The 57671-nt window shown below is 35.0% G+C and carries 50 protein-coding genes (1 of these 50 running past the window's edge); 14 read left to right on the forward strand and 36 right to left on the reverse strand.

Annotated elements, in window-relative coordinates; translation table 11 throughout:
- Window positions 1–493 precede the first annotated feature (493 nt).
- Together ACRD62_RS16260 and ACRD62_RS16265 are read right to left on the reverse strand one after the other, a co-directional pair.
- Complete coding sequence (locus ACRD62_RS16260; protein WP_430821173.1) at window positions 494–2881, reverse strand: GumC family protein; 2388 nt, start codon at window positions 2879–2881, stop codon at window positions 494–496.
- Between the two features lie 9 nt (window positions 2882–2890).
- Window positions 2891–3697, reverse strand: a complete 807-nt coding sequence (locus ACRD62_RS16265; RefSeq protein WP_430821174.1) for a polysaccharide biosynthesis/export family protein — start codon at window positions 3695–3697, stop codon at window positions 2891–2893.
- 168 nt (window positions 3698–3865) lie between these two features.
- Between ACRD62_RS16265 and ACRD62_RS16270 the strand changes: the two genes are divergently transcribed.
- The 7 genes from ACRD62_RS16270 to ACRD62_RS16300 all read left to right on the forward strand — a co-directional run bounded on the left by ACRD62_RS16270 (window position 3866) and on the right by ACRD62_RS16300 (window position 11392).
- Window positions 3866–4078, forward strand: a complete 213-nt coding sequence (locus ACRD62_RS16270; protein WP_430821175.1) for a hypothetical protein — start codon at window positions 3866–3868, stop codon at window positions 4076–4078.
- A 358-nt stretch (window positions 4079–4436) separates the two neighbouring features.
- The gene (locus ACRD62_RS16275; protein ID WP_430821176.1) at window positions 4437–5561 is read left to right on the forward strand and encodes a glycosyltransferase family 4 protein; all 1125 of its coding nucleotides are present in this window, start codon (window positions 4437–4439) and stop codon (window positions 5559–5561) included.
- Window positions 5562–5656: 95 nt separating this feature from the next.
- Entirely contained in the window at window positions 5657–6772 is a 1116-nt protein-coding gene (locus tag ACRD62_RS16280) for a nucleotidyltransferase family protein (RefSeq protein ID WP_430821177.1), read from the forward strand.
- 144 nt (window positions 6773–6916) lie between these two features.
- Window positions 6917–8149 carry a glycosyltransferase family 4 protein gene (locus tag ACRD62_RS16285; RefSeq protein ID WP_430821178.1) on the forward strand — a complete coding sequence of 411 codons (1233 nt, stop codon included), beginning with the start codon at window positions 6917–6919 and terminating at the stop codon, window positions 8147–8149.
- 14 nt (window positions 8150–8163) lie between these two features.
- Window positions 8164–8961: a transposase gene (locus tag ACRD62_RS16290; protein WP_430821179.1), complete on the forward strand. Its 798-nt coding sequence runs from the start codon at window positions 8164–8166 to the stop codon at window positions 8959–8961.
- A 76-nt stretch (window positions 8962–9037) separates the two neighbouring features.
- A complete protein-coding gene (locus ACRD62_RS16295) occupies window positions 9038–10135 on the forward strand; it encodes a glycosyltransferase family 4 protein (protein WP_430821180.1) in 1098 nt (365 codons plus the stop codon).
- 462 nt (window positions 10136–10597) lie between these two features.
- Window positions 10598–11392, forward strand: a complete 795-nt coding sequence (locus ACRD62_RS16300) for a hypothetical protein (protein WP_430821181.1) — start codon at window positions 10598–10600, stop codon at window positions 11390–11392.
- 731 nt (window positions 11393–12123) lie between these two features.
- On the opposite strand, the gene ACRD62_RS16305 is transcribed toward ACRD62_RS16300, so the two are convergent.
- The 31 genes from ACRD62_RS16305 to ACRD62_RS16455 all read right to left on the reverse strand — a co-directional run bounded on the left by ACRD62_RS16305 (window position 12124) and on the right by ACRD62_RS16455 (window position 43410).
- Window positions 12124–13383 (reverse strand): glycosyltransferase family 4 protein, encoded by a 1260-nt coding sequence (locus ACRD62_RS16305; RefSeq protein WP_430821182.1) that lies wholly within the window; start codon window positions 13381–13383, stop codon window positions 12124–12126.
- Window positions 13384–13427: 44 nt separating this feature from the next.
- Window positions 13428–13679, reverse strand: coding sequence for a four helix bundle protein (locus tag ACRD62_RS16310; protein WP_430821183.1), 252 nt, complete (start codon window positions 13677–13679; stop codon window positions 13428–13430).
- 148 nt (window positions 13680–13827) lie between these two features.
- Window positions 13828–15162 (reverse strand): glycosyltransferase family protein, encoded by a 1335-nt coding sequence (locus ACRD62_RS16315; protein ID WP_430821184.1) that lies wholly within the window; start codon window positions 15160–15162, stop codon window positions 13828–13830.
- 92 nt (window positions 15163–15254) lie between these two features.
- Entirely contained in the window at window positions 15255–15620 is a 366-nt protein-coding gene (locus ACRD62_RS16320) for a four helix bundle protein (RefSeq protein WP_430821185.1), read from the reverse strand.
- Between the two features lie 180 nt (window positions 15621–15800).
- Window positions 15801–17135: a hypothetical protein gene (locus ACRD62_RS16325; RefSeq protein WP_430821186.1), complete on the reverse strand. Its 1335-nt coding sequence runs from the start codon at window positions 17133–17135 to the stop codon at window positions 15801–15803.
- Between the two features lie 113 nt (window positions 17136–17248).
- Window positions 17249–18562, reverse strand: a complete 1314-nt coding sequence (locus tag ACRD62_RS16330; RefSeq protein WP_430821187.1) for a glycosyltransferase family protein — start codon at window positions 18560–18562, stop codon at window positions 17249–17251.
- A gap of 82 nt (window positions 18563–18644) precedes the next feature.
- Window positions 18645–19967, reverse strand: coding sequence for a glycosyltransferase (locus ACRD62_RS16335; protein WP_430821188.1), 1323 nt, complete (start codon window positions 19965–19967; stop codon window positions 18645–18647).
- Window positions 19968–19970: 3 nt separating this feature from the next.
- Window positions 19971–20861 (reverse strand): glycosyltransferase family 2 protein, encoded by an 891-nt coding sequence (locus tag ACRD62_RS16340; protein ID WP_430821189.1) that lies wholly within the window; start codon window positions 20859–20861, stop codon window positions 19971–19973.
- A gap of 1 nt (window position 20862) precedes the next feature.
- Entirely contained in the window at window positions 20863–21792 is a 930-nt protein-coding gene (locus ACRD62_RS16345) for a glycosyltransferase family 2 protein (RefSeq protein ID WP_430821190.1), read from the reverse strand.
- Between the two features lie 4 nt (window positions 21793–21796).
- Window positions 21797–22897 carry an acyltransferase family protein gene (locus ACRD62_RS16350; RefSeq protein WP_430821191.1) on the reverse strand — a complete coding sequence of 367 codons (1101 nt, stop codon included), beginning with the start codon at window positions 22895–22897 and terminating at the stop codon, window positions 21797–21799.
- Window positions 22878–23849 carry a polysaccharide deacetylase family protein gene (locus ACRD62_RS16355; RefSeq protein WP_430821192.1) on the reverse strand — a complete coding sequence of 324 codons (972 nt, stop codon included), beginning with the start codon at window positions 23847–23849 and terminating at the stop codon, window positions 22878–22880. The genes ACRD62_RS16350 and ACRD62_RS16355 overlap by 20 nt, the downstream gene beginning before the upstream one ends.
- A gap of 2 nt (window positions 23850–23851) precedes the next feature.
- Window positions 23852–24811, reverse strand: a complete 960-nt coding sequence (locus ACRD62_RS16360; protein WP_430821193.1) for a glycosyltransferase family 2 protein — start codon at window positions 24809–24811, stop codon at window positions 23852–23854.
- Entirely contained in the window at window positions 24808–25740 is a 933-nt protein-coding gene (locus ACRD62_RS16365) for a glycosyltransferase family 2 protein (RefSeq protein WP_430821194.1), read from the reverse strand. The genes ACRD62_RS16360 and ACRD62_RS16365 overlap by 4 nt, the downstream gene beginning before the upstream one ends.
- Before the next feature lies 1 nt (window position 25741).
- Window positions 25742–26713 carry a glycosyltransferase gene (locus ACRD62_RS16370; protein ID WP_430821195.1) on the reverse strand — a complete coding sequence of 324 codons (972 nt, stop codon included), beginning with the start codon at window positions 26711–26713 and terminating at the stop codon, window positions 25742–25744.
- A complete protein-coding gene (locus ACRD62_RS16375; RefSeq protein ID WP_430821196.1) occupies window positions 26713–27762 on the reverse strand; it encodes a glycosyltransferase family 2 protein in 1050 nt (349 codons plus the stop codon). Before ACRD62_RS16375 ends, ACRD62_RS16370 begins: the two co-directional genes overlap by 1 nt.
- Window positions 27747–28643, reverse strand: a complete 897-nt coding sequence (locus ACRD62_RS16380; protein ID WP_430821197.1) for an alpha-1,2-fucosyltransferase — start codon at window positions 28641–28643, stop codon at window positions 27747–27749. The genes ACRD62_RS16375 and ACRD62_RS16380 overlap by 16 nt, the downstream gene beginning before the upstream one ends.
- Complete coding sequence (locus tag ACRD62_RS16385) at window positions 28640–29338, reverse strand: hypothetical protein (RefSeq protein ID WP_430821198.1); 699 nt, start codon at window positions 29336–29338, stop codon at window positions 28640–28642. Before ACRD62_RS16385 ends, ACRD62_RS16380 begins: the two co-directional genes overlap by 4 nt.
- 1 nt (window position 29339) lies before the next feature.
- Complete coding sequence (locus ACRD62_RS16390; protein ID WP_430821199.1) at window positions 29340–30230, reverse strand: hypothetical protein; 891 nt, start codon at window positions 30228–30230, stop codon at window positions 29340–29342.
- Entirely contained in the window at window positions 30211–31143 is a 933-nt protein-coding gene (locus ACRD62_RS16395) for a sulfotransferase domain-containing protein (RefSeq protein ID WP_430821200.1), read from the reverse strand. The genes ACRD62_RS16390 and ACRD62_RS16395 overlap by 20 nt, the downstream gene beginning before the upstream one ends.
- Window positions 31144–32412, reverse strand: a complete 1269-nt coding sequence (locus tag ACRD62_RS16400) for an ABC transporter ATP-binding protein (protein ID WP_430821201.1) — start codon at window positions 32410–32412, stop codon at window positions 31144–31146.
- An 88-nt stretch (window positions 32413–32500) separates the two neighbouring features.
- Window positions 32501–32890, reverse strand: coding sequence for a GxxExxY protein (locus ACRD62_RS16405; protein WP_430821202.1), 390 nt, complete (start codon window positions 32888–32890; stop codon window positions 32501–32503).
- Window positions 32891–32927: 37 nt separating this feature from the next.
- A complete protein-coding gene (locus ACRD62_RS16410; protein WP_430821203.1) occupies window positions 32928–33776 on the reverse strand; it encodes an ABC transporter permease in 849 nt (282 codons plus the stop codon).
- A gap of 486 nt (window positions 33777–34262) precedes the next feature.
- Complete coding sequence (locus tag ACRD62_RS16415; RefSeq protein ID WP_430821204.1) at window positions 34263–34877, reverse strand: Uma2 family endonuclease; 615 nt, start codon at window positions 34875–34877, stop codon at window positions 34263–34265.
- A 220-nt stretch (window positions 34878–35097) separates the two neighbouring features.
- Entirely contained in the window at window positions 35098–35892 is a 795-nt protein-coding gene (locus tag ACRD62_RS16420) for a hypothetical protein (protein WP_430821205.1), read from the reverse strand.
- A gap of 74 nt (window positions 35893–35966) precedes the next feature.
- Window positions 35967–36314 carry a four helix bundle protein gene (locus ACRD62_RS16425; RefSeq protein WP_430821206.1) on the reverse strand — a complete coding sequence of 116 codons (348 nt, stop codon included), beginning with the start codon at window positions 36312–36314 and terminating at the stop codon, window positions 35967–35969.
- Between the two features lie 201 nt (window positions 36315–36515).
- Window positions 36516–37118, reverse strand: coding sequence for an adenylyl-sulfate kinase (cysC, locus tag ACRD62_RS16430; protein ID WP_430821207.1), 603 nt, complete (start codon window positions 37116–37118; stop codon window positions 36516–36518).
- A 31-nt stretch (window positions 37119–37149) separates the two neighbouring features.
- The gene (locus ACRD62_RS16435; protein ID WP_430821208.1) at window positions 37150–37515 is read right to left on the reverse strand and encodes a four helix bundle protein; all 366 of its coding nucleotides are present in this window, start codon (window positions 37513–37515) and stop codon (window positions 37150–37152) included.
- A gap of 194 nt (window positions 37516–37709) precedes the next feature.
- On the reverse strand, window positions 37710–38705 hold the full coding sequence (locus ACRD62_RS16440) for an NAD-dependent epimerase/dehydratase family protein (protein ID WP_430821209.1): 996 nt from the start codon (window positions 38703–38705) through the stop codon (window positions 37710–37712).
- Window positions 38706–38791: 86 nt separating this feature from the next.
- The gene (locus tag ACRD62_RS16445) at window positions 38792–39163 is read right to left on the reverse strand and encodes a four helix bundle protein (RefSeq protein WP_430821210.1); all 372 of its coding nucleotides are present in this window, start codon (window positions 39161–39163) and stop codon (window positions 38792–38794) included.
- A 410-nt stretch (window positions 39164–39573) separates the two neighbouring features.
- A complete protein-coding gene (locus ACRD62_RS16450) occupies window positions 39574–41544 on the reverse strand; it encodes a DUF3858 domain-containing protein (RefSeq protein ID WP_430821211.1) in 1971 nt (656 codons plus the stop codon).
- Between the two features lie 24 nt (window positions 41545–41568).
- Entirely contained in the window at window positions 41569–43410 is a 1842-nt protein-coding gene (locus tag ACRD62_RS16455; RefSeq protein WP_430821212.1) for a DUF3858 domain-containing protein, read from the reverse strand.
- A 278-nt stretch (window positions 43411–43688) separates the two neighbouring features.
- On the opposite strand from ACRD62_RS16455, the gene ACRD62_RS16460 reads away from it, so the two are divergent.
- Window positions 43689–44459: a DUF4382 domain-containing protein gene (locus ACRD62_RS16460; RefSeq protein WP_430821213.1), complete on the forward strand. Its 771-nt coding sequence runs from the start codon at window positions 43689–43691 to the stop codon at window positions 44457–44459.
- Between the two features lie 35 nt (window positions 44460–44494).
- Here the strand turns inward: ACRD62_RS16460 and ACRD62_RS16465 are convergent, their stop codons facing one another.
- Both ACRD62_RS16465 and ACRD62_RS16470 read right to left on the reverse strand, forming a co-directional pair.
- Window positions 44495–45181 (reverse strand): head GIN domain-containing protein, encoded by a 687-nt coding sequence (locus tag ACRD62_RS16465; protein ID WP_430821214.1) that lies wholly within the window; start codon window positions 45179–45181, stop codon window positions 44495–44497.
- A gap of 103 nt (window positions 45182–45284) precedes the next feature.
- Window positions 45285–46652, reverse strand: coding sequence for an alanine/glycine:cation symporter family protein (locus ACRD62_RS16470; RefSeq protein WP_430821215.1), 1368 nt, complete (start codon window positions 46650–46652; stop codon window positions 45285–45287).
- 119 nt (window positions 46653–46771) lie between these two features.
- On the opposite strand from ACRD62_RS16470, the gene ACRD62_RS16475 reads away from it, so the two are divergent.
- Together ACRD62_RS16475 and ACRD62_RS16480 are read left to right on the forward strand one after the other, a co-directional pair.
- Window positions 46772–48376, forward strand: a complete 1605-nt coding sequence (locus ACRD62_RS16475; protein WP_430821216.1) for a fumarate hydratase — start codon at window positions 46772–46774, stop codon at window positions 48374–48376.
- 238 nt (window positions 48377–48614) lie between these two features.
- A complete protein-coding gene (locus tag ACRD62_RS16480) occupies window positions 48615–50153 on the forward strand; it encodes a beta-N-acetylhexosaminidase (protein WP_430821217.1) in 1539 nt (512 codons plus the stop codon).
- A gap of 41 nt (window positions 50154–50194) precedes the next feature.
- On the opposite strand, the gene ACRD62_RS16485 is transcribed toward ACRD62_RS16480, so the two are convergent.
- Window positions 50195–50671 (reverse strand): NanQ anomerase/TabA/YiaL family protein, encoded by a 477-nt coding sequence (locus ACRD62_RS16485; RefSeq protein ID WP_430821218.1) that lies wholly within the window; start codon window positions 50669–50671, stop codon window positions 50195–50197.
- 525 nt (window positions 50672–51196) lie between these two features.
- Between ACRD62_RS16485 and ACRD62_RS16490 the strand changes: the two genes are divergently transcribed.
- From ACRD62_RS16490 to ACRD62_RS16505, 4 genes are all read left to right on the forward strand, one after another.
- A complete protein-coding gene (locus ACRD62_RS16490; RefSeq protein ID WP_430821219.1) occupies window positions 51197–53335 on the forward strand; it encodes a 2-hydroxyacyl-CoA dehydratase in 2139 nt (712 codons plus the stop codon).
- 5 nt (window positions 53336–53340) lie between these two features.
- A complete protein-coding gene (locus ACRD62_RS16495; protein ID WP_430821220.1) occupies window positions 53341–54468 on the forward strand; it encodes a methyl-accepting chemotaxis protein in 1128 nt (375 codons plus the stop codon).
- A 196-nt stretch (window positions 54469–54664) separates the two neighbouring features.
- Window positions 54665–56455, forward strand: a complete 1791-nt coding sequence (locus ACRD62_RS16500) for an ABC transporter ATP-binding protein (RefSeq protein ID WP_430821221.1) — start codon at window positions 54665–54667, stop codon at window positions 56453–56455.
- Between the two features lie 274 nt (window positions 56456–56729).
- Window positions 56730–57671, forward strand: partial view of a SusC/RagA family TonB-linked outer membrane protein gene (locus tag ACRD62_RS16505; RefSeq protein ID WP_430821222.1) — the start only. It continues 2238 nt past the right edge of the window; the window shows 942 of its 3180 coding nt (coding positions 1–942); it begins with the start codon at window positions 56730–56732; the stop codon falls past the right edge of the window.

Below are 57671 nucleotides of genomic sequence, written 5' to 3' on the forward strand. Positions count from 1 at the left end.
AGTAATAAGTTTTTAATAATAAAGAGGAGTGTGGTGTAAATGAATTAGGAAATTCAAGACAATAAGCTCCTCGATAGGAATCGAGGAGGAGTATATGGAAGGAGGCATTTAAGTTTGTGTAATACATCCTGTATTGTGCTCCTCTTCGTATCTTAACAAAGGTAAATTACTTATCAATTTCGATTGATGAAACCCTGTAGCTATCAGCAATAATTTCTTAACAATAAAGAAGAATGCAGTATAAATGAATTAGGAAATTCAAAGAAATTAGCTCCTCGATTCCTATCGATGAGAAGATCTTTAAGTTTGTGTAATACATACTGTATTGTACTCCCCTTCGTTTCCAAACGAAGGGACATTGACTTATCAATTCCAATTGATAAAAACCTTAGCTATCAGCAATAATTTCTTAATAATAAAGAGTAGTGTAGCTTAATTGAATTAGGAAATTCAAGACAATAAGCTCCTCGATAGGAATCGAGGAGAAGGTTCTTTAATCCTCATAGTAGCCATGGCCATAGGTATATCGATAACCATAATTGTATCGATAGTTGTAACCATAACCATATCCTTTCTTCATGCTGAGATCATTCAAAAGGATACCGACATTTTTAATTCCTTCTTCAGAAATATTTCGTAAGGTCTGTTCCGTAATCTTTTTTATAGAGTGATTTTGTCTAACCAGAAAAATTAAAGAATCAGCATGTCTTGCCAATAGAAACGGATCAGAAACAATCCCCATTGGTGGAGTATCTACAATAATGATATCGAATTCCTTTTTTAATTCCTCAAATAAAGTTTGAGTCTTTGGAGAACTTATCAGTTCTGAAGGATTCGGTGGTATATCACCCGATGGTATAATAGTTAAATTATTTTGCTGATGCTTAACCTTAATTTCATCGTAAGTGGCCTTACCAATAAGATAATTGGATATGCCAGTTGCTTTATGAGTATCAACCAATTTATTTAGTCCGGGCTTTCTCAGGTCAAAGCCTAGTATTACCGTTTTTTTACCACTGATGGCTAATGCAGCTGCAATATTCAATGCACAAAAGGTTTTGCCTTCGCCGGGAATGGAAGAGGTAACACTGACAACCGGACAGGGAATATCTTGAGTTAAGAAATCAAGTCTGGTTCGCACTCTCCTGAAACTTTCAGTAATAACAGATTTAGGATGATGCTGCACTACGTTACTTTCTTCTTTAGAATTATGCAATATTTGTCCGATAATTGGAGATTGGGTTATCTTTTTGATGTCTTCCTCATCCAGTATTTTATTATTAAGCAACTGACGAAGTCCAATAAATGCTAAAGGAAGAATTAAACCTATCATCAAACCATTTTTATAATTGCCACTAACATTGGGAGCAATCATTCCATTACTTTGTGCGGCTTCCAGAACTTTATGATCAGGAGTGTTGGAGGCTTTCTGAATCTGGGCTTCAGACCTTTTACGTAGTAGAAATGTGTAAACTTCATTGTTTAACTCAAACTTACGTTCTATTCCCAAGAGTTTTCTCTCTGTCTCAGGGAGGGAATACAGTTCTTTTTCATTTTTCTCTTTGTTGCTATTAATTCGATTAATGGTTTCATTAATAATATCGAGTTGACCGTTAATGGTTTTTAATAACGTTTTTGTTGCAACTTCTATTTGTGTTTCTACCTCCCTGTTGGCAAGGTTTAAGTCCTCACTAAATGTACCGCGCATGCTTAGCCGTTGTGAGTTCAACTCCATAATCTGACTTATCTGTTCAGATAAGAGATTATTACCGACGTCGTATTGTGCAGGAGCAATAACTTCATTACCCGAAAAATCGTTTGAGAAGTAATTAATCAGATAATTATAGTACTGCTTTGTTATTTCGTATTGAGCAAGTTGCTGCTCCATATCCTGCAAACCACTAAATAGGTATTCTGATTTAGCTGAAACACTTTGAATCTGATTACTGGTTCTGAAATTGCTTAATTCAGACCCGGTAAGGTATAGGGAGTCAGATATCACACCTAATTGCTCTTCAATAAATTTGATGGTGTTGGTCGCAATCTGATTCTTCTGTTCAAGGTTTTTAGCGATAAAAACTTTAGCCAGTTGATTCAGGAAAATGGTATTTTTTAGGTTGTTTTTACCTGTAACTGAAACACGTATTATAGAAGACGTCTCATTAGCTCTGAATGTTCTTAAAGTAGATTTGTAGCTGGCTGCAATACTTTGAGGATGATTAAAAATAAAATATATCTCCTGCTGCGATGAACTGGTTCCCTTGTGGTTTTCTATCTTGAATCGTCCCCAGGGCATATCAATAACTTCTCCAAATCGAAAAGACTGTTCAAAATTCATAGGACCGATACCTGATCCATTTCTGTTATCTTTATAAATGTATGTTCCTGAATTTTCTGTATGAACCTTTAATCTGTATTCATTCTTATTAATAAACTCAAGATAGATGGGTGTATTTAAAATTTGTTGATGCAAGGAATCAAAAAAGACCGTAAAAGGTTCATCATGATATACTTCGGTATGTTTCATTCTACCTTGAATGAAATAACTTAGATGAAAATCCAGTTGATCAACCGTTTCCTTAATAACGTCCCAGGATGTAAGAACAGCCATTTGGTTTTCAATGTTCTGCTGTCCCGGAGTAAGGCCAAAACCTTCCATCATATTACCGGTAGGCATCTTTTCACCTTTCTCTTCTATTAATAAAGATATGGATGCCCTGTAGGTAGGTTGAATGTAACGGTGAGCAGTATATACAATAGCAATGCTTAATGGTACGGTTATGGCAAATAACCACCAGTAATGCAGTAAATCAAATAAAAAATGTTTAGTGTCGAAATTAAAACCGGATGACTGGTTATTATTTGTTTGATTCTGTACCACTCTTTTAATTTATTTGATGATTGTATTAATTGTCAGGTAAAGTGCCAATAAACCTGTTATGATACCCAAAGAGAAGGATTCTCCAATGCCAAACTGTTTAGCCCGCATAGGTCTAACATATAACATATCATTCGGGTAGATATAGTAATATTCAGAATTGACTATGTTTTTATCTGTCAGATCAATGGTATAAGTTATCGGACCTTCAGGTAGTTGACGTAGTAGCTGTAATTTCTTTTGCTTACCATATGGGGTTACTCCACCGGCAATGGCTACAGCTTCAAAAATGGTTATCTGTTCCTTGGTCATATTCTGAACTCCCTGGTTACGGAATTCACCAAGAGTAGTGAAAGTGTTAGTTGCCAGTTTGAATGTGAGGCTGTATTCTTTTAAAAATGGTTTTAAGGCCTCTTTTACTTTGTCTTTTCCTTGTACCACATTACAGTCTTTCAAATTAATTTTACCAACATAGGGGAAATCAATGTTCATACTATCATCTATCTGATAATAGAAGAAGGTTTGATTTTGTTGGCTTCCCCCCATACTACTATTTCTGCTTTGATTAAAAAAATCGGAAATCTTTTCATCAGGTGTTGATACATTTATAAAAAGGTAGTCGTTAGGCTGTAAAATATATTGGTCAGTAATTCCCTTCAAATTACTATATGGATTATCATAGTTTTTATCTGTACTATGATCCTGTAGCAAAACGATTTCTTTCTGCGGGATACAACTGAATAAAGTGGACAGGAGAACAATCCCTGATAAAAACAGATATTTGTTTTTATTGTTTATGGTAGAAAAGAATGAATACATTAGATTATTATCGTCTGTGAGTTTTCAAATTAATAGTTATCAAAAATAAGCTTTTCTGAATGAATTGTAGCTTACAATCTTACTTTTTTGTAACTCGTTTCATTTGTAGAATAGTCAAAATACAAATTAAGAGGGTATTGTTATTAATTGGTGATAGAAATTCATTTTATGGAAAAAATTGGAAAAGAAATAAGTATTGAGGCCTTGGTTGAGATAATTCCTTTATCTGTAAGATACTTAAGTAAGAAAGGAATAACCTGTATTGCCTGTGGCGAACCAGTATGGGGAACACTTGAAGAAGTGGCATTGGAAAAAGGATTTTCTAAGCAACAAATTGATCAGTTTGTGGAAGAACTTAATAAGATGATGGATAATGGTTAATTATTAAGGGTTAGTTGTTAATTGTGAGTGATTTGATGTATGTGTATATTGTGAATGATGAATTGATTTGGTCTGAAATTAACTAAGTTCTATGTATTTTAACTTCTTTGGGATTAATTATGGCTAGTTTTGACTGATTTCAATTCAATAAGTATGAATGACGAGTTGGTGTCTTATCTTTTGATGAAGTATACACGTTTTTTACATTAGGTAAGTTGTTGAAATATTGTGTTAATGACTGATTTTTTATGTTGAACCCTTCAAAAAACAGAACTAACATTGTATTTCTCCGTATATATTTAGTGTTAAACAGAAAATGCTTGCTATTTTTGCAAGAACTTTGGACAGAAATAATTTTATGAACGAATTAACAATTCAACTCTTAATACCCTTCGCTACTTTTTTATCATTTATTGTAGTGTTTCTTTCGATACCAACTATCCTCAGGGTGGCTAAGATGAAAAACCTTTTTGATGAGCCCAACAAAAGAACGGTTCATCGGGTGAAAATTCCAACACTGGGTGGTATGGCTATATTTATTGGGTTTATTTTTACCTATACGTTGTTTGTTGACTGGTTTAAATTTCCTCATATCCCCTTCTTAACTCCTGCTTTGGTAATCATTTTTGCCATTGGCATTAAAGATGATATTCTGGCAACAGCTCCTATGGTCAAGTTAGGAGGTCAATTGCTGGCAGCCTTAATCATTGTTGGTTTGGGACAAGTTGTTCTGACTGATTTTCATGGTTTCTTTGGTATTCAACCCAATGCTTTTTGGGGAACGATCTTTACGATTTTTACCATTATTTTTTTAGTGAATGGGTTTAACCTGATTGATGGAATTGATGGTTTGGCAGCGGTAACCGGAATCATCACCTTGTTTTCATTTTCTATCTGGTTTTTTATTAATGGTGAATATCATATTCCTGTTATGGCTGCAGCATTAATTGGTGGATTACTGGCTTTTGCCTATTATAATATTTTCTCAAAAAGGCAGAAAATATTTATGGGTGATACAGGGTCGTTGGTATTAGGGTTTCTGGTAGCTGTTGTTGCCATTCGGTTCAGTGAATTAAATGCTGTAGCTCATAGATCAATGCTTACTTATCAGATGAATAGTGCTCCGGCTGTAGCGATGGCCATTTTAATTGTTCCATTTATTGATACGGTTAGAGTTTTCTTTCTCAGGGTTTCGCAAGGGAACTCACCATTTATGGCCGATAAAAATCATATTCATCACCGGATGCTGGCATTGGGATTTACACATCTTCAGGTTTCATTGATTATTGGAGCTGTCAATATTGCTTTTGTTATTCTTGGTTTTTCACTTCGAAATATAGGAATGCTAAAGTTGACAATTTTAGTATTTACTTTGGGTATGACAGTTGCCTATATTCCATCCTGGGTACTGTATTATAAAAAGCGTCACCTTATTCGACGATTAAAACAGATAAAGAATAAAGCAAATATGTTTATTTTTTAGTGCAATTAGAGTCCTAGCTTTAAATAAATTAAAAGGGAATGTGTATTTCCGATTCGTGATTCTTTATGGTTAAATTTAAGTCTAAATACTAAATGATGAAGAATCAAGAAGCTCTTAAAAAGGAAATCGTAGAGGACTTAATATTACTAAATCGAATTGAGGATAAATCTGTTGACTACAATAAATTTCTACCTAAAGAACTTATAAAATATGGGCTTAAGCATGGTGTCGGGGCCAATATTTACTATCTAATAAAAAAAGGAAGAATCACCGGAGTTGACCAACAAGATTTAATTGAGTGGAAAAAAAACTATCTTCATGCATCTTTGCAGTTTCAGATTAAATTTCAGGCCTTCCTTCAGATTCAAAAATTATTCGATGAAAACAATATCCCGTTAATAACATTAAAGGGGTTTGCATTAGCGATATCTTTATATGAGGAAGAGGGTGTCAGACCTATGGGAGATCTGGATATTCTGGTTCCTGAAGATAAAGGGCAACTGGCTTTATCTGTTTTACTAAAAGCTGGTGCTAAACAGGTTCATACACCACGTTCGGTTTTGCACGAGAAGGTACATTCTCATGTAAGGGCCATTGTTTTTAATGGTGTATTAATTGAGATACATCAACGTTTGTTTTCTCTTGGAAATCCATATTATGTGCCTACTTATAAATGCTTTGAAACATATAAGTCAATTAACTATCATAATAAAGAGATAAATGTATTAAGCGATGTAATGATGGGGTATCATCTTATTTGTCATGCTGCCTATAATATTAAAAATGGGGGGCTTCGTTTCGGATGGTTACTTGATATTGCTTTATTACTATCGAGACAAAAAGATATTGAGACATATACTGAACAAATACTTAAAATGTTTACTGGAACAAAGAAAGAAATGTTAGATATCCTGATGATGTCTTCCGTATTGTTAGTTTCAGATGAGAGGAATAAATTATTATTTGGTAATGATGAATACTCAATAAAAGAGCTAATCAGTATAAAGATGCTCGAAAAAGATTCAAAAAAACTCCATAAAGTGAATAATTTGAAGGAGATATTGAATCAGCCGGGATTTAGAAATAAAATTCTGATGACATGGTTTGAATTATTTCCGTCAAAAGAATATATGATTGAATGGAATAATCACCAGGATGATTTTTTACTTAAGCTTTATTTGAAAAGGTTGTTTCATATTCATGATAAGTAGAATTACCTCCTTAATGTCTTAATGTAACAAGTGCTTAATAATGTGTTAGTTTAACTGCTGTTTTTAGTCTGAAATATTCAGCCATATCCTACTTTTCTATTAACTGCTGACTACTCCCTACTTACTAATTACTATCTTCGTACTATGAGTCAACAACTAGCAAAAAAGAAAATATTAATCTTTATTGATTGGTTTTTACCGGGTTATAAAGCGGGTGGTCCTGTGCGGTCAATGGCCAATATGGTGGAATATCTAAAGGATGAATATGAATTTTATATTGTTACCCGAAATACGGATTATACTGAAACATTACCTTACCATGGGATTAATAGTAATTCGTGGGTAGAATTTATACCTGGTGTAATGGTCAATTATGCAGATACTAAACATCAGAATAAAACTGTTTTTTTTAAATTACTAAAAGAGATTCAACCTGATATTGTATATATAAATGGGGTTTATTCATGGAAATTTTCCATTTTACCATTGCTGATCACCAATAATTATGGAGTTAAGAAGGTTGTAGTTGCATCCAGAGGGATGTTGGCTCAAAGCGCGATTGATGTGAAAGGTGGTAAAAAGCAGTTATTTCTAAAATTAGCAAGAATTTTGGGACTGTACCGGAATGTAATTTTTCATGCAACCAACGAAAAAGAAAAGCAGGATATTGAAAAGGCATTGGGTAAAGGTTTGAAGATTAAAATAGCGGATAATTTACCAACTAAAGAATTTATACCATTTAAAGAAATTATAAAAACCGGGGGAGTGTTAAAACTTGTTAGCCTGGCTCGTATCTCACCTGAAAAAAACACTTTGTATGCCCTTGAACGATTATTGGAATGCAAAGATTTAAAAGGTTCAATTCAGTTTGACTTATACGGACAAATATACAATGACGATTATTGGAAATATTGTAAGAATATTATTAGTCAGTTGCCGGAGAATATTAAGGTGGAATATAAAGGAACAGTGGATGCAGATATTGTAGGAGAGACTATTCAAAAGTATCATGCATTATACTTACCTACAAGAGGAGAAAATTTTGGACATGTGATATTGGAAAGTTTTATGGCGGGGAGGCCAGTTCTTATTAGCGATCAGACTCCATGGAGAGGTTTGGAAAAACAATATTGTGGGTGGGATATTAGCTTACAGGCAGTAGAGGATAGGCAGAAGGCAGAAGTGAAGAGACTTGAGGATAGAGAGTTTAGTTCGAAGACCGAAGTTAGTGGTTGGTCATCCGCACTTGCTCAGTTGGTTGAGATGGAGCAGGAGGAGTTTTATAAATGGTGCGAAGGAGCAAGAAAAAGAGCTGATAAATTTGTAAATGATCCTGAGTTACGGGAAGGGTATAAGAGGTTGTTTAATGATTTGTAACGGTTAGATATGATATGTCGCAACCATCAGAAAAAATAGACCTGGGAAGTTTCTATCACATTTATAACAGAGGCATTAATAGTTGTAATCTCTTTATGATGGAAGATGATTATAGACATTTGTTATTACTATATGAGAAATATATTGACCCGATTGCAGAGATCTATTCGTACGTATTACTTCCCAATCATATTCATTTATTGGTAAGGATTAAAGAGAATGTGAGGTATAAGTATTCAATGGAGGAGATTAAAAAGGTCAACACACGAAACGTTGTCAGGTCTATAGACGCTGACAAGTTTGGCGACGCTGTCGGGTTAGAAATAAATAAATGGGAAACGGTTTCTTTACCTGACGGCGCCGAAGGCCCGTCAGCGTTAAAAGAGAACGGTGACCATTCAGCGTTAAAAGAAAACGATTTGTCTAACCCTGCCAGATCTGCTGATGCTGGCAGGTTAGACACTGTCAGGTTGCCGGATGCAACAAGACATTTCTCTCATTTTTTTAATGCTTATGCAAAATATTACAATACAAGATACAACAGACATGGAGCTTTGTTTGAAAGGCCTTTTAAACGTAAGCGTGTTGATTCAAATGAATACCTGAAGAACCTGCTAATTTATATTCATACTAATCCTGTACACCATGGTTTTGTATCCAACGCTTTAGAATATGGATGGAGTAGTTATCTTGATTATTTAACTGGAACTAATCCCATTTATCAGCGTTGTATGGAAGATTATTTTGGAGATATTAATAATTTTAGAGCATGTCATCAATCAATTGATTTTGATGAAGATATTTTTGATTAATAACCAAAATGCCAACGCTGTCATGACTGCTGACGCTGACAGGGTTGGCAAGTTGGTATGATAATTATGAAATACATTGAAAAAAGTTAACGTAACATTCTTCTTCCGCAAACCACAGCCTCAGTATTTTTCAATCGAAAAGGTATTTGAACAGGTAATAAATAATCTTCCTCCAGAAGTTGAACATCATTCTTACCAATTAAAAACTGGAACCAATGGTTGGTGGGGGCGAATAAAGGCTTTGGTTGAAGTCTGGCGAAATAAAGGGGCTATCAATCATATAACCGGAGATATTACTTTTATTGCTTTGGCATTGCCAAAGAAGGGGTTGGTTGTTACCTATCATGATCTGGAATCACTGACCCAGTATAAAGGATGGCAACTGGCTATACTAAAATATTTGTGGGTTAAGATTCCGGTGAGAAGGGCCCAGGTTGTGACTGCCATATCCAATCATACCAAAGAACAACTTATTAAATGGACGGGTTGTGATCCGGATAAGATTAAAGTAATTCACAATCCTTTGCCCGATCGCATTAACTATTCTCCTAAAGAATTTAATAGCGAATGTCCACATATACTTGTTATGGGGACCAAAGATAATAAGAATGTAGAAGGGGTGTTTGAGGCGGTTTTTCAGTTGAAAAGTCGAAAAGTTGAAACGTTGAAAAGTTTAAAAGTTGATGAGGCAGAAGACGGGAGCCCCAATTGCCATCCAGGAAAGAATATGCACCAGGCACCAGACACTGGGCACTATAAACTAATTGTAGTGGGTAAAATGACTGAGCTGCAAAAGGCTTTGGAGGAAGAGTATCAGCTGGATATTGAAAACCTGATTCAGGTGCCTTATGAGCAAATACTGGATGCCTATAAGCGATGTGACATCTTGTGCTTTCCCAGTTTTTACGAAGGTTTTGGATTGCCTATTATAGAAGCACAAGCCATTGGACGACCGGTGATTACATCCAATTTTTGGGCTATGAAAGAAGTGGCAGGTGAAGGAGCTTTCTTAGTTGATCCTTATAAGATTGATGATTTGCGACTAGCAATTAGCAATAGTGTTGAGAATGAAGAGTTAAGAAATGTTCTGGTTGAAAAAGGTCTTGAAAATGTTAAACGATTTGCAGTCTCCATGATAGCCAGGCAATATGCCGAAGTGTATGTCAGTTTTTAAGAGCGAGGATAATGGTCAGTGATTAATGCTCCTATAGAATTCCTGTAACAGAAAATGAATTGTTGTTGCCAATCCTCGAAACACAGTAATAAAGATAAAAATATTAAGTCAATGCCTATTTTTCTTTATAACTTAAGGTCTCACAAAAAATAGTATTCACACCATCAACTAAAGCAATTAGTTCTTATTCTTAATTTTAGAAAGGCAAAATTATAATAGGTTTGTAGACTAAAGCACCTTTAGAAGATATTTGATTCTAATTAAGCATCTGTTTAGACAGTTAAGTAAAGTAAAATTAACTTGTCATCAAAAATTGCTTATCTGTCATTGATTTCATCTCCTTAGTCCTTGTTTTGATAAATTTAGTCATATCCGGGTGGATATTTTGTTTAACATACACTAAATTACTATGATAATTAAAGAAACCCGCCGGATCACATATCATACTTTCCAGAGCGTGCTATGGTCCTGCGGGCTTCCAGTACTAATTTCAAAATTACTAAAATTATGAGTAATGCTGAACATTATCAAGCTAAATTAGCCGAGGCCCTGGCTCTTGAAAGTAGTGCCATTAAAACACCTTATATGCCAATTGGTATATTCTTGCAGGAATCTGAGGATTTACGTTACTGGGCTATAAAAGACAAAGAAGCCCTGCTGGCGGCGGGTCTGGATGAAAACATCCTTGACAATCTGGATGTGACTATCGGGGCGACACGAGAAGCTCAGTCTATCTGGATGGAGAACCTGAAAACCCGTAAAGATGCGGAACAACGCTGGAAAGACGAATCACCGGCTGCCTTCAATCTGCGTGATGAGATGATCCATGCCTTCCGCTACGCCTATAGTCAGTTTGATGACTTGCTGGTACAGCTGAATACCATCAACGAAGGTGGAGGAAGCGCTGATATGATACAGGATCTGAATGACCTGGCCGTGATGGGACGATCCAATCCTGAGCCTTTGCAGCGTATTAATTATGATATGACGAAGATAGAACGGGCAGCTCAGCTATCGGAAGAAATGGCTGAACTTAGGGCCATGGCCAATGGTGATAAGCAGGAAGACAATGAAGCTTTAACTATTCGTAATCAAATGTACACCTTGCTTAAGCAACTGGTTGATGAGATCCGGGCTTGTGGAAAGTACTTATTCTGGAGGGATGAAAATCGTCTGAAGGGGTACGTGAGTAAATTTAACCAACAAATCTATAACCAACAGAAAGCTAAAGATAAAGATTCGACAATTATGATTTAGTAGTCAATTGAATTAATCAGAAAAGAGTTGGTGCATGCATTGGCTCTTTTTTGTTTCGTGATATAAAAATTTAGATTAACCCAAAATTGTCATTAGACTTCGTCAAAATTCCAATTCGATAAAGAATATCTAGACATTACAGCAGAGCTGCAATGTAAGATTTTCTATATCGGGATTTCCTCAATACGGCTTTCGCCTGCTGCCATTGAGGAATTTGTAAAATTCCCAATAACAGATTTCGTATTAACATAAGTGCCAGCTTTTTCAGAATGACTTAAATCCTTTAAGAAAGGCACCAAACCCCTAAGAATGACGCCAGACCTCTTTGGATTCAGTTAAAACCTTTAAGAATGACCTAAACCCTTTCCAGAATGGCATCAAACCTCTTAAATTTCACCTTAACATTTTCAGAATAAGGTCAACCCTTTCCAGAGTGAGATTAAAACTCTTTAGGTTGGTTTAAAGGCTTTAAGAATGGATAAATGAATAAAGCCCCGATGGTTATCGGGGAAGGATTAGGGATTGGTTGAAAGTTTAAGAGTTGAAAAATTTAAGGCGTGAACAGATAGGAGAGAAGCTGTAAAGAGATCTTACTGGAATAATAATGGAAACTTTTAATCTGCTAATTGAAAAATCAGCATAGTTAAATCTGGGGATGATTAAAGATTAAAGATTAAAGATGAAGGTTGAAAATTGGAAGAGTTGAAAGTTAATAGTTGAAAAGTTGAATGTTATAATTCTGATAGTTCTGATTCCATACTTTGGCAAATAGCCTCAAAGCTCCAATTTGCAATGTGGTTTTGACAGGTGTCAGGTTGTATGTTGGATTGAAGCAATTCATTTAGACAAGCGAGAAGCTCATTTTTAGTATTGGATTTAAATATTCGTCCAACACCAGATGTAACAATGTCAACTGCACAACCTACCTTATCACTCACCAGAACAGGCCTACCTGAGGCCAGGGCTTCATTAACTGCTAATCCCCAGGTTTCCTCCGGACCTTTTGAAGGAAGGCAAAAAATATTTCCTAACCGGTATGCAACAGGCATCTGACTTTGGTTTACAAAAGGAATAAAGAAGATGTTGGGATCACCTTGTGAAAGGTGTTTCAGTTTTTTTTCAAGAGGACCGGATCCGATGAAAATGAGTTTAATTGGTTGAATTGCTGATCTCGATAACGATTGGGAGTTTAATTGTTGAATAGCATTGAGTAGGAGTAAAGGATTTTTCTTTGATTCAAGTTTTCCTGCAAATAAAACGACTTTATCCTCTGGCTTAATCCCCAGATCTTTTCGCCACTGCTTAGCCTTATTTTCGTATTCATTTTTATCAATACCCGTAAAACGATGGTTGTCGATGGCATGAGGTGCGAGTACTAACTGATGGTCTTTGAGTCCGTGGACTTGGAAATATTTTTTACTGTTGGTGCCAACATAAAAGGCTTTGTCGATATGCCGATAAACATATTTAAGTGTGAATTGACGAATTTTAAATTTTAAGAGTTGTTTTGTTGTGTTGATCCCGATAACAATCGGGAGTTGATGAGTTGAAGAGTTGAATAGTTGAGAAATGGTTTGGATATCATGGTCTAATAAGGTGCTATCACCCCTGAACCAGATAGGTACTTTACCTTTGAAATGACGCATCACCTGAAAATGACTTTTCAATTTCCATCCAAATATAAGGATAGCATCAGGGGTATAGTCTTTTACATTCTTAATTAAAGTAGGGTTGTCTATGCCACTCCACCTTTTTGATGAGGGATGTTGACTAATGTTATCTACCAATTCATAGTTATATCCATCTAATAAGGGAATATCCCATTGTACTTTTTGTTTAAAATCGGGGTCATTGAATCCCTCAATGGCCTGTGGCCAGGTGTAAAACACCGTTAAATGACAGTTTTCCCGTTTATGGAGCATGGCAAACCAGGGGGCATTGTACTGGATAGGGTGGGTGGAGATAATGGCCAGACGCTTTTTTTTAGTCATTAGTTGTGAGTAGAAGGTTGTTAGTGACTTGTGATAAGTATTGATTATCTGCTGAATTTTTCTGGATGTGATAGTATAGCTAATAGTATTTTGCGAACTTCATTATATGATTCAATATACTTCTGATATTTTGCTTCTGTTACATAATTGCATTTCCAGGCATATTCTAACCATACTTCAGTTTCATATTCTTCACCCAAAGAATCAGAAATTTTATTGACAAACGATTTTGGGTAAATCTTTTTAGCCCAGGCTTCAGCTATGTTCGAGCATATCGAACGTGATGATCGTCTCATTTGATCCGTCAGAGCTTATTTTTCTTCTTTGGGAAATTCTTTTGAATCTTCAAAAATATCCATAGATAGCTGGAATGCTTTCTGATAGACAATTAACTCCTTAAAGCTTTTTATATTACTCATAACTCACTACTGAAAACTGTTAACTCTAAATTACAGCTTCTAATGCTTCCACTAACTTCCGGGCACTTTCTTTTGCTGAATATTGATCTAAAGCAGATAAATCAGGATTCCAGTCCTGGTCTGAAAGTCTTTTTGAGAGTACTGCTTTAAATTCCATAACCAAATCATTTTCTGTCATCTTCGGTTTGTATCTGACAGTATATTGATCTGCCTTACAATCTTCCATTACTTTCACAGCACTACTTTTGTGATGGAAAATACTTAATACAGGTCTTTCACTTAATAGTGACTGATAGGTTTTACTGGCTGTATAATGTTCTTCGGTGCTGCCAATAATCATCACTGTATCAGCTACTGAAAGAAAATTAAGTACCTTAAGGAATGGATAGCGTTCCCGATTTTCGAATACGATATCACTGATCTCATGATCCTCTGCATAGGCCGTTATGCGCTTTGCAGGGTATTGACCGGTACCTATAAACCAAAGTTGAATATCCTTATCCCATTTCCCTTCTTTGCGTAACTCTGATATGCTTTTAAAAAAGGAATCCAGTAGAATATGACTGTTGGGTAGGAAGGCACCGGCGTAGAGCCAGATTTTAGGTTTTAGGTGATAGGATTTAGGATTTAGGAGAGTACTTTCCCAAGGATAGGTCAAGTTCTCTAATTTTATTTTATGATCGTTGGGATCGAAGCCGTAGGGCATGCCTACGTGGGTTATAGGTTTTAGAGTGTTAGGGTTTAGGATTTTATTAGTCAAATGAGAGAAGTCAGTAGTTAGTAGCTTATTAGCTATTGAGGGGAAATTACGTTGGATAGCGGGAGCAAAGTAGGGAGTACTGACACCACTAATTACGCTAACTTTTTTTATGGCGATGGGCTCTAATACTCGAGCAATCCATTGACTAAGTTTTGCCCGCAAGTTATTCTGGTTACTGATATCCCGTACCCATGGATCGATATAATCAATGCCATATGATATCTTTGTTTTTTCGTAAAGAAGTCTACCCAAGAGGGCGTTATAAAAACTGGGGATGGGTAACCAAATAAAATCAATCTGTTCTTTACTAATAATGTTTTTCGCTTCTTTATACAACTGATAAAAGGCTCTTAAACCAATGTCACCTATTAAGCGTGGCTTACTTACTTTAAAGGCTTTAACTCGTGTAACGCTAAAATCATCCGAAAAAGTCTTTTCGAAATCAGGATCAGGTGTTTCTTCAAAATAACCAGCATCAACTGTTAATACACGAGGTAGCCAGTCCAGTTCTTTCAGATAATTTCCAATTAACCGGGGACGTTGCACGCCTGCTAGGTTTGCCGGATGCCAGTGTGGATATATGATAAGGATTGTGTTCATGAATGATAGGTTCTAGGATTTTGGGAATAGGTTTTAGGAAATAGGTATTAGGGAATAGGAATTAGGATTTAGGTTGGTGAAGTTACAGGATCTTATATCTCTAATTTGTTTCTTTTGGAGGTAATTAAAGCATTGATCATTTTTAATATTTCGAAAGCATCTGTTTCAAAATTTTTTAATTGCTCAGATGAAATAAATTTACGTTTTTCAAAAATAACAAGTAATGTTACTGATTCATATAATGATCCACGAGCAATATGTAAAAAGTGAATGAACTCTTTTAAGGAATGTCTGCCCTTTCCTTCTGCAATATTTTGAGGAATGGATGTAGAACAAGCCTCCATTTGTTCAATTAGCCTATAATGTCCTTTTACCTGATCACAAATATTTAATATTTCGTTGGCATACTCAATTGCTTTTTGCCAAACGATTAGATCTTTGAATTCAAAATTATTCATTGTTATAGGATATAGGGGTTAGGTTATAGGTTTTAGTTCTTAGGGGGAGGTATAGTAAGTAATTTGTGAAATATGATGTTGTTTTTAGGAATAGAATATAGGTGTACAGTTATCGACATGCAATAATCTTTAAGTCTAAAATTCTAACCCCTAAAACCTAAGACCTATGAGCGAAGCGATCTAGATTCTAATCCCCCACTGCCGTTTAATAAACCACAATAAACCAAATACTAATACACTGGCTTTGATCAGGTGATTCAATACAACAGCAAATTCGGTTTCGGCTTTAACCACCTGGAGAAATAAAATAGGACTCCAGATCAGTAGAGTCGGATAAAAGGAGCTCCAATCCTCCAGTTTTTTCCAGAACCAAGAGATAAATACACCCCAAAAAAACATAAAGAAGATACCTCCCCAATAGCCATAATTGGCATAGCCTTCTCCTACAATACTAATACCCATGGACGTATTATCATCAATCTCAAGGCCCGTAAATAGACGAAAATGTTCCCGGCCGCCAGCTTTTTTCTTATTGGGAGCCAGAAAGCGGGGTAATAAACTGGATTCAATACCTTCCCATATAGTGGCACCGCCGGCAAAGGATTCTTTCTCGTTGGTATTTTTCATTACTGCGGAGATAATCCAGCCCTGGTTAAGACGAACATTCATATCTTCTTCTGTGGATGGTGTCAGTATGCTGCCATCACTCCACTGACTGGTAGCCAATCCAAGAAATAAAGCTACTTTATTACCGCTATAGCCCTGCTTCCATACCATTTCGCGGTATTGCGCTTTTACGGATTGAATGGTCACTGCAAAAAAGATCCCTAAGACAGCTACTCCCAGTTTGTTGATAAAAGTAAGCTTAAGCTCCCTGGCCACAAAAGTAAATGATAACATGGCCCAAAGAAGTAAATCGTGAAACATACCGGCAGCTATGGAAACCACTGCCGTAAAGGCCATGGTAGCCCAAAAGATGGGCCAGCGATTGGGCTTGCCTGAAAATAGAAGGTAAATAACACCGATGTATTTAATATTGGCTAAGAGGAAAAAGACAAAACTTAAGGATGCTGGTAGAAATCCTGAAAAATAAGGTATTAATAATCCGATAACTATAAAGTAATAGGGTAACTTTGGATAATCACCTAGTAATATGCTGACTCTATTTCCTATATCTTCGAGGCTGGAGTGATCTTTAAACATTAAGGTACCTATGCGAAAGACGATAATTGCCGGTACCACAAAGGACATATATACCATTTCCTCAACATACATATGATATTTATAGTGATAGGCCTCATTATAATAGTCAATGGCCGGGCCAACAATCCATTGCAGGGCAGCCATGGCGGTCATTAAATCCACTATGGGGATGCGTTGGCCCATGCGGTCAATTACTTTTAAGGTATAGAAAAGTGCCAACCCAAGTCCAATGGCTGTCCATAAATAAGCCCCGTTAACCAAGAGTATTAATGCTAAAAAGGCTGAAAGTATTATGTTGGTTTTAATGGTCATTAATAATGATTAGGCGAATAATTTGTCAACAAATTAAAAGTAGGTCGATTTTCGTTTTTATACCGCAAAGTAAACAAAGTATTTATAGCAAAGGTCAGAGAGTGGAGTAATAATTAATTTTGATTTTCAATAGATGTAGGTGTTGCCATCCAAATGGTTATTAATTTTTCTCTTTCTTGCTCCCATGCCAGTTCTTTACCTCTCTTAAATCTTTCCTGATGTTGCCTTCTAATTGATTCAGTTTTACTCATTAAATTAAAGAGGCTGTCTTTTAGTTTAACGACTGTTTGACCTGAAATACATCCTCTGTTCGTATCTGTGTCCATAAATTGCTTTTGAGCCGGAGTATCAGTTGCCAATATATATAATCCGGCTTGAGCATAGGCAATTATTTTATTGGAGATGGCCAGATTGTTGTTTAAGTCTTTACCTGGTTCTAAAGCAAGGCTAATGTCGTGGTTGGCGAGTTCGGCGTGGAGGTCGGGTTGAGACATTGGATTTTCGATGTGAAGATTTATGATTTGCGATTTATCCTCTTTCGCTGAAGCTATGGAGGACAAGAAGGGTTGGATGATTTGTTGCTTAAAGGATGGATCGAGGTCTCCTATTAATGTCAGGTTGATAGGTTGATATGTCAATAGGTCACTAGATTTAATTAATAGAGTAAGAGCTTCTAATAGTTGTTCGAGACCACGGCCGAAGGATATCTTTTGGCTAAACCAGACCAAACGCAGAGCATTTGAGGTTTTAGGAACTAGGTCATAGGTTTTAGGCATTATGAATTCCGAAGAAGGAAAACTGTTGAGAATTACCTTATGATTTGGATGACCTCCAATCAGTTTTAATGTATATTCACTAATTAAAGGACTAGCCAATGTGAGTGCATGGGCATCAGGTAAAAGCTTTTTCATTAAAAACTCACGGCGCTTCTTTTCGTTTTTGGCATCGAAGCGGATAAACTCACCAGGGTGGTAATCTTCCACATCAAATACAAAGGGGATATTCCATTTTTGACTACATTTCCAGGCCGGATATAAAGTGCCCAGATTATGAGCACATATTAAATTTGGTTTTTCATTCAGTTTTAATGCAGTATGTAATAACTGAAAAGCCCGGCGACTAGTTGCCAGAGCATTTATTTTCATACTCCTTTTAAAGATAGGATAAAGCTTTTGTGCAAACTTTTCCAACAATCCCCACTTCAGCCATTTTATTCTATCTGTCGGTGTAGCGTCAATATTTATAACCTGGACTCTTTTTAACTCATCACTTTTAACTAATAACTCATCACTTCTGCAGTCACTCCAATTCCCCAGTTTAAATTGAAGGAGTGTGCATTGGTGTCCTAACTCTAAGGCATAGCAAAGCTCCTTATACAAACGTGGATTGGTGGCCAGGTTATTTGTTGTGAGGAAAAGGATGTGCATTATAAGGTCGTTAGCTTGTTAGGTGAATAGATCAGTAGGTTATAGGAGATAGGATTTGGGTTTTTCGGGTTGTTCTTTTACATTATTTTAAAATGTACAAATACTCTTGTTCAATGATTATTGCCACAGCATCCATTGAGTGTGGTGTTTTAATGTTATTTGAAAACTGATTAATCAATTCTGGTTGGTTAATTAATTTTTGTATTCTTGAACAAAGTTGTTCGGTATCACCATTCTTAAATAATAAACCATCTATACCATCATTAATCATGCTTTTTATGGCAATGTAATCAGAACCAATTACCGGAATTTTTCGGGTGGCGGCTTCCAGTATCACCAAGGGGGCCACTTCGTTGGATACTGAAGGCAGAATAAGTACGTCAACTTGATTCAAATAGTATACAACCTCCTGTTGCGAAAGGGCTTCATTCCACGTTATGTTTGCTTTTTCAGATGCCCATTTTTTGTGTTCATCAAAGTACTCCGTTTCGCCGCCTGAAGGATTGGTCAGTACATGTAAATGAGCTTTACTTTTATCTATTTGTTCCCAGGCTTCCTTTAATAAATGAAAACCTTTTGAAGGGTGCATACGGCCGATGAAGGCGAAATGTATTTTATCTGTTGATCCCGATAGCCATCGGGAGTTGAGTTGTTGAATTGTCGAACTGTTAAAGAAAACAGGACTGATGCCCTGGGGTATTAATTTCGCTTTGGTGATGCCATTGATTTCGAATGCCTCCTGAATCCAGGGTGCTATTGAAAATACGATATCTGCATATTTTTTGACACGGTCTAACTCTGCTTTGCGGTGATCAACCTGAAATACGGCTGGAGCGATTTTTTTGTGTTGAGTTGTTAATTTGTGTAACTGTTGAAATGAAATACTTAGTAAATTAGAAATGGTTTTATTGTTTCCCCTGCTTTGAAACAGACAGCTTAGGCAGCGTTTTACATCAACGCGACAGTCACAATTTTCTTTCCCATATAATCTGACATCACCTTTTATACAAAAGAAACTCCCTAAATGAGGAGTAAAAGCTGTTTTAATTCCTAATTCTTTTACTGCTCTTAAATGATAACCATTAATGGCACGGCCAAAGGAGTGAAAGTGGACCAAATCAGGCTGGATTTCTTTTACTCTTTTCAAAAAGCCTTCAATGCCTCTTGGTGGTATCAAGCCATTTAATTCTTTCGGATCAGGTTTTAGTGGTATTGGAAAGGTATATACCGGAATGTTCTCGTATTCGTAATCTTCTTTAGATTCAGTAGTGGCAATTAATACTCCAACCTTCCAACCTTTAGTTTTAAAATAATGGCAAAGGTTAAGCACATACACTTCAGTTCCGGCACGATGTGAGGGGAAAAAGGATTCGAGGGTGAAGAGTAGTTTTCGAGATACAGACATCTATTAATATAATTGAATACGCAATCTTGTTGGCAAAATGCAGATTAAAAGTGATTTAGCCGGAATGCTTAAGTCATTGATTTTTTTAAGCGCCATTACAAAATTAAACCTGATTAGTAAAGACATTGCCCGACGTGCTTGTATATTTTTTAAGTTAAAATAGGCTACTTTCCTGTCTTTTTCAGTCAATGGACAATCTGATCCAGAAAGATGGATTTTATTTATTTTATCATTAAATGATTCATATTCGTGCTGTCGTAAATTAATTTCCTGTCCTTCATGAGGACGCCACCAGAACAGATCTCTTTGAAAAATAGCAACCGGCCCTAATTTTGCGCATTTTAAATTAAAGTCCATATCGGTTGCAACACTGTATTGCGCATCAAACCCTTTTAATTCAAAAAAACTGGATGCGCGGTATATTGCACCCGTAGGACCCGAATATAGAAGACCTTTTCTCAAAAAATGCTGGTAATACGCTTCTCCCGAACTAAAACTATAGGGAAACTGTTGTTGTTCATCTTCTTGAAAGTTGGACATGCCAATGGCCGCTTCGGGGAACTTTTCCATGGCAGCAACCATTAGGTTTAATCCATGAGGATATATTAAATCGTCAGAATCCAGATACTTTAAGTACTTGCCTTTGGCGTATGAAGCTGCTTTATTTCGATTGGGATAATCTCCTAAATTGTGCTCATTTATGAATACTTTAATACGGGCATCTGCTTGCTCATATCTGCGGGCAATTTCAACAGATGAGTCAGTACTCCGATCATCAACGATAATTAACTCCCAGTTTTGGTATGATGAAGCAAGTACACTTTCAATGGCTTCAGCAATGAATTTTTCTCGGTTGTAAACGGTCATTAAGACACTTACTAAAGGAGTATCCATGTTATATAAATAGTTGTTTTATGATTTCGTCTTTTGAGTGGTTTCTTTTTGCAGTTATATACTGCTTATGTGCCTGATTGTAAATCAACCAACGGTATATCTGAGTAAACATCCATTTGGGGTTAATGCGCCATTTATAGGCTTTGTACAATAGCATGATAAAAGATTTCAATAGAGGCACCCGCTTGCTCTTTAATTCTAAAAGGATATCATCTTGTGCTATCTCAATGTATTTTCTGTGGAACTCACTGCTTTTATCAAAAGGATGATAATGAGCTACCTTGGCATGAGGATCATAGAGGATTTTAAAGCCTTCTTTTATTATTGAAATCGCCCAGCGAATATCCTCACCAAATTTAACAGGTTCGAAAGGGTAGGATGTCAAAATAGTTTTTCGGTACATACTGTTCACATTATCCCAACCACATATCTCTCTCTTCGTACTTGGTGAGAGCTCATTAAAATCATTAATGTTTTTAAATTGATATGCTCTGATTTCAGGCAAATTAATGGCACGTGTCCATTCAAAGGGATTAATACTTTGCAATTGAGGTATCCTTTGCATTCCACAAACCCCTGCTAATTTGTCATCAGAGAAATGAGAGTGCATTATTTCTAACCAATATTCATCTGGTGCAATGGCATCCTGCACAGTCATCATTATGTAATCACCTTTAGCCAATGAAATCCCATAATTACGTGTGGTACCATGGTTAAAAGCTTCAGGCGGAATTTGATATAATCGAACCGGATACTGACTGATAATATCCAATGTGCCATCTGTACTTCCACTATCAATGATGATTACTTCGGTTTGGTCAATTAACGTTTGACTGAAGATGGCATGAAGACAAGCATTAATAGTTGCAATACCGTTTTTAACGGGAATGATGATTGATATTTCAGGCTTTTGAATCGATGAATGGGGCATGATTCTAGTCAAAATTTGTTTTAAGTTTTAAAAATGGAGTTTCGATAAACCGAAAGGAAACATGTGCTAATACAATTGTCATTATTGTAAATACAACAAAACTCCAAAGGTCATCTTTAAAATTTAGTTCAAATCCGGTTGTCTTTTGAACCAATACTTTAGTTAATGCCGGCAGTGGCAAATGAAATAGATAAATTCCATAACTGATTTTTCCAATATGCATGAGTGCCCTGTGATGTGTTACTTTATTAATACCCCATTGCCAACCATAAGTTGCAGTTAAAACAAAACTGACAGTGGTGAGCGCTAAAAATAGTTCTAAAATAAATGGAGCTGTATATCCCAGGTAATGACTTTGAGTTAGTACTAATATCATGATGGGTAAAAGGATAGCTGTAATTAGAGTTCTGTTTTTGACGATTGCTTTAAATAATTGTGAATCTTGTTTGTGCACATGATAGAAAGCAAATAAGGCCCCAATACCCAGGGTGTGAAAGTTGGCAAAGGTCAAATTTCTAAACATTGGAGTAGTGCTGTAAATAGTATTTAAACCCAATGACAGGACAATAATGCCACTAAAGAAAAAAGGCAGTACTTTTTTGGGTAGAAACAGAATTAAAAATGGCCAAATCAGGTAGAATTGTTCTTCCACACCCAGAGACCACAGGTGACTAAAGAGGCTATTAAAGTTGCCAATCTTGAAAAAATATAGGTTTTGAAAATAGGTGAAAAAGTAGAAATTGTAATCATCGTTCCACATGTGGAGATTCCCCAAGTGTTTTGCCAGATAGAAAAACATAATAAAAAGATAGTAAATGGGGAATAGCCTCAAGGCACGGCGTATGTAGAAGTTTTTTAAAAGTCTTCCATTTTTTTCCTTTTTGTTTAGCTTAGCTTTCAATAAAATGGATGTAATCAAAAAACCTGAAATGGTAAAAAACAAATCTACACCATACCACATGTAAGGGACGTAATAAATACTATTTTTCGGGATAAAATGAGCCATTAAAACCATAAGTACCGCCAAAGCTCTGAGGCTTTCCAGTTCCGGATAAAAAGTTCTTTTGGGCTTGAATATTGGTTTATTATTTGTTGAGTGTTTCATGTATTGAAAATGTTTCACCGGGTTGAATAACGTATTCTTTATCGGCAAATGAAAACCAAACAGACTGTGTATTCTCAACCGGATTGGCTATTTCGTATTTAGTGATAATTAGTTTTTGAATAGACTGAAAGTAGCTTGTTGCTTCTGTTGAAGTACAACTCCAAATATTATTTTGTGACTTAATAGCTGAACAAAAAACTTCAAAATCATCTATTTTCAGTCCGGAGGGATTTGAAAAGTCGGTTGCATGGCCCCAAGTGTATTGCATTTTTGACCAGGAATAAGGGATGTTCAATTGTTGACCTAGAATTGATTTGAGATTTCTAACCCATGGTAAATCTGTATTTAGAAAGTCTTCCCGATTCTTTATAGCTTCCGATAAGGCACAGGTTGGATGCCATTGTAAAAAATCAACAGGGGGTTTAAATAAGTTGGTATTGCTAATAGAACGAGCATTGGTATATCCCGCTTGTTTAGCCATTTCAATGGTTTTTGAATTATAATCGCCAAAGGGGTAGGCCAAACTGTAAACTGCTTTATTTAGATATTTTTCCAGAGTGTCTTTGCTACTATTTAATTCATACCAAAGCAAAGAATCATTCATTTCATTCAACCTAAGATGTGATACGCCATGACTACCCACTTCGTGACCGTCATATAATTGAGCTATTAATTTTAAGGGTATATGTTTTTGCGATGATTGGATTAACGGAGCGGTATGTAAGAAGAATGTACCCTTTAAGTGATAATGATTCAGCGTGCTGACAATTTGGGTATCCAGAATGTTGCCATCGTCAAAACTGAGGATCAGAGCTTTTGATTTAGCTTCCGGGTATAAAAAATGTACATCCTTGGTGGTGGTAAGCCGATGGTTGTATTTGTAACCTCCAAATGTAATGAGACAGCCCATTATTAGCAATAGTACAAAGAAAAGGAAGAGGATTTTCTTCAATTCTAAATCAGTTTAAAAAGAAACCCTTTGGCTAAGGGGATTCTGGTTAATAGCGAGTGCATGGCAAACACCGTATACACTTTTATTAGTTTTATTTTTCCTGGGTTTATCAACTTTTTAGTTTCGACCCAGGCTAAAAAATCTTGATGTTCTGTATGGTAAGTTTTAATTCGCGCTAATAAAAAGTTCTTATATAAATTTAAAATACCTTTACTAATGGCTTGCCTGTGATGTTTCAAATTAAGCGTTGGCAATAAATCGAAGTAAAACCGCATGCGCCCTATAATGGAGTTATGCCTAAAGACTTGTTCTTGTTCCGGTGTTTTTGGCAGTAAGCGATAAAAGAAGTCGGGTGCTCCCTCTACTACTTCAAAATCCAAACCCTGCAGAATGGCACGGATATGTAATTCCGGGTCTTCCATTATGGTGTAATCCTCTCGAAATCTACCTGTATTTATAAAACTTTCTTTTCTCCACATGGGGCCACTGATACACCAGGGTGGGGAGTCCATTAAAAAAGACTCAAGATATTCATTGGGTTTGTCATAATATTTACCGAAAATTTTGTAATTATTTATGTTTTTTTCGAAGGTAGCTTGAGTGAAAACAGCAAAATCAAGTAGGGGATGCTGTTGGATAAAATCCACCCTTTTTTCGATACACGTGGATGTAATAATATCATCGGAGTCCAGAAATAACAAATAGTCACCTTTGGCCATTTGTACACCCAGGTTTCTGCATCTCGACGGCCCTTTGGGTAAACTTTTTCGATAGTAAAGTTGAATGCGGGAATCGGTTTGGCTTAACTCTTTAATGTAGGTATCACTGCCATCAGTTGAACCATCATCCACAACTATCCATTCCCAGTCAATATAAGTTTGAGCTTTGATGGCAGCCCAAGTTTCGGGTACTAAATCGAGGCGGTTAAAAAGGGGCGTAATGATGCTAACTAAACTTTTCATTTTAGATATGCGGTTGATTCTAAACTGATATTTCTAGCTCTTTTGATTTTTTTAATTTTTATAAGTGTATTCCAAAAAGCCTTTTGGCGCGTATTAAATTTCTTAAACTTCCGGAAAAGAAGAAGAGTACTTAGTTCATCCATACTTTTCTTTAGAAATAGTAACCAGGCACTTCGGTAACGTTGATTAATATTTGCCAATGGAATAAGATTAAATATGACGTTACGAACCGGATGGTGTTCAATCTTCTCCCATGAAAATATCGAATCGTGAATGATTCGTGCCTCAGGTACGATACCAACTTTAAATCCCCAGTAATGTAATCGGTTAATGTAATCCTCATCTTCACCGTAATGTGGAAACAATGGATTAAAACCACCTACTTTAGCCAAACATTCTAAGGATATTAACCAGGCAGCTGCATTTACAAATTTTGTAGTGTAAACTTGCTTTAATTTGTTAATGGTTAAATCAGATAATAGTCCATTTGTATTTTCAGGACCGGCATATTCAGCAAATTTAGTTTCTAATCCATCTTCCATTCTATTAAGGTGTACTGGACTTAAAACACCATATTCAGAATTACTCTTATGCGCATTCACCAAAACCTTTAGTGTATCTGCTTTAATCCAGGCATCCTGATTCAATAAAAACACATAATCTGCAGCCGCTTCCAAAGCTTTCTGCATCCCAATGTTATTGCCTTTACCAAATCCCAGATTCTGTTCCGACCGGATTAAATCCACTTGTGGGAAATGTTGCTCTATATAATCGGGTGTACCATCAGTCGAAAGGTTGTCAATAACCAGTATGTGAGTTGGAAGCACCGACTTTAGCAGACTGCTTATGCAGCGCTCAATCCATTGCATGCCATTATAAGTAACAATGATTGTGTATAGTTTGGGATATCCATATTGCACGTTTTTCATTTTAACTATTCGCCATTAGGTTTTTGATATTAATGGACAACTCAGCTTTCATTTTACTATAGGCAAATTGCATAGCTGTATTTAATGCCTGCTTTCTCATTTCACTAAGCTGAATTTTATACTGTTCTGGATGCTCCAGAACATCGTATACTTTTTCTACTAATTTATAAGGTTCATTATTCCCAAATACAAAAGCATTTTTTTCATTCTCTAAGAAGTCTCTGGGGCCAAATCCCTCATAGCAAAAAACTATACAGCCCCTTGCCATAGCCTCCACAACCGATGTATTTAGTGCCTCAAATGTATTTAAGGAGATAAAAAAAGTGGCTTTATCAAAGGTAATGGCCACTTCTTGATGGGTTAAGCCCTGCAATAGTTTGATCCGCCAATCAAAGCCTAGTGCTTTTTTTAGTTTGTTATTGCCTATTTTTCGCCTAAGTAATCCGTTGACAATTGAAAAGTCAATCTGATCAAATTTAGGGTACATCACAATGCTTTTTTCACGTTTATCAGCGATCGGCGAACTGAAGAAATAGTCAGCCAACATGGGAGGAACTATAAATACCGGAAGTTTAATGAATTTCTCAACGATTGGGATCATGTGTGGTAAGATGACCATGACAGAGGAAAAACCTAGGTGTTTATGACTTTTATTAATGGGCATCTTTTCAAAAATCCATCCGGCAGCCTGTATAAACAATATTTTTCTTGCTTTATATTGCTGTATAAAATCTTCATGAGCTAAAACTTCTGGCACGACTAATACATCATCGGCAGTTATCGCCTTTGGCGGATGGTTATCGATATATTTTATCGGAACAGGAACTTCCAGCCAAGGTAATTGAAAACCCTTTTTTTGATGTAGAATATATGCTTCGTACCCTAAATCATTGAGTGCTTTAACATGGTAATAAATAACGCCAATACCCCAGCTTGGTTTAGAGTTATCGGGTACTAAATAGTATATTGCCATTACTTTTTATAGCGTATTACGCATTTTACAACGAAAATTAAACCAACCTTTAAAGAATAATATTTATACATATTGTATCTTGGAGATAGGTATAGTCTCAGCATGCTAGGATAGTAAGAAGTTGCACGAAGGTATTTATGTGTAAAAAACTCCATTTTTATTCTCTTAAGAATAAAAATTATTTCTTTCTCGAAAATAGCTAAATCATATTTGTTAACCTGCCTATTTCTTCTTATCAATTTATATGCCCAATTCTGAATACTATCAATGCAAGCTATATCTATTATTTTTTTTTCATGAATAAAATTTAGGTGAGTATTAATTTCATTATCAGAAATTGAAGGCATGAGTTCTTTTACCTGTTCAATACAAATAAATTCTACAACCTGTTTTTGTTCTTTATTTTTGGATGCCGATATTTGGTTGTTGTGAATACGATATTTTAAAAGAATATCCGAAATGTTAGCTAGCTTAATATGCTTAACTGCATCAACCCACAATTTGTAATCCTGTGCATACTTAATATTCTCGTCATAAAATATCTTTTTATCTATAAAAAGTTCTTTGCGTATAATGACACTAGGATGAGCTAAAGGATTTATACCCTGAAATAGTTTTATATTGATAGTTTCGTGATCTAAAGGGAAATGACTTCTTTTCTTTTTGCCTATAACTTCGAAGTTGGTACCACAAATTCCTATATCAGAATTACTCTCCATATATAATACCTGTTCAGATAAACGATCTGGCTGACAAATGTCATCTGCATCCATACGGGCAATATATTTCCCCTGAGCCATGCTTATGGCTTTATTTAATGATTTTGTAAGTCCTAAATTCTCAGGATTTATAATGTAATTTATCCTTTCGTCAGTATAGGTTTTAATAATATCATGGGTCCTATCGCTTGATGCATCATTGATGATGATATATTCGAAATTTGAAAAAGTTTGATTTAAGACACTATCTATTGCTTCTTTAAGATATGTAGCTCCATTATGGACTGACATAATAACAGAAACCATTATTTTATTTACTTCTGTATCCAAGCTCTGGGAATTATGTGTTTTGTTTGTGTATCGTTTTTCTTATTGTCGGCGAACCACTTTTTAGGCGCAATTACTGTCTTATTTTCATTCTGATTTAACCAGGCAGCCCACCAACTGTAACTACTGTTGGCAATAATATTATGCTTGCATAAACTCATTAATTGCATGTCAATATGTGCCTCGTTAGACCTCGAAGTATCAACAATGGTTTGTTTATGATTGCTGTCGAAATTAAGCTTAACCCATTCTATATCATCAGAAAATATAAAAAAATGGGACTCCGGATAAAGGTCTTGAATAGTATTTATACTGGATTTGTAATATGACATTGGTAGCAGTCCATGAATTGAATTAATGTAACTGCTACTAGCATAATCACCTCTTCTTATATGGATTGAGACCGAATTGCATTGGCTTATTTCAAATTGAATTCTTGTGTATTCAACAGGGAGGCTGGGGAATTGAAAAAGTTCAAATATCTCTGTCTTATATTCTGAAAAATAAAATTCACTTTGCCAATAACCATTTAAGTATATGTATTTGCTTTTAATTAGTAATTTTTGATGTGGACTGTTGTCATCAACTAAAATTCTAACATTACGAATATATTTATTGAAATACTTTTTTAGTCGTTTGATAATTTGAGGCTTTTTATTGTAAAAAACCTCAATATCGCGATTGTTGGCTATTTGTAAAGTTTCGCCTACAAATATTGATAATTCATACTCTCTTGCGGTAAAAGAATTTGTCGATGCGTTATTTTCTTCAAGAGCATGCGTGTCTAATTTTAGCTTAGTCTTGTTTTTTATAGATAAGACTTTGCCAAATGCGAGCTGAAACATTTGATTACCTAAGCCTCCAATTAAGCGGGTGACAATCATTTAAAGTGCTTTATAATGTTCCAGCGGATGAACCTGAATAATTCTTTTGGTGATTTCTTATGTATGTGTTTTGATTTCTTTAATAGAGAGATTGTGTTTCTTATATTAATTTTTCTCTTTGTTTGCTTGTCTGATTTTATTATGATTTTATGTTCATGGTATTTTGGTAAAGCAGTGTAATGGTGTATCCTGTCAAGAAATTTGGTTTTGTCTTCTGCATTTTTCAGAATGTATTCAATATGCTTAATTTTATCAGGCCTTTCAGCATACCATTCATGATATTCAATATAGCGAAGTATCAATTCGTCAATTTTGTTGGGCACATAAACAAATAATGAATTATTTATCATTTTCTTTTCTCGTTTCTCGATAATGACGTCAAAAAGAGATTTTTTGATGTTAAGATTTTTGTAACCAGGAAACTGTTGATATAAATCAAATCTTATTTCAATTTTATTTTTATTTAAAATATCAAAATGAGTATGTGTTTCACTTCTTTTTGTAATTTGTGCAGTGAATCCTTTGTCGATATATTGATTGGTGACTATTAGAAGATTCTTTATGATATGGGATATGTCAAAACAAAAAATATCTATATCATCTCCAATTGAATATTCAGGAAATTTATCATCTATTTTAATTATGCAGTAACAATCATACTCAATTGTTTTAAAGAAATCTATTAGGTTAATCATATTAATCGATAATTGCAATAAGTATATTTTTTTGTTCGCGATACTTTAGAATTGCAGCTCTATGCAATCCATCAATAATTACTAATTTTTCGTGTATTATTTTTGCAATGATATAGTTATTGTGAAATGGTGGAAATAAATAATTTAATTGCTTACTTAATTCAATATATTTATGAATACTATAGTCTGCTTTGAGTGGACCTCCAATGTATTTTTTAATGTAGTTTGAGTAAACAGACATGTCAGACAAGCCTGCATATTGAGGAGAATCGTTAATCTGAACTGTTTTTAATTGAGGTTTGTCTTTACTTCCTTCCAGAATGTTACAATACAAATTGTTTATGTCTACTTTCTTTATTTGTACCTTATCTGATGCTGGAATAAAATATGGTGAGTCTAAAAAATTATTGTGTCTTTTAAAAAAATCTACACCATCATTAATGCCAAGATATTTTAGTATATAGTCGGTCTGAAGCTCATTATCCGACGCATGGATGACGTGGTCTTCGGTTCTTATATTATTAATCCTGGGATTAAATTTGTCTCTTAGTTGGTCTTTAAATTTTTTTAGTGTTAGCGATTCAATATGTCTAAAATCTTCTACGCCCCAATAATCGATGCAAGGATTGTTGTTTTTAATAAATACAAAAATTACACTATTGGGAGTCGTTTTTAAGTATTTTGTTTTTTGTTTTAAATGTTCAAAAGGAGCGTAATCATAAGAGTAAATTTTTTTAACAAGATATTCAATAGACCTTGGTATGTGATCTTGTATGCGCACTATGTCAAAATTTTCATTATCCCTAATAGCCGAAAGAATATCATCTCGATACTTGATTCCATGCCCCCAGATTAATATATAGTCATATCTGCTATTTTGATAGGTATCCATGAAGTGTTAATTCTTTATTTAATATCTTGCTTAACCTACTATTAGAATCTTTGAAAAGTTCCTGTATAAAGTTTAAATCTTTACTTGTTACATATTTTGATTTAGAATTTAATGCTAGGTTACTTCTGATCCATTTAATGATTTTTCTACGTTTTTTTGATCGAGAAAAATCTAAGTAGCGTCCGTTTCTTAAATGACACTCTTCGCTACTATCAATTACAAATATTGAATTAATGAAACGAACAAGCTCAGATTGTTTTTTACTCATTCCTTCATATACACTTGTGATTTCAAAGTTGCTTTTATTTATACCAATAAACCGGTTAATTAGTGTTAGTGTATTGTTTGCATCATTTTTTAGTTCTTCATGAAGATATACATGAACATTGTCTTTCTTGAACAAGTAGTAATACAATTCAATGACTTTATCATAGTATAACTTAGGCAGTAAATGATACTTGAAATAATGTGAATGATATAAAAAGTAATTCCAATTAATTCTGCCTCCATGCACAATATATTCTTTGTACAGGGATTCAATATAACTGGTTTGCTCTCTAATACCAATTAATATTTTTGCATTGGGAAATACTTGTCTTATTCTATTTGCCATTACAACTAACTCTCTTCCCCACCAATCAATGCCACTATGAATACTTTCCAAACTAATTAATGTTGGCTTGCCGGGTTGATCAATATTTGCAATTATTCGATCGAACCTTTGAATAAAAACATTTTTATCAAATAAAAGATCATGACAATCTTTTAAGTCTTGAAAAAACTTCTTAATATCCATATTGACAAATGGCTGTCCAAGATAATTAATTTCTTTTGTTTTGGAGAAAATATTGTTTTGGAGAAAGGTAGTCCCGGTTTTGTGATAACCGATATGTATCACTAATTTTTTATCCATTTATTTAATTGATTTTACTTGCCATGAATGATCAATTGTAAGGAGGCTTTTATTGTTATGTATATGATAACCTGATTTATATACATCAAATGGTTGAACATCGATTGAACACACCTTGGTTGGTTCGATAAGAAATTGAATTTTAGGAAGTGCAATACCAAAATATAATAAATAGTTACCAGCACCTAAATTCAATGATTCAATGCTTAGGGATACTCGAGTTTTTCCTTTGCAGTCTCCCACGTAATGACCACTTATAGGCTCAGTGGATAGAAAAATGATGTTCTCATCGGAAAGGCTTTTTACTGCAATAATAAAGGCTGGATTTTTAACAAGATTAGCAAAGTAAATATCAAATTCAAAGTTTGCTTTTTTCCCCGTTAAGAGTTTTTTTCCATTATTAATTGTAATTTTTACAAGCTTAACTGTACCATCTTTAGATTGAATATTATCGTTAAGCGTATTTTCAGACAAATTATCGTAAATATATTCTTCGATAATATTGTTTGACTTTCCTTCTGATAGAATGCTTCCATTTTTTAAAATGATACTCTTGGGGCACAACTTATTAATACTTGCCATATTATGACTCACAAACAATACGGTGCGTCCATGGTTTTGTGAGACATCCTGCATCTTACCAATGGCCTTTTTCTGAAACTCGGCATCGCCTACGGCCAGTACTTCATCTACCACCAGTATTTCGGGCTCTAAAAAAGCTGCTACGGCAAAGCCTAGTCGTACATTCATACCACTGGAGTAACGCTTAACAGGGGTGTCTATGTAACGCTCACAGCCTGAGAAATCGATGATCTCATCCAGCTTGGAGCGTATCTCCGCCTTGGTCATGCCCAATATAGCACCGTTTAAGAAAATGTTCTCACGCCCCGTCAGTTCAGGGTGAAAACCGGTACCAACTTCCAATAAAGAGCCCAGTCGGCCATTTACCTTAATACTACCGGTAGTAGGAGCGGTAACGCGCGAGAGTATTTTCAGCAAAGTACTTTTACCCGCACCGTTTTTACCAATGATACCTACCACATCACCTTCTTTAATATCCAGGTTAATGTCGCGTAGAGCCCACACATATTCGCTCATGCCTTTATGTGCCCGGTCGTTGGCTTCTCCAATCTTCAGGTAAGGGTCGGGATTTTTAAGAATATTGGTCTGCCACCAGCGGTTCAGGTCATGGGCAATAGTACCCGTACCAATGGTACCGAGGCGGTACTGTTTAGATAGGTTTTCTATTTTTATTATTGTCTTAGTCATCGAATTGTCGCGAATTTATGCGAATTATGTCATCTAATTTACGCGAATTAACACGAATTGTTTTTCAATTAGGGATAATTAGTGCTAATTAGGTGACCAGATTGTTTATAATTCTTTTGTATTGTAGGCTTGGCTTACCGAAATTAATTAGGATGCCAAGTTTTTTGTTGGTAGCTTTTAGATAATTAATTAGCTGTGATTCATGTTCACTAGTCAAGTCACTCAAAGCTTTTAATTCTATTATTATATCATTGTAGCATATAAAGTCTGCTTTATAATACTTATCAAGTTTATCACCTTTATAGTAAATGCTAATCAAGGCTTCTTTTTGAAAAGGAATGCCTTGTAACACGAACTCTTTTTGAATAGCCTCTTGATAAACAGGTTCCAGAAACCCATTCTTTAATTCGTTATGCACCTCAAATGCGGCACCTATTATTTTATAGGCCTCATCTTTATACAATATTCCTTCAACCATCCTGTAAAATTCGAGATAATTAGCGCAAATTCGGTGATTATACTGTATCCATAAATGTTTTTTCAACTTTATTAAATACAACGGTACCTAAAAACATTAGTACTGCCATAAAAACAATGCTATAGCCTAGTAACTCCCAACTAAAGGTGCCGGCTCCAGTAAATCCATAACGAAAAGTTTCAACTATCCCTGTCATTGGATTCAACATGATGATTTGTTTCATTTTACCTTCAACAAACGATAATGGATATATTACCGGAGTTGCGTACATCATTAATTGCACAGCAAAAGTTAGCAGGAAAGTAAAATCGCGGTATTTGGTTGTAAGGGCCGAAATTAACATACCAGCTCCCAAACCTAAGCCAGCCATAATTATTATTAAAACAGGTAATAAAACTATATGCCATGAAGGAATGAGATTAACTTCTGTACCTCCGATTATCATAAAATAACCCCAAACCGCCAAGAATAATGATAGCTGAACACCAAACTTCAATAATTGTGAGATAACCATGGATAAAGGTGTGATAACCCTTGGGAAATAAACCTTACCAAAGATGCCAGCATTACCACGGAAAGTATTGGATGTAAGTGTTAAACAACTTGAGAAATATTGCCACATAACATTACCACTTAAATAGAATACCAATGGAGGCATACCGTCAACCGGAATTTTCGCAATGTTATTAAAAATTACCAGTTGCATTAAAGAGGTAAGTATGGGTTGAATAAAAAACCATAGAGGACCAAGTACGGTTTGTTTGTAGATAGCTACAAAATCGCGACGAACGAATAGGAATAGTAAGTCGCGGTACTTCCAGGTTTCTTTTAAGTTAAGGTCTAGTAATTTAGATTTTGGTTTTATTTCTAATGTGTAATTTTCCATTTGTTTTATCAACGAATTTACGCTCCCGATGACTATCGGGATTGTCGAGAATTTATTTTTCTGTTTAATTTTCAAACTGTTTATTTGTTGAGTTGTTCTTTGAGTGCCTAATACAAAGTGCCTAGTGCTTTACTTATCTACTTACACTTTCTCCTAAATTTAGCTATCAGCCATTAGCTAACAGCTATTAGCTTTTTAAAACCACAGATTAGTTGGATGTTCGATGTTTAGATGTTCAATATATGATGTTAAGATGTTGGATATTGAATTATTTATTTGCAGCTTGGTTTTTTTGTCCACTAATTGCGCTCCCAATGATTATCGGGTTTAACAAGAATTTAATTTTTTGTTTAATTGTCTGACTGTTCAATTGATTATAATTGGTAATCTAAACCTTTACTAACTTCTAAAGTGAAGCGTTCTAATTACTAATAGCTTCTTTGCTGCATTAATCTCTAATCTTTTATCCTTTTTACTTTTTTCTTGTCAGATCCTTTTATAATCTTCCTCTGGTTCTTGCACTTGTTCAGGGAAGATGTTGGTAAGGTTTAATTCAAAGCCAGGTAAAAGTTCGCTTTTAACGGTATCTCCTTCAGTTAGTGGTTTAGTAGCTTTGTATAAACCGGCATTATTCAGCAGAAAACAGGTTAATGTTCTCTCGAATGGATGAATGATCCAGTATTCCTTAACACCTGAACGTTCATATAAATCATATTTCTCGTGCAAATCTTTCTTGGCCGTTGAAGGAGAAATAATTTCAACCACTAAATCAGGAGCTCCATTACAACCTTTGTTGTCTATTTTACTTAGATCACAAACAATGCATATATTCGGTTGAACCACAGATTGAGAATCGTCTTGCATACTATCAAGCCTAACGTCAAAAGGAGCTGAGAAAACTTTACAGTCTTTCGTTTTTAAGAATTGATAAAGTTCAGAACTTAAAGCAACTGCAATTTCCTGGTGAATGGGAGAAGGAGCAGGTGACATTTTAAAAATACGACCTTTAATTAGCTCTACACGTGTCTTAAATTGCCAGGTAAGGTAATCTTTAAAGGTGTAATGTTTATTTATATCTATTTGGTTAATGTTGGAGATCAATGGATGTTTGATGTTTAGATGTATGATGTAAAGATGTTAGTTAATATTATGAATTGTTGACTCGATAGTTATCGAGTTGTTTAACTATTTTATTTTTCATTTCTAACTTCTAAAGTAAAACGTTCTAACTACTAATACCTTCTTTGCAGATTTAATCTCTAATCCATAATCGAAGTATTGAGACATTAACCATAAATAATTAACAACTAACCATTATTCATTAATCATTCAATTCTGGTGCATACTTCTCAATACAATAATCCAGTTTGTGCAAATCAAACAAGATGGATTTCTGATTGATGACTTCCTCTGCTTCGGGATAAACATGAGAAGAGGTAAACAAAAAAGAATCCGTTAGCAAAAGGTTGTCTGTTTGCGCAACGAATTCAAATAGAGCTGCATGAGCGATGTAAAATTCAACAGTGTGAATCTTCTGTCGACCTTTTAATAATATACTTAATGAGGTTTGCTCAAAAGTCGCATCGTTAAGTAATTCAGGCTTTTTATCTTGTATGATTATGTATTGATCTTGTAATAACTCGAATAATCTGTTCTCAGGATATACCGAACAGGCTTCTTTAATCTTTCGTAATATCTTAGAAGGTTCCTTGCCCTGCAGCTCCATGTCAATGATACTCATCAGTGAATAGAATGGTATCTCGGGATGTTGTTCAGCCAGCTTATTTAGTTTAAAAGGTTTTAAGTCATCACCAAACTCCAATGAGTTAATGATTTCATCCATTCTATTTAACTGTCCCTGATCAGTTGTTCCACTTAATTCAAACGGTAACTTTGTATCATCCGTTTCAACATCCCAAAAATCAAAAAAAAGATTGCGTGTATCGATAATCTCCTGCTCTGCAAAATCATTTAAGAATAATCGATTACTCACCTCCAGTAAAGATAAATCTTCGTCTTCAGAACGCTTTTCAATTATAGCCAATTGTTTTAGCTCTTCGATATCAGCATGACGTTGCTTTAGAGGTTCAGTATATATTATTTGATCTTCTATCATGTTTGATTTTTAGACGTGAGATGTTTGAATGTATGAATTAAGGATGTTTGATGTATGATGTTGAGATGTGTTTATTATTTGTTTAGCATTAATGATTTGCGAGTTACAATGAAAATAGAAGCAAGTTCGTGAGCTTCTTGTTTCAGAGAGCTAATATTAGAGAGTAAATTGTTTTCTTCTATCAGTTCAAGCCAAAACTCAGTTTCATCAGCTTCTTCTATTACAATACTTAATTTGGCGATGTAAGATGCTCTGGATTGTGCTAAACAAGCAGCCCTATAATTTGCGGCAACAGATGTAGCTGATCGTATGATTTGCTTTTTGATATGTTGAGCTAAATAAGAATCAGGCAATTTTGATGTGAGTTTAATAATATTAACAGTAAACTGTTTGGTTCTTTTCTTTAACTCGTCCTTGTTCATATAATGATGTTTGATATATGATTTATGATGTGAGGATTAGTTTGATTCTTGATTTTTAGATATACAGATTTATGATATTTTTTTCTTTATATATCGAACATCCCCACTTATTAATCTCTAACTTTTTTCCATTTCCACTTCTGTACATCTTAACACATCAAACATCACTACGTCTTTACATCATAAAATCTAAACATCGTTTTACCATCTAACAGCACTTCTAACATATTCATAAGCCAGGTCAACCCCTTCCTCTATACTAAGTTTGTTGGTGTCAACTACTAACTCTGGATTCTCTGGTCGATCAAAAGGAGCATCCAGTCCAGTGAAGTTTTTGATTTCACCTGCCAGTGCTTTCTTATAAAGTCCTTTCGGATCGCGTTGCGTGCATGTTTCAAAACTAGCATCCACAAATATTTCAATGAAATCATCCGTACCAATTATTTCACGGGCCATAGCACGAACATCGTTGGTAGGAGAGATGAATGCATTAATGGTAATAACACCACAATTCAAAAAAAGCTTGTTCACTTCTGCAATGCGACGAATATTTTCCTTTCGGTCTTCCTCTGTAAAACCCAGATTGTAATTTATTCCGGTACGAATGTTATCACCATCCAGTACCTGGGTTAAATAACCTCTTTGTGCCAGTTTACGTTCCAAACCATGAGCTAATGTGCTCTTCCCGGAACCACTTAAGCCAGTAATCCAAATTACCTTAGCATTTTGCTTCAGATATTGTTCTTTGTCCTCGCGATGAAGATATATGTTTGTGGGGTGAATGTTGTTTGCTTGGCTGTTCAATTGTTTAGGTGTTTAATTGTTGAGTCTTTGTTTAACTAACTATAAGTAAGTTTTTATGAAATGCGTTAAGTTTATTGGATAATTCATTTATTTGAATTCTAAAATCAGAAAGTATTATATCTGATATGAAATTTAAATCTTTAGAAAGTATTAATTGATTTAAAACTTCTAACAGGCTTGAATATGCAATTTCAATAAAACGAGCTTTATCTTTTTTACTATTCCTCCCATTTCCTTCTGCTATATTGGATGAGATAGATACAGAGGCTCTTCTTAATTGATTAGTTAGTCCGAATTTTTCTGAATCTGGAAAATCTGTAGTTACTTGGTAAATATTTTTTACTAATTCCCTAGAAAGCTGCCAGATCTCTAATTTTTCAAAACTATAAGTATACATATGATATTTGTTTAAGTGTTTAGTTGTTGAGAGGTTAAATTGTTTAGTTGTTAATTTAATCCGAAATATCATATTTCTCAAGAACTAGATTTCAACATTCTCTAACTTTTACACTTCCTCATCAGTACGTCTAAACAGTTCTACACCTCAACACCTCCACAGCTCATCAATTCAACAACTTTACAATTCAACAACTAAACCAATTTTATTTTATAATAATCCTTATACCAGCTCACAAACTTACCAAGCCCTTCATCAATGGATGTATGGGGTTTAAAATTGATTCTGGTTTCAAGATCGGTTATATCAGCATAGGTTCGGTAAACATCACCTTTTTGCATGGGAAGAAACTTCTTTGGCGCTTCTTTTCCTAAATGTTTTTCCAGAGTAGAAATAAAATCCATTAATCTTACCGGTTTATTATTCCCAATATTAAACAGACGATATGGCTTATCTTGTTCTTCCGGGGTATCAAAAGGTAGATTGATCAATTTTTCTATAGCTGTTGTTATATCATCTATATAAGTGAAATCACGTTCCATATCACCATGATTATACACCTGAATGGTTTCTCCGTTCACTATTTTGTTGGTAAATGAGAAATATGCCATATCAGGTCGTCCCCATGGACCATATACGGTGAAGAAACGCAAACCAGTCATTGGGATTTTATATAAAGCAGCATAACTATGAGCCATCATCTCATTGGCTTTTTTTGTTGCTGCATATAATGACACCGGTTCATCTGTGCGATTCTTTACACTGAAAGGTACTTCTATCGTATTTCCATATACTGAGCTGGAAGAGGCGTATATTAGATGTTTTACCGGATTATTGCGGCAAGCTTCCAATATATTGATGAATCCGATTAGGTTACTATCTATGTATTTATAGGGTTTGTCAATACTATATCTAACTCCAGCCTGTGCAGCCAGATTAATTACTACATCAAATTTTTCCTTTTGAAATAGTTCATCCAGTGCGTCTTTATCACAAATATTAACACATCGAAAAGTGAAGTTGGATATTTCCTTAAGTATTTTTAAACGATCAAATTTCAGCTGAACATCATAGTATTCATTTAGGGAATCAATACCAATTACAGAAACACCTTTACTGGCAAGTAATTTAGATAAATGAAAACCAACAAAACCGGCAGCTCCGGTTACGAGAATTTTATATGATATCATTTTTTTTCTGAAATGTTTAGGTTAGGGAAATCTGGATAGTTATTAGAACGCTTTGCTTTAGTTGTTAGTTGGATATGTTTAATACTTTACTCAATAGCTTTGGATAAACTATTTATTAGTCCATTTAGCATTTTTCCAAGTTCAATTCCATTCTGTTCACATTCTTCTAGTTTCTGATTTGTTATCCAGTTTCTTTTTTCAAAAAGATTAAGCAAGGTGATAGTTTCATATAGAGAGCCTCTGGAATAATATATAAACTGAATGAATTCTTTCTTTGAATGTCTTCCGCTTCCTTCGGCAATATTTTGAGCTATTGAGCTACTAGCAGCTTCTGTTTGTTCTATTAACTTATAATGTTTATAATCAGAATTCAGATTTTCACATATTTCAATAATCTTATCTGCAAATACAAGTGCTTTTTGCCAAACAGTTAAGTTCTTAAATAAAAAATCGCTCATTTTAGTTTTTCTATTATTATCGTTCTCTGCATAATTAATGTATTATGAAGCCTTCTAATAACTATATACTAATCACTAAGAACTAACATAGCTTCGCCTCCTCAGTCACAGGAGTGTGAGTAACGATGTTTCGTACGGCAAAAGAAGATAATGGTTGCAGGGATATTCAGGAGAATCAATCCTTCAGTAGAATGCATAATCAATTAATTTGCAATAGCTAAAATTAAAGTAATTGCAAGCCTTCTGTATAAGAAGTAGTTATTTGATTAAGTCGTCCTTTTTAAGCCCTGTTTCAATTAGCTTCACAGCAATTAAATTCAAACAAAAGTATCAAAAAAAAGTCAAATGGATATTGTTAAATGTCACATTTAGCTTCCTTTTTAATCCTTATATTCTACATGTTGTTGAAACTATTTCATTGTCAACTGATCATCTTTTATCAATACTATTTTAGAATTAAGTATTTCCGTTACTTTATTCATAAACTTTTTTAGAGCCAAATAGTTTTCTGCTGGATATGTTGATTGCTGAAAGTTATAAGATGCATAAACTTTTATTTTATTGTTACCCATATCCTGTAAAAGAAAAGTTAATTGGAGTTCTTTCTGGTTAATTACTTCTTTTTGAGGTAGAACTTCAATTTTATATCCGTCTGGAATCTCAATCAATGCTGTATATTGATAGGCTTTTTTGTTAACTAAATCGATTGGTAATGTGCGTTTCTCCTGTTTAAAAGGATTTTCTTTAATAGGGAAATGTGCAAATGGATGTAAGATTATTTGATTATCTATTACATCAATATTCTGATTGAAATCAAAACTGAATTCAAAAGGTTTTTCTTCATCCAATAAGTTATTAACCTTTATTTCTTCACTTTCAATGAGCCCAAGTGGTTCATATCTTTTCTTAAAATTGTCCTGGTTTGAATAATAGCTTCGCCTTTGATTTAATGCAATATATCCTGTTGAAGTTTTACTGCATTCTCCTTCAATAGTGTAATTGTTTAGATTGACAGTGTATTCAAGAATAGTTTTTTCGATTGAAGGCGCTGCGTTGTCAATGGTAACCCATTGATCACTGTTTTCTTTAACTATAAAACCTTGCCCATTAATGCAGTTGTCAGGGATTAATTCATTAGGACAAAAGCCCTGTGTGGCATCCAGTAATTTATAATGATCATCTATTTTAGCCAGTATTAACACATAATTAAAGAAATCGGAATAAGGGAAATCGTTGCTTACCTTTCCATGATCTCGTGTACTAATAACTACAGGTTCAGCTTCAATGTTATTCGCTCTTAGAACTCCTATTGTAAAGAGATTAATATTACCAATGTTACCTTCCAGATTTTTTAGGAAATCTTTTAAATCGTATTGGGCATATTTGCCTTCGTAATTATTCCATTTATAGGTGGCTTTTACCATATCTAATATGGCATTAAACCGTTCAGATTCTGATAAAGAGGTAAATTGACCAGCATTCTTTTCGGCCCATTTTGTTGCTTTCTTAATGTACTTACCAAAACTTTCAAATTCAAGAAGTTCTTTGGCCAACAAAGGCCAAGTATCCATAAATTTTTGCTTGTATCCGGTTGGGTGATTGATTTCGACCAGTTGGAAATCGATTTTCTTTATGTAGTCATTTCTTGAACTGATGAAGCTTTCATCCTGAAAGGAAGGAACATTCTTTAATCCAAATTCATATATCATATCTCTAAAAGTGATACCCATAAATCTTCTGTCGATGCCGCGCTCTTCATAGCTGTTGAAATGGTCCATTTTAGAAGCTCCCTGCAGACGATATCTGTATGAATAGAATGGAATCATAGCTGCTGTATACTGACTGTATAAGGTTGGAATATCACTTTGAAACTCCCAGTCGCGAAAATGAATGTGGTATGGTGAGTCAATGGTATATGTGTATTCGATTACCGATCCATCAGTAACCTTTGGTAAGGCAAATTTCTTTAGATATACATATTCACTAATTTTTTCTTCGTAAATAAGGCTTTTATCCAATGGGATCTTTTCAAGATGATCATTCTTGAAATTGTAGGTGTATCCTTCAATATCCCTAATGGTTTCTCTATCGTTTTTAGATATATATAAGGGAATAACAATTTCGGCCTGATCATAGCCACCTTCGTTAAATATTTTGATTCGTTTGTGCTGTTTAAAGGCAATTTCATAACCAGAACCTTCACTGTAAAGAAACCTTGATTCACCATAATCAAAAATTACAACGGCAGGTGCATCCTTTTCAAAGGAACATTCCTTCAGAGTTAAATCATCCGGATCTAAAATTCCAAATTCTATTCTTTTATTTTGGGCAATTAATAAGGTGGAATAAAAAAATAATAATAATGTAGTTATCTTCTTCATGAATTCTGGATTTAGATTTGATTGTTATTGGGTAATAAGTATTTTTCTATTTTCCTGCTGGCTTAATTTATCAATAAAATTATAAAAAGCTTCATATTCCTGTATGGAATAATGTCCCTGATTGATTTCAATATCTCTGATTAATTTAATGGTACGTTCAGATAAAACGATCTGTCTCGAATAAGATCCATAAACAGAAGTGAATTCAGTGTTTTCTATTCCTTTCAACTCTTTTATTGGTTCACTAAGTTTATATTGGATTGTATCTGTTTGCACAATTGGCAAATTGATAACAACCGGTAAGTTTCTTTTTTCAGGTTTTTCAAATTTAAAAGAGAAGTGATTAATTGGACTAATTAAGATCTTATGTCCCATTTTTTCACTTAGATTTGAAGTAGTTGCTTCAAAAGAAAGATTGATATATGAGGAATCACGGTGAGGTACTGTACTTTCTATCTCAACAAAGTCAATTCCCTTCATGAAATTTATTCTGTCGATAAGATCTGCTTGTTTGCTTTTAGGAATATTATTGCCGAAGGATTTAAAATATTCAAAATCATAACCTCTCAAAGTAGCCTTAGTTTGTATCGTTGACAAACCATTGGAGTTAATAGATACTATGGTTGAGAAAATGTTTTTGTTTGATTCGTTTTGTAATGCTGGTGTTGTAATTAATCTACTTTCTTTTTCGTCTATAATAAGTACTTTTCTATTGTGAGTAAAGCTGCCAAGATAATTAAAGGGAGTTATCGAACTGGTGCACTCAAGCCAAATAGTATCCTTGGGCTGAGGAACACAAAGGATTACATGATTAAATTGTTGAGATGGATATTCTTCGTCAATTCTAACCGGATTTATTCCTGCATAAACAATTGTGTAATGCGATTTAATCCCAATCTCCTCTAATAAGGCTTGCATATAGTTTGATAACGCTTTACAGTCACCATATTTATTATTACAGACATATTCCGCAGGGTATGTTTGCAATCCGCCTAAATCAAGTGAAACATTAATGTATCGAGTATTATCCTGCAGGTAATGGTATAAAACTTTAATTTTGGTTCTGTTGTTGTCAATAGTATCCGTTAACCGATGGACCATTATTTTTTCGTCATCTGTTAAATCAGATTTGTTTTGATTTAAATTATATATCCAGTTACCAAAAGTCTCCCAACTTTCTGTACTTCCGTCGATCCCATAATGAAAATCAAAAGGAATAATCTCAACTCGGGGAATGAAGGTATATGATGGTGGCGAATAATGTTGTGATTTTTGAGGTTGTAGATTCTTTATTTTCCAATAGTAGGTAGTTTGTAATGTTGCTTCATCTGCAATTGTGTAAGCTGTATCTATTAGGTTTTCAATTGTCCTGAATTTGTAATCATTAGGTAGAGTCGCACTTAGTACAGCTTCGTCAATGTCGCAATCAAAATCACGGGTGGGCAACCAATTCTCCAAATGGATGTAATTATTGTAAACAATGGAATAGCTGTATTTTATGGTATATGGATACTGATTATGCAAAAGTGTAAATGAGGTATATTGGCCATCGGTATGAAATGTGCTATTAGAATATGCCGAAGAATATTTTAAATCTTTCTTTTTTAGTTTTTTTATTTCATTGCCTGAAGCATCATATATGCTAGCAACCAGATTCTGAGGTTTATTTATAGAGTAGATATCAATTTCAGAATAAGAAGTGCCTTTTGGTGTATTTATTTTTATTTCCACTTCAAGGTTAGATGTAACTTTATTTCCATTTAGGGTAATATGGGTATTGTATTTCTTTACCTCAGCATGTTTAATTTGAGCCGTGCAATTAAAACTAACGATTATAGAAAAAAAGAGGAGTAGGCGGTTCTGCATTTTTGTTTTAAAAATATCAATTTTAAACAATATAAATGTTTTTTCTTTTATAAAGTGCCATTCATAATCTGTGAATTGAACTTATGAATGTAGTTTGTGTTGAATTTGTATAGGTTTAATAAAGTAACCTTGTGTTTTGAGTATTAAAAGCTGGTGGTTGTATTATTTATTAAAATGAATCCATTGAAAGAATTCAGGTTGGTCTGAACGAATAGTTTTTTGATCATTAGCTGTTAATTCCTAATTTAGCATTAAGGAAAACATTCAAACTTGTGAAAATGAATAGATTATTATTGTTAATTATGGCAGTGGCTCTTTTTGCTTGCAACGAGTCACCAAAAGAAGCCAAACTTCAATTGTTTTTAACTGATGCCCCTTCTGATTATGATGAAGTATTAATCGACGTTGAAGATGTGCGGATTAATGTCTCATCTGAAGATGATGATAGTGGCTGGAGATCACTTAGTGATATTAATTCAGGTGTTTATAATTTGCTTGATTTCACCAATGGTTTAGATACCATATTAGGTGAATATATTATGCCTGCAGGTAAAATCTCTCAAATTCGTTTGGTGTTGGGAGAAAATAATAAGGTAATGGTTGATGGTCAATATTACGATTTGGACACTCCCTCGGCCCAATCTTCTGGTTTGAAACTTAATGTTCATGCTGATTTGGAAGAAGGAATTACTTATCGTATGTGGTTAGATTTTGATGCAGGACGCTCAATTGTAGAAAAAGGTAATGGCAGTTATTCTTTAAAGCCTGTCATTCGAACTTTTACAGAGGCTGCCAGTGGTGCAATCAAAGGAATGGTTTTACCGGTTGATGCAAAACCATATGTTATGGCTATAACGGCAGCAGAGGATACTTTTAGTACCTATGCAGATACTGTTTCCGGGTATTTTCTTGTGAAAGGCTTGGAAGAAGGTTCTTATAAAGTAGTTTTAGAACCAAGGAATGATGATTATTCTATGATGTTAATTGAGGATGTTATGGTTGATATTGGAGTTGTTACTGATTTAGAAACGATCAATTTTGATGAATAAATGAAAAGAGAGGCAATCGCCTCTCTCTTTTTTTGTTATCGTTGAGTAATGTCTCCACCACCTGATTCGTTAATGTTTTTAAGAGATGGATTTCCATAATAATCAATGTCACTTCCACCTGAAGCTTTAGCTGTTAATTCTTTTTCAACCCAAACTTTTGCATCAGCACCACCCGAAGTTGTTACATCAGCAACCTGAGCTTTCAACGCTCCTGCATCTATATCTGAACCTCCACTGGCAGTTGCGATAAGTTTTGGTGTTGTTCCTTTAATTTTTATATCAGAACCACCTGAAGAATTTAGTGTTATTTCATCAGCTACCACCTCAAGGTAAGCATCTGCACCACCTGATGTTGAGATTTTAATTTTAATCGCATTAAGCACACTCTGACCATAAACATCAGATCCACCACCAGCAATTAATTCCTCAAGTTGTTTAAACGTTAAATATACTTTAGGAGCCTGCTTAACGCCCCACATATAGTTTCGTTTATTATAAATCTTTAATGTGTTATTGCTGACTTCGGTAATGATTTTATGCATTTCACTTTTGTTACCTTCAACAATCAGTTCAATTTCTTCACCTTGAGTAATATATAGATTTACTCCGGATGATACTTCTATCTTTGAAAAATCAGAAACAGTTCGATGCTCTTTTTCCTGTGCGCTAGTAATGAAGTTTGCAAAAAGAAAGAGGGCAGAGGCTAATAAGATTGATTTCATCTTCATGCTTGTTAGTTTATATTTTTTGTATGACGCCCCAATTCAGTTAAAAGTTACAATTGGGTTTGGAGTAAACGTTTAAATACAAGTTAAGAATTAAATATCAATTATTTGAGTGGTTTTTGATCTTTGAAAAATATTTGATGGTTGCCCGTTTTACATGAGGTGCCAGTAATAATGCTGCAATCATATTTGGGAATGCCATTAATGCATAAGCTGAATCAATAAATGCCACAACTACATTAATAGAAACTACTGCGGCAACAACGGCACTTATCACACTAAAACCATTATAAATGTTTTTTGATTTTGTGCCAAACAGATATACCGAACATTTATTTCCATAATAAGGAAATGTGATTAAGGTTGAAAGAGCAAAAAAGATGACGCATACAATTAGTAAATATGGTCCGTATGTTGGAATTGCCTTATTAAATGCCATAGCTGTTAAGGTTATTCCATTGATATCATTGGTCTGCCAAACATCAGTTACCAAAATGGCAAGAGCTGTCATGGTGCAAACAATTAAAGTGTCAACAATTGGTCCCAGCATGGCAACTAATCCTTCACGTACAGGTTCATTGGTTTTAGCAGCACCGTGTGCCAAAGGGGCAGTACCGATACCAGCTTCATTGGAGAAGGCTGCTCTTTTTACTCCTGTAATAATGATCGTTCCTAATGCGCCACCCAACATTGCATCGGCTGTGAAAGCATCAGTAAAAATCAATGAGATTGCATGCCATAATCTGTCGGGATGAGAAAATATAATATAAAATACCACCAGAATGTATATGATTACCATTAGAGGAACCATTCTGGATGTGACTCTACCTATACGTTTAATTCCACCAAAAATGACAATGGACATAAAGAAAGCGATGATCAGACCAGTAATCAAATCTGATAAAAATCCTGTTTGAACACCATTTGGCTGAAGAACAACATCTCGAAAAACCTGTGTTAACTGGTTGCTTTGGAATACCGGAAATACAGCAAACATGGCTGTAACAGCAAAGAAGACTGCCATTGGTTTCCATTTTTTGCCTAAACCTTCCGTAATAATGTACATCGGACCACCTTGAATTTCTCCTTTGTCATCTTTTCCCCTGAACATTACGGCAAGTGTATTAGTGAAATATTTTGTAGAGATACCAAATATTGCACTCACCCACATCCAGAAGATAGCTCCTGGGCCTCCTTCCGAAATGGCAACAGCCACACCACTTATGTTTCCCATTCCAACTGTAGCAGCCAAAGCTGTTGATAGAGCTTGGAAATGATTGATTTGGCCGGCTTCATTTGGATCGTCATACTTACCTCTGAGAATATCTACTGCATGTCCAATATGACGGAATGGAATCAATTTACTGTATAAAGTAAAAAAGAATCCCCCTCCAATAAGTAAAATTAATAATGGTGTTCCCCATAAGAAATCACTGATCTGAATGATGGTTTGTTCAAAAGCTTTCATTTTTGCAAGGTAATTATTCCTAATTGTTCTGCAAATATTTCAATAAAGAAGGCAATTATCTTAGTTTTGCAGGTAAGTTAATGAACAAACAACTTTTGCTTTAAAAATACAATTTAATTATGGGTGATTTTAAATACCAAAAACCATTTCCTATCAAAAAGGATACTACGCCCTACCGATTGTTGACCAAAGAATACGTGTCGACAATTGAAGTTGATGGACGTAAGATATTAAAGGTTGATCCAAAAGGATTAGAACTTCTTTCAAAAGAGGCTTTTGCTGATGTTTCATTCTACCTTCGTCCAACACACCTTCAAAAGCTTTCTGATATCTTGCAGGATGATGAGGCTTCTGATAATGATCGTTTTGTAGCTCATACCATGTTGATGAATCAGGTGGTAACTGCTGAAGGTGAACTTCCTACTTGTCAGGATACAGGAACAGCAATTGTTATGGCAAAGAAAGGGGAGGATGTTTATACTGGTTCAAACGATGCTGAACATTTGTCAAAAGGTATTTTTGAAACCTATCGCGATCGTAACCTTCGCTATTCACAGGTTGTTCCTTATACAATGTTTGAAGAAAAGAATACAGGAACAAATTTACCTGCTCAGATTGATATTTATGCCGAGCAAGGTAATAAGTATGAGTTTTTATTCCTTACAAAAGGGGGCGGTTCCGGAAACAAAACATTTTTGTATCAGCAAACAAAAGCTTTATTGACTGAAGAGAATCTGACAGCCTTTGTAAAGGATAAAATTAAAGATTTAGGAACATCAGCTTGTCCTCCTTATCACCTCGCTTTAGTTATTGGTGGTACTTCAGCTGAAGCTACCCTGGCTGCAGTTAAAAAGGCTTCGGCTGGTTATTTCGATCATCTTCCAACAGAAGGAAACGACGGAGGTCAGGCTTTCCGCGACTTAGAATGGGAAGCTAAAGTGCAGAAGATTTGTCAGGAAAGTACAATCGGAGCTCAGTTCGGTGGTAAGTATTTTGTACATGATGTTCGTGTAATTCGAATGCCTCGTCATGCTGCTTCATGTCCGGTAGGAATGGGTGTTAGTTGTAGTGCCGACCGTAATGTTAAAGCAAAAATTACTGAAGAAGGTATCTTTTTGGAAGAACTGGAAAAGAACCCATCACGTTTTGTTCCAAAGGAAGCTCCACATATGGCGCCTGCGGTTGATATTGATTTGGATCAACCAATGGAAGATGTTTTAAAGGAACTAACTAAATATCCTATTAAAACAAGACTGAATTTATCAGGAACATTGATTGTTGCGCGTGATATCGCACATGCCCGAATCAAGCAAATGCTGGATGAAGGTAAACCAATGCCTGAGTACATGAAAAAGCATCCTGTTTACTATGCCGGACCAGCTAAAACACCTAAAGGTATGGCTTCTGGTAGTTTCGGACCTACCACTGCCGGTCGTATGGATCCATATGTTGATTTGTTCCAGAAACATGGAGGATCAATGATTATGGTTGCCAAAGGAAACCGATATAAGTCGGTGACCGATGCATGTAAAGAAAACGGAGGTTTTTATCTGGGATCAATTGGTGGTCCAGCTGCTATTCTTGCCAAACATTCCATTAAATCAGTTGAAGTGGTAGATTTCGAAGAATTAGGAATGGAAGCTGTTCGTAAGATTCGTGTAGAGAATTTTCCTGCTTTTATTATTGTTGATGATAAAGGAAATGATTTCTTTGCGAAACTATAATATTGTAACATTATAATATCAACCCGTTTGCTTTGGTAAACGGGTTTTTTATTGCCTGGTATTTGATATAGTTTAATACAGTATAATGTATAATTATTATACCTCTTAAAATTACATTCTGATTATATTTTTCTGAAAATTCAATTTTATCTAAATACCACACTTTTGGTTTCGTTATATTTCGATAATAACTATATTTGAAAGGTAATAAAATACGGTGTCAATAAAAGAGAAACATATGAAGAGGTTTTACTTTCCAATTTTAACTGCATTACTTGTCTTAATGATGGTAGCTTGCAAAAAGAATGTTCCGGCTGATCTCAACTCGGTTCCATTTATCCCATATCCGGTAATGGTTAATGCGAATGGAATTTCTTACGTTTTGGATGATGAAAATATTATAGAAGTTGCGAATTATGAAGAATTAGGTGCCATCGCTGAATATATGAAGAATCAGATGCAATCTTTTACGGGATTGAATTTTGTTGTACGCGAGGTAAAAATGGCCAGTGGGAATAATATTTTTATTGGGCTTAATAATGAAAGTAAAGCGGATGAATCTTATGAATTATCAATTTCTAAAGCTGGAATTACTTTAGTGGCTCAACAGGCTAGTGGTGTATTCTATGGAGTTCAAACCATTTTACAAGGTGTTGAATTTAAAAAGTCCGAGGGTGTTTGGATTATGCCTGGAGGAGAAATTTCAGATTATGCGAAATATGGTTATAGAGGTGTGATGCTTGACGTAGCGCGTCATTTTTTTAGTGTTGATGATGTAAAACACCTGATTGATTTGATGTCTGCTTATAAATTAAATCATTTGCATCTTCATCTTAGTGATGATCAGGGTTGGCGTATTGAAATTAAATCATGGCCAAAACTAACAGAGATTGGAGGAAGTACTGCTGTTAATGGTGACGAAGGTGGTTATTATACCCAGGAAGATTATAAGGAACTGATTCAATATGCCAACGAACGCTTTATCACAATTATTCCCGAAATAGATATGCCTGGTCATACCAATGCAGCCTTAGCTTCATATGCCGAACTTAATTGTGATGGAAAAGCCAGAGAATTATACGAAGGTATCGAAGTTGGTTTTAGTACGTTGTGCACAAGAAGTGAGATTACATATCAGTTTGTGGATGATGTAATCAGGGAATTGTCAGATTTAACAGAAGGACCTTATATTCACATTGGTGGGGATGAATCTCATGTTACGGAATTAGATGACTATATCTATTTTATGAACAGAGTAAGAGAAATTACTAAAAAGTACGGAAAGGTTATGATTGGTTGGGATGAGGTAGCTCATGCCGATATTGATAGCAATGATATAGTTCAATTTTGGGCAAAAGAAGAGAATGCCACAATGGCTGTTTCAAAAGGAGCCAAAGTTCTTATGTCGCCATCAAAAAGAACTTATCTTGATATGCAATATGATTCAACCACTAATCTGGGATTACATTGGGCTGCATATATTGAGTTAGACAGTGCCTATATTTGGAAACCTGAAGAACTGGTTAAGGGTGTTGGTAAAGAACAAATTGTAGGAATTGAATCACCTTTATGGACTGAAACTATAACGAATTCAGCTGATATGCAGTTTATGATGTTTCCTCGTTTAGTAGGGCATGCCGAAATCGGTTGGTCTCAGGATAAATATTTGAATTGGGAAGAATACAAAGTACGATTGGCAAAACATTCAGCTTACCTTGATAGGCTAGGAATTAATTATTATAAATCGCCAAAAGTAGTTTGGCCGGTTAAAGAATAAAACCAAAAGAGGCTGTTCATTATGAACAGCCTCTTTTGGTTTTATTTAACGGCAACTTTAAATACAATCTTCTTAATTTTTGATGGTACATCAACACTTACACCTGGCGCATGTAAATCATTAGGATATAAAATACATCCCATTCCAGCACTAAGTCTTAATGTTGAAAAATCAGCAACAGTTGGAAAATATACATCCTTTGTGTCGTTATAGGTATCATCTTTGACGATTCGTTCAATGGGAGCAACCAGAATTTGTTCTGTACCACTATGAATGTATTGAATATCGATGTATTGTTTATGACCCTCAAAGAATGCTTCTTTCATTGATTTGGTCTCATAAGATTGAAAAACAGCAAATAATTCACGTCCGTTAATTTCAACTTCAACAGGTGAACCTGACTCAACCTGTTGGAATATCTCATCCAGATCTGTTGATTCAATGTAATTTAATGCAGTTGAGAATAAGTTCGGATCGCATTGTTCAAAAAGCGTAGATAATGTTCCTGAAATTGCCATAATGTTTCGCATTAGATTAAGCTATAAAGTTAAGTAAAATCAGCTAATCTGTTCACCGGTCTTTTAAATTAAGACAAATTCAGTGTACAGACTTATTCTCATATCCTGATTAATAATACTCTAATTAAAATCTAAAATAAGAATATTGAGTTTAACACAATCATTCAGTTTGTTTTATGATTTTTTATAAAATTTATGTTCATTTAGTTAAGTGTCAAGCTATCAGTGAAATGTTGTATTTTGTTTTGTGGTGAATCTGAAAACTTATAAAAACTGAATTTTTGTAACTAATGCGTTTAATTCTATTACTAAAGAATGTTTTGTTTAAATTGTAAAATTAATATTCAGTATTACAATGGAATAGATTATTATCTCAAAAATTGTTCGAAAAATAGTGTTACGTTTTATAGTATAATGGTATTAACTATTGCCTTTAGCTGGATATCTTTTCCAGAAATGAGGAGTGAAAGGGATATTGGAGAACATTCGGCTAGAATTCAATTGATTAATTGATTTAACTAGCTTATGATGAAGAAAAAAATGAATGAGGGAAAGTCTTACTTGAGAAGTGAGTCTTTTGAAGCGTTTCGTAGTTTCTATAAAGATTCTGCCCAAAGTGGGGAAACTTTAAGTTCTGCATCACCAATTAAATTGCGTTCAACCCGTAGTTTAATTACACGCAGAACTACTTTGTTGCGCGAGTCTTTTAAACCGGATGTAAATGTGATGGCGACTTCTTTGCTGGTGCCATCAGAATTATCGTGGGCATTAAATTGTGTCCCGCTTAACTTAGAAATGTTTAGTTCATTACTGGCTTCACATTCAAAAATTATTGAGCTTTCTAATAAAGGAAGTCTTACTGCACCAAGGTGTAGTTTTATTAATTCAGTAAAGGGAGCGTTGGTGGAAAACCTGATTCCGAAACCAGATATTTTGGTTAGTTCCTCTGCCTATTGTGAAGGGGTTAGTTATGTGTTTGAGGATTTCAGGAAAGAATTTGGGACTGATCATTTTCATATTGATTTACCAGTATACGCTGATAAGGAATCGGTACCTGAATTGGCAGTTCAGTTGAAAAACCTGTTTCTGAAGATGGCTGATTCTTTAGGAATAAGTCACGAAGAGGCTTTGGGGAATTTTAAGAAGGTTATGTACAACAGTACGTTGGCTCGAAAAGAATTCCTAGAATTATGGCAGTTCAGACATGAAAATGGCCCGGTTGATTTGGGATTGGAGCCTTTGCATTGGCACATGCAGTTTTTGCCAATGTGGGGTGATGAAAAAGCGGTTGGTATCTGTCAGCGCTTGAAAGAAGAGTTTGTAGATCATGTAAGTAATTATGAACATGATGATGAAGCCGTACCCATCGGATTTTTTGGATTGATACCTTATGGAAGAACTGAAATGTGGAGTATACTAAAAGAGAATAAAGCATACATGGCATTTGAAGGAGTCAATTTTTTGGGTGATTATATTTTACCCAACATTGAAAATTTTGAAAGTCTTACAGTTGATGAGTTGTTTCAGAATTTGGCTCATAATCTGATAAGCGTGCCGATGCGAGGTGGAAATATCATAGAAAAATCTGACTTTTTTATGAAGGAAGCTTCTGATATGGGTGCAAAAGGTATGATGATTATTTCGCATGAACATTGTCAGTTGTTGGCTCCTCGTCTCCATGAATTGGAAGATCAGGCAACGAAGAATAACCTTAAAGTGGTATCGTTGGGCGGTGATTGTATTTTAGGAATGCCAAAGGGACCAACCAACTTTCGTTTGCGAACCTTTTTAACATCAATAACCAATGTAAAAGCAAATGAGCTTGATTATAAGAGTTTGAATCCAGTGAAAGAGCAGACTCTGGCTGGGTATCGCCTGGGAGTTGATTTTGGAAGTGGCTTTAGCAAGTATATGTTGCTGGATGAGAAACTGGATGTGAAATTGAGTGGAGTAGTTTCATCAGGTATAGATTATCCTGGTTTGTTACATGATATCACTCGAAAATTAGCTATTGACGGACCTGTTCGGCTTGGCGTTGCAGGTATTGGTAGTGATAATCCTATCTTTAAAAATCTGGTACATAGCCAAACAACCGAAATTAACGCACTGATAGGTTCTTGTCGTCAACTTTTTCAGCAACGTGAGAATCTTCTGGTTATTGATATAGGTACTCAGGACGTTAAAATTTTGCATTTTGATAATATGTATGATGCTCCCTGGATTAATACTAATAAGAGTTGCGGGGCTGGTACAGGAATGGTGTTAGTTCAGATTTTGGAACGTTGGAAACAGACCATGCCTAATGTAACATTTGATACCTTGGATAAATGGGCAATGGAAGCAACCGAAAGTGAAGTGATCAACACAACATGTGGAATTTTTGCAGTAACTAATGTTGTGTCGGCATTGGTTCAGGCATCAGAAGAAAGAAGAAAATCAATTTTACGAGGTTTATATGATTATGTGGCAACACAGGCAATTAAATTACTGCCTTCGCAATTACAACGCGGGCATGAAGTTTATTTAACGGGAGGTGTTGCCAGTCATGAAACACTAAAAGAAGTGTTTCGACAACGTGGTTTTACATTAATTAATCCCGAAAAGGATATCCATCCACAATTTTTAGTGGCATTTGGAACGGCCCTTTCGGTTCCTAATTCTTAAATATTATGAGCGTTTTCAGTCTTGGAGTAGTATTAATTGTTTTAGCAGGCGTACTTTGCTGGTTTATTGTCTATTGGGCATTTCGCAAATCATTCGTACTCCTGATCGGCTCTTTGTTTTTAGCTGTAATTGATGCTGTGGCTTGTTTTGCCTTTGTTGTAGGTAATCAGGGATTGGTTCATTTAATATGGGCAGTGCCTGTTTCTATTGTTCTTATTGTATCTTCTTATTTTGTGTTATCAAAAAAAGTTAAGGATCCGATTCAACATTTGACGAATATATTACAAATGATGAGCGAGAAAAACCTGAAGGAAGATGTCAATGAGAAGTTTCTAACAGAAGCCTATGAGATTGGTAATATTGCAGGGGCAGTAACAAAGCTTTTGGATTCTAATCGATTAATGGTAAAGTTGATGGATGATAGTTCATCTGTTTTACTTGGCTCGAGTTCGAATATAACATCCAGCTCATCAAGTATTAGTTCGGGAGCATCAGAACAAGCCAGTGGTATTGAAGAGATTTCAACATCAATTGAAGAAATGACAGCTAATATTGCTACCAATGCTGATAATGCTAAGAAATCACAAACATTATCTGCTCAGGCACAAAATCAACTAGAATTATCATTCCAAAAAGTAAAGGAAAATGTGGAGTTGATGAGAAAAATAGATGAACAAACAGCTTTTGTTAGGCAAATAGCTGAACAAACAAATATTTTGGCACTTAATGCATCTATTGAGGCCGTTAAGGCTGGCGATGCAGGAAAAGGATTCTCTGTAGTGGCGAAGGAGGTGAGGTCATTGGCTGAACAAGCCAATCAGGCTTCCACTAAAATTGTTACAATGGTTAAAGATGGTGTTAATCAGGTAAACGAGGTGATGGATGAGATTACCTTATTGGTTAATAAAACAAGTGAATCATTAAGATTAGTGCAGGAAGTGGCTGCTGCCAGTGAAGAAATGAACATTGGTGCCAATCAGATTAATTCAGCTATTCAGGAACTTAATAATGTTGTTCAGGAAAATGCAGCTTCAGCAGAAGAGTTAAGTGCTTCATCTACACAGTTATTGGATGAAGCCAAAGGCTTGAAAGGTATTGTAAATACTTATCAGTATAAAATAATGGCTAATTAGTCAGACAATATAATCTACTAATATGCGTTAAAGATTATAACTTTCATAAGTCAAGTTTTAATTCAACTTCATAGGGTGTCTTTTAGGCACCCTTTTTTTATTCATCAAATTCATGTTTCTTATATTTTAAGTGAGAATATTTTTCATTCTATTAAAACATTTTTATTTGCAATTGTTACTATAGCAGTAAATAATCATGATGACTGAAGTTAAAAAGAAAAAAATTACTCGAAGCGGTCTCAAGGAGGCTTTTCAACTTTATAAATTTATTAAGCCATACAGGCTCCAATATTTCATAGGTATTCTTTTTTTATTGGGATCGAGCCTTGCCTCGTTAGCTTTTCCAAAGTTATTGGGAGATTTAATTACGGCCGGAAGTAAAGGTTTATTAGCTGAAAAAATAAATGGTTTAGCGTTAATTATAGGAGTAGTGTTAATCTTACAATCCTTGTTTTCGTATTTCAGAACTTATCTGTTTGTGAAAGTAACAGAAAAAGCCTTGGCTGATCTTCGACAATTTACTTTTAATCATCTGATAAAATTACCACTGGCCTTTTTTGAAAGGAGAAGAGTCGGCGAATTAAATAGCAGATTATCTGCTGATATTTCCTTACTTCAGGAGTCCTTAACTACTACTTTTGCTGAATTTCTGCGACAGTTAATTACAATAATTGGTGGTATTGGAGCAATGGTTTACATTCTTCCAAAACTTACGGTGTTTATGTTGGCAGTAATTCCTGCAGTAGTTTTGTTAGCTGTAGTTTTTGGTCGTTTTATAAGGAGATATTCAAAAAAAGCACAGTCAGAAGTTGCCGAGTCTAATACTATTGTTGAAGAGACACTCCAGGGAATACAGAGTGTTAAATCATATGCCAATGAGTTTCTGGAAATGGCCAGGTACAAAAAGAAAACAAATGAAATTGCTCAGGTAGGAGTAAAAGGAGGTGTATACCGTGGAGCTTTTAGTTCATTTATGGTTTTTGGAATGTTTGGTGCATTAGTGGCAATTATTTGGCGGGGAGCAACTTTGATTGCATCGGGTGAAATGGATGCAGGTGAATTATTTTCATTTGTTTTTTACTCTGGTTTTATTGCCGGTTCAATTGCCGGTTTAGCAAGTTTATTTGCACGGATTCAAAGATTTTTGGGAGCAACAGAAGATTTATTTGAAATAACAGGTGAAGTAGTAGAAGATTTAGAAGAAATAAAAGAGATAAAGCCTTCTGATCGCCTTAAAGGGGGAATAGAATTCCGAAATCTATCTTTTGCATACCCAACCCGACCTGATTCAAAGGTTCTAAAAAATGTAAGTTTCACCATAGAGCCAAATCAAATGGTTGCCTTGGTTGGAGCCAGTGGTGCCGGAAAAACAACCATAACATCGTTGCTTTTCAGATTGCATCATGTTGAAGAAGGAATGATTTGGTTTGATAATAAAGATGCTGCATTTTTTTCCCTTTCAATATTAAGATCACAGATGGCTTTGGTTCCACAGGATATATTCCTTTTTGGAGGATCGATAAGAGAAAATATTGCCTATGGTAAACCAGATGCATCGGAAGAAGAAATTATCAATGCAGCTAAAAGTGCTAATGCCTGGGAGTTTATCGAAGATTTTGAGGACGGTTTGGAAACAATAGTAGGAGAGAGAGGTACTCAACTATCAGGAGGACAAAGACAGAGAATAGCCATAGCACGTGCATTATTACGTAATCCAAGAATCTTAATTTTAGATGAAGCAACTTCTGCATTGGATTCTCATTCCGAGAAATTGGTTCAGGATGCACTTAAAACCCTTATGAAGGGCAGAACAACTATTGTCATTGCTCATCGCTTATCAACCATTATAAATGCAGATCAGATTTTTGTGTTGGAAAAAGGAGAAATAGTTGAGAAAGGAACACATGTTGAATTGTTGTCAAAAGATAATGGTGTGTATAAGAAGCTTTCGAACCTTCAAGGTATTGAACAACAGATATTATCATGATGCTTTTAATCGACATAAATAGAGGGTTTTAGCTTATTGTGTTAAAAATATATTACATCAAATAATCCTGTGCCGATATCTATTAAATATCTTGATTAAAAACAGTGAAAAACCTGTATCATTGGCTCAAATGCAGTATTTTATCAGTTAAAACACTATAAATATATATATTGGTTATCTGTAAGTTGTAATCTGTGAGTTGTTGATTATTATGGGTTATTAATATGGATAAATGTAAATTTCTTTCATAGTTACACATCTAAATCCTATGAATATGAAAGAAAAACATTTATTTATGTTGATTTTAGGAGTGCTGTTATTTACAGGCTTCATACAGGCTCAACAAAGAACCATAACGGGTGTTGTAACATCCTCAGAAGATGGTTCTGCAATTCCAGGAGTATCTGTTTTAGTTAAAGGAACAACTATTGGAACAATAACAGGAAGTGATGGTGCATATGTTTTAAATATACCATCGGATGCTCAGGTTGTGGTTTACTCTTTTATTGGAATGTCAACTCAGGAACATAATGTATTAGGTTTGGATAAGCTTGATATTATACTGGTGCCTGATGCCATTGATGTTAAAGAGGTAGTTGTTACTGCTTTAGGTATATCACGCGAGAAGAAAGGACTGACTTATGCTGTTGAGAAAGTCAGTACAGATGATATGATTAAGGCGAAGGAGACTAACTTTGTTAACAATCTGACAGGGAAAGTTGCAGGGGTGCAAGTGACACAATCAAATGGATCAATTGGTGCTTCTTCTAGAGTCATACTTCGAGGTTGGTCATCTGTAACAGGTAATAATGAGCCTCTGTTTGTTATTGACGGTATTCCTATTGATAATAATAATTACTCAAGTGCTGCCGATGGATTTAGTCGGGGAGGTATTGATTATGGTAATGCTGCCATGGATATTAATCCCAATGATATTGAAGATATCTCAGTACTAAAAGGAGGAACAGCCGCGGCTTTGTATGGATCTCGGGCAGCTAATGGAGCTATTATTATTACTACTAAAAGTGGTAAAGATGCCAAAAATAAATTTGGTGTTTCTTATAATTTCGCCGTTTCAATGTCTTCGCCTTTAGTACTTCCTGATTATCAGAATAAGTATGCTCAAGGTTATGTAAATTTGGGTCTTGGTTGGGCTGTTGATGCTCTTGGATATGCTCCTGATGAAAGCTGGGGCCCCGAAATGGATGGACGAATG

The sequence above is a fragment of the Carboxylicivirga caseinilyticus genome (assembly GCF_050589785.1).
Lineage (GTDB): Bacteria > Bacteroidota > Bacteroidia > Bacteroidales > Marinilabiliaceae > Carboxylicivirga > Carboxylicivirga caseinilyticus.

Bases quoted from the DNA above. Each gene is read 5' to 3' on its own strand.
- ACRD62_RS16265 (WP_430821174.1), bottom strand. From the start codon at position 3,697: ATGTATTCATTCTTTTCTACCATAAACAATAAAAACAAATATCTGTTT.
- ACRD62_RS16270 (WP_430821175.1), top strand. From the start codon at position 3,866: ATGGAAAAAATTGGAAAAGAAATAAGTATTGAGGCCTTGGTTGAGATA.
- ACRD62_RS16275 (WP_430821176.1), top strand. From the start codon at position 4,437: ATGAACGAATTAACAATTCAACTCTTAATACCCTTCGCTACTTTTTTA.
- ACRD62_RS16280 (WP_430821177.1), top strand. From the start codon at position 5,657: ATGAAGAATCAAGAAGCTCTTAAAAAGGAAATCGTAGAGGACTTAATA.
- ACRD62_RS16285 (WP_430821178.1), top strand. From the start codon at position 6,917: ATGAGTCAACAACTAGCAAAAAAGAAAATATTAATCTTTATTGATTGG.
- ACRD62_RS16290 (WP_430821179.1), top strand. From the start codon at position 8,164: ATGTCGCAACCATCAGAAAAAATAGACCTGGGAAGTTTCTATCACATT.
- ACRD62_RS16300 (WP_430821181.1), top strand. From the start codon at position 10,598: ATGGTCCTGCGGGCTTCCAGTACTAATTTCAAAATTACTAAAATTATG.
- ACRD62_RS16305 (WP_430821182.1), bottom strand. From the start codon at position 13,383: ATGACTAAAAAAAAGCGTCTGGCCATTATCTCCACCCACCCTATCCAG.
- ACRD62_RS16310 (WP_430821183.1), bottom strand. From the start codon at position 13,679: ATGAGACGATCATCACGTTCGATATGCTCGAACATAGCTGAAGCCTGG.
- ACRD62_RS16315 (WP_430821184.1), bottom strand. From the start codon at position 15,162: ATGAACACAATCCTTATCATATATCCACACTGGCATCCGGCAAACCTA.
- ACRD62_RS16320 (WP_430821185.1), bottom strand. From the start codon at position 15,620: ATGAATAATTTTGAATTCAAAGATCTAATCGTTTGGCAAAAAGCAATT.
- ACRD62_RS16325 (WP_430821186.1), bottom strand. From the start codon at position 17,135: ATGACCATTAAAACCAACATAATACTTTCAGCCTTTTTAGCATTAATA.
- ACRD62_RS16330 (WP_430821187.1), bottom strand. From the start codon at position 18,562: ATGCACATCCTTTTCCTCACAACAAATAACCTGGCCACCAATCCACGT.
- ACRD62_RS16335 (WP_430821188.1), bottom strand. From the start codon at position 19,967: ATGTCTGTATCTCGAAAACTACTCTTCACCCTCGAATCCTTTTTCCCC.
- ACRD62_RS16340 (WP_430821189.1), bottom strand. From the start codon at position 20,861: ATGGATACTCCTTTAGTAAGTGTCTTAATGACCGTTTACAACCGAGAA.
- ACRD62_RS16345 (WP_430821190.1), bottom strand. From the start codon at position 21,792: ATGCCCCATTCATCGATTCAAAAGCCTGAAATATCAATCATCATTCCC.
- ACRD62_RS16350 (WP_430821191.1), bottom strand. From the start codon at position 22,897: ATGAAACACTCAACAAATAATAAACCAATATTCAAGCCCAAAAGAACT.
- ACRD62_RS16360 (WP_430821193.1), bottom strand. From the start codon at position 24,811: ATGAAAAGTTTAGTTAGCATCATTACGCCCCTTTTTAACCGCCTCGAT.
- ACRD62_RS16365 (WP_430821194.1), bottom strand. From the start codon at position 25,740: ATGAAAAACGTGCAATATGGATATCCCAAACTATACACAATCATTGTT.
- ACRD62_RS16370 (WP_430821195.1), bottom strand. From the start codon at position 26,713: ATGGCAATATACTATTTAGTACCCGATAACTCTAAACCAAGCTGGGGT.
- ACRD62_RS16380 (WP_430821197.1), bottom strand. From the start codon at position 28,643: ATGATTGTCACCCGCTTAATTGGAGGCTTAGGTAATCAAATGTTTCAG.
- ACRD62_RS16385 (WP_430821198.1), bottom strand. From the start codon at position 29,338: ATGATTAACCTAATAGATTTCTTTAAAACAATTGAGTATGATTGTTAC.
- ACRD62_RS16390 (WP_430821199.1), bottom strand. From the start codon at position 30,230: ATGGATACCTATCAAAATAGCAGATATGACTATATATTAATCTGGGGG.
- ACRD62_RS16395 (WP_430821200.1), bottom strand. From the start codon at position 31,143: ATGGATAAAAAATTAGTGATACATATCGGTTATCACAAAACCGGGACT.
- ACRD62_RS16400 (WP_430821201.1), bottom strand. From the start codon at position 32,412: ATGACTAAGACAATAATAAAAATAGAAAACCTATCTAAACAGTACCGC.
- ACRD62_RS16405 (WP_430821202.1), bottom strand. From the start codon at position 32,890: ATGGTTGAAGGAATATTGTATAAAGATGAGGCCTATAAAATAATAGGT.
- ACRD62_RS16410 (WP_430821203.1), bottom strand. From the start codon at position 33,776: ATGGAAAATTACACATTAGAAATAAAACCAAAATCTAAATTACTAGAC.
- ACRD62_RS16420 (WP_430821205.1), bottom strand. From the start codon at position 35,892: ATGATAGAAGATCAAATAATATATACTGAACCTCTAAAGCAACGTCAT.
- ACRD62_RS16425 (WP_430821206.1), bottom strand. From the start codon at position 36,314: ATGAACAAGGACGAGTTAAAGAAAAGAACCAAACAGTTTACTGTTAAT.
- ACRD62_RS16435 (WP_430821208.1), bottom strand. From the start codon at position 37,515: ATGTATACTTATAGTTTTGAAAAATTAGAGATCTGGCAGCTTTCTAGG.
- ACRD62_RS16440 (WP_430821209.1), bottom strand. From the start codon at position 38,705: ATGATATCATATAAAATTCTCGTAACCGGAGCTGCCGGTTTTGTTGGT.
- ACRD62_RS16445 (WP_430821210.1), bottom strand. From the start codon at position 39,163: ATGAGCGATTTTTTATTTAAGAACTTAACTGTTTGGCAAAAAGCACTT.
- ACRD62_RS16450 (WP_430821211.1), bottom strand. From the start codon at position 41,544: ATGAAGAAGATAACTACATTATTATTATTTTTTTATTCCACCTTATTA.
- ACRD62_RS16455 (WP_430821212.1), bottom strand. From the start codon at position 43,410: ATGCAGAACCGCCTACTCCTCTTTTTTTCTATAATCGTTAGTTTTAAT.
- ACRD62_RS16460 (WP_430821213.1), top strand. From the start codon at position 43,689: ATGAATAGATTATTATTGTTAATTATGGCAGTGGCTCTTTTTGCTTGC.
- ACRD62_RS16465 (WP_430821214.1), bottom strand. From the start codon at position 45,181: ATGAAATCAATCTTATTAGCCTCTGCCCTCTTTCTTTTTGCAAACTTC.
- ACRD62_RS16470 (WP_430821215.1), bottom strand. From the start codon at position 46,652: ATGAAAGCTTTTGAACAAACCATCATTCAGATCAGTGATTTCTTATGG.
- ACRD62_RS16475 (WP_430821216.1), top strand. From the start codon at position 46,772: ATGGGTGATTTTAAATACCAAAAACCATTTCCTATCAAAAAGGATACT.
- ACRD62_RS16480 (WP_430821217.1), top strand. From the start codon at position 48,615: ATGAAGAGGTTTTACTTTCCAATTTTAACTGCATTACTTGTCTTAATG.
- ACRD62_RS16485 (WP_430821218.1), bottom strand. From the start codon at position 50,671: ATGGCAATTTCAGGAACATTATCTACGCTTTTTGAACAATGCGATCCG.
- ACRD62_RS16490 (WP_430821219.1), top strand. From the start codon at position 51,197: ATGATGAAGAAAAAAATGAATGAGGGAAAGTCTTACTTGAGAAGTGAG.
- ACRD62_RS16495 (WP_430821220.1), top strand. From the start codon at position 53,341: ATGAGCGTTTTCAGTCTTGGAGTAGTATTAATTGTTTTAGCAGGCGTA.
- ACRD62_RS16500 (WP_430821221.1), top strand. From the start codon at position 54,665: ATGATGACTGAAGTTAAAAAGAAAAAAATTACTCGAAGCGGTCTCAAG.